Raw genomic sequence first — 47,573 nt, 5'->3', positions numbered from 1 at the left:
AAACCCAAAAACTAAAATGGGTATACGCAATCCGGTGGTCACACCGTTGGTGCTTCCGGAATTTGGAATCATATGTCTGCATAGCCCTAGCAGGCCATGCTAACGATTAACGCACCCTTGGTGCTTATTTAATCAACAGTACCAAAGGTCCATAAGAATTCGGAAACCTAAAATGGGTATACACAATCCGGCGGTCACACTGTTGGTGCTTCCGGAATTTGGAATCATATGTCTGCATAGCCCTAGCAGACCATGCTAACGATTAACGCACCCTTGGTGCTTATTTAATCAACAGCACCAAAGGTCCATAAGAATTCGGAAACCCAAAAACTAAAATGGGTATACGCAATCCGGTGGTCACACTGTTGGTGCTTCCGGAATTTGGAATCATATCTCTGCATAGCCCTAGCAGGCCATGCTAACGATCACCGTACCCTTGGTGCTTACTTAACTGCAAGCACCAAAGGTGCCAAATCAATAGCCTTGGGCAACGCCCAAGGAAACATGCGACTACGCCACCCAAGCGCCAAAGGCGCGGAATCAACAGCCAGTGGCAACACCCCTGCTTTGGAAAATCGATAGGACGCAGGCGTAAGAACAAAGCCGGCGGAGAAGATCCCCTAGCCGGCCTGCTAATCTATGTTGGTTGCCCTTTTGCTTAGGTCAAGTTTAGGGCCACCTTCTTCCCCGTCTTTACGGCTTTGTAAATCGCATCGATGATGATCAGGTCCTTTAGCCCCTCTTCTCCATCTACCGGGAGGACGGGTTTTTTGCCTGCCAGGATAATGTCGGACATCTCGTCCATCTGCACTGTCTGATGGGTGATGTGTGGCTTGTCCAAGGGACCCTTGTGAGTGCGCCCTTGGATGGGACCGTAACCGGTAGAGGGCTGCATCTCGGCAAATCCCTTTTCCCCATTGAGGTAAAACTTGTCCAATCCGTTCATGTTGTAGGTAGACAGGCAGGACGCCACCGCCCCACTGGGGAATCCAAACTGAAACTGGATGGTTTCATCCACCCCGGGCTTGAATTTGACGGGATCGGTCTTGGTCTCCTGGGCGGTGACCCAGATAGGCTCCTCGCCCACCATATACCGGGCGCCGTTTACGGAGTAGATGCCTATGTCCATCATGGCACCGCCACCGGCGAGTTCTTTATTCAACCTCCATTGGGTAGGGTCGCCGATCCGGAAGCCGCTCAGGCCCTGAAAGAACATGATCTTGCCCAGTTCTCCTTCCCGCCGCATACGGACGACCTCCAGCGTATTGCCTTCAAAGCGCATGCGATAGCCCACCAGCAGGTGTACGTTTGCCTTCTTGCACTCGGCCACCATTTCCCGGCCTTCCTTGGCGTTTAGCCCCATGGGCTTCTCGCAGATCACGTGCTTGCCGGCACGGGCCACCCGGATGGTCTGGTCCTTGTGCTGGGAGTTGGGCGTGATGATGTATACGGCGTCTATGTCGGGATTGTCCTTGATGGCGTCGAAGTTTTCGTAGTTGTAGCAGTTTTTGGCGGGGATATTATACTTGGATTGCCATTCGGTTACCTTGGAGGGAGTACCGCTGATAACGCCCACCAGTTTGGCCTTTTTGCAGTCCTTCATGGCTTCCGCCACCCGGGTGCCGTAGCTGCCCAGCCCCATAATGGCGACCCGAAGAATGGGCCCCTGATAGGCCTCGGTGGTGGAGATTTCGGAAAAATCCCGGGCCAGCGAAGGCGCAACAAAGGGAATGGAAGCGGCGGAAAGGGTAAGCTTTTGTAAAAAACTTCTGCGTGATTTCATAGGCTTATTGGTTTATGGTTATTGTTGAACTACGGGGTACGGGAAATTTTGTTCTTTCGACCTGTAGAGGCACGTTAAAGATACTCTTTTTCTGCCAAACGATGAAAATCGTATCCACTAAAATCCAGCCACTGCCTATTCTAGGGCCAGGCAACGATCCCTGTTTTTCCCTGACTGGTCCTGCCCCAAATTTGCTCAATCATGCATATCTGATCATCAATATTTTTTTGTTCATCCTATTTTACGCACTAAGGATTCTTTTTCGGCTGAAAAGTACTAACAGGCCGAGCTATTTGCGGGATTGATTGTCGCACCGTTGGGGATTGTGGGGATTGGGACAACATGTTTGCATAGCCCTGACAGGCCATGTTACTGATTACAGCACCGCCGATGCTTTTGTAAAGATCCCCGAATGGTTCCATAGCCGTGTTGGCTAGGTTAGTCCCCTTCGGGAAGTTGGTACATATTCAACTGCAAGCACCAACGGTGCCAAATCAGTAGCCTTGGGCAACGCCCAAGGAAGAATGAGAACACTCCACCCAAGCGCCGAAGGCGCGGAATCAAAAGCTTACGGCCGTGGTATCACCCAAATACCCCTGCTTTGGGAAAATAGTAGGACGCAAGAATTCCAAGCGTAGCGCTGCTGTTCGTGGGTAATGAAACATCATGACAGCACAAGAACTATTGGCACCAAACAGCTCAGGTGGAAGAAACGTCAACAGAGCCAATCCCAGGCAAGCCAATTAAAAAATGAGGAGATTCATCTGCAAATTATCCCTACCGCACTAAAAGGGACAGGTAAGGAATGGTTATCTTAGCGAGCCCTTAAAACCAACGAGATGACAAAAAAGACCCTACTATACCAAACCGAAAATGAGTTGACAGTGGAGGAATTTGCCTCGCTTCTCCGGCGGTCCACCCTGGGTGAACGACGCCCGGTTGATGACGAGTCCCGTCTCGCCTCCATGCTGCGGCATGCCAACCTGATCGTCACTGCAAGGGATGGGGACCTGCTGGTAGGTGTTTCGCGGGCACTGAGCGATTTTTCGTTTTGCACCTACCTTTCGGATCTGGCCGTGGATAGTGCCTACCAAAAACAGGGGATCGGCAAGGAACTGATACGCCGTACCAAGCTGGCGGCGCCAATGGCGAAGCTGATCCTGATAGCGGCCCCCAAGGCCGTAGACTACTATCCGCGGATCGGCATGACCCGACATGATCACTGCTATACCCTTGAAGAGGTGGAAAATCTCCGCTAGGCTCCGTGCTGATGGACGCTTTCTGCCTCCGGCAATGGCTGCCCGGCTCGGATTGCAGCCGAAAAATAGGCCGACACAAAAAAGGACAGTACCTGGTAGGCGCCCACCAACGGGGTAAGCCAGGGATACTGCTGCGATGCGCCAAACCAATCCCCCAGCCAGTAGATGATCCCCAGGCCCACCGTAGCCTTGACCAGCTCAAACGCCCAGGCATGTGGATTGCGGTCCATCAACTCGGTAAATGCATAGATGGAAAGCACCAAAAAGCCCCCATATACGGCCGCATGACTGAAACCAATAGTGACTAGGTGAGCGAACAAATAGATCAACAGCCCATAACAGACCAGCAGCTGCGTCCAGGCCCAGATACTGAACCCACTTGATCCCGGAGGGTCGTATTTTGCATAGGCTTGCAGGTCGGCGATGGTGTAAACGGGGTATCGTTGTTTCACGTCCTCCGGTCTCCAGCCGGTGGGCATAAACCAGATCCGCAGCTTATCCTTCCAACTTCGGGCGTGGTAGGCATCCCGCAGCAGCAGCCAGAAATGCTGAAAATTGATCTTGAGCGGATTCCAGGTTCGGGCTGGGCGCGTGATCCCATACACACAGGGCTCCTCCTCCAGTTCCTCCTGAAAGGTACCAAACCACTTGTCCCACAGGATCAGAAGCTGACCGAAATTCCGGTCCATGTAGATGGGATTGATGGCATGGTGCACCCGGTGGTGGGAGGGGGTGACGATGATTTTTTCCAAAACACCCATCTTGCCGATCAAGCGGGTATGGTACCAAAACTGCAAAAATAGGTGGATAGGTGCCACGACAGCCATGACCTCTACGGGCACTCCCAGCACGGCGGCAGGCAGCAACAAAAAGGCAAAGTAGTCAAACACGGTAGACACGGTCTGCCGCAGGGCGCAGCTTAGGTTAAACTCCTCACTGCTGTGGTGGATCACGTGGCGGTTCCACAGGATGTTGACACGGTGTTCCCAGCGATGCACCCAGTAGCCTTTGAAATCGATGACCAAAATTGTCACCGCATAGGTAAGCCAGGTGGCGTTGATCTTAAAGATCGCTACATGCCCCACCAACCAATCGTAGGTCAGTAGGGATATGGTAAGCCCCAGTACATCCTTGATAACGTTGGTCATTCCGGAACTGATACTGGATACACTGTCGAGGCTGCGGTTTACCTGCTTGCCCATACGCCGGGCGGCCAGCTGCTCCACCAAAATCAGGAGGAGAAAGACCGGCATGGTATAGTTGAGCACTTTGGCATACAGTTCCATATCCGTAGAGGGTTTTCAGAAAAGAAATATAGGAAAAATTCCGGATTGGAAACAACAAACACGCGTTGGATTCTAGCCATAGAATCCAGTTTCGCCCCTGGTATGCCAAACAGCCCAAATAAACGATGAAAATGGGAATCTAACCACCCGAAGGATAGGACACAGGTAGAAAAACCCCTGTGTTAGGCAAAATGCCCACACGATCCTACCGCCTACAGGGTTGGCGATTTGACTTTAGAAAAGGGGTTCGGTTATTAAATCAGAACTAAAGAAAAACCTCTAATAGCACCTACCAAAAACAGTGAAGTCTATACTAGAAGACCATAAAAAAACCATTCTTTATGATGTAATTATAAAATTAACTAATTGAGTCGAAGTTATAGTTTTCAACAGGGCCAGGAGACCCCCCATTGTTAACAAACATCTCACTCATCTCGGGTTCAATCCACTGCTTTCTCATTCTTTTGCTGTTTTTTTGCTTAAAAATTTGACGGTATGCTTTGCATCAAAATTATAGGCTAAATTAAACTTCTTTATTATAAATATGCAAGACCCCTTGGTGTTTATTTTTGCTATTCCCAAAAAAAATAGATTGTAAAGGATACCAATCCGGAACCTCGATTCCTACCCAATACGATAAGGTCAGAAAAAGCCCTTTCCCATCACCTACGCCCTAGCCTAGCCCTTATTCCCTTTCCAGTCAAGCAACAAATGGATTCGGTCTGTGTCCCCAAGATTTTGAACGGCATGGGGTTTTTCGGAATTGTTGATTTCCCAAACCTCACCTGCCTTCATGTGGATCACCTCACCGTCCACTTCAAAAAAACAGTTTTCGTTGGTTTGGATGGGAATATGAACCCTGCTGAACAATTTGAACCCGTCTGCCAGGTCCACATGCCGCAGTACTTGCTTGCCGGCCGGAAGATTGACTAACAACGCGAACTGGAGATACCCTTTTCCGAGCGTTTCGGACAGTATCTTTTTTACCGGTTCCAACTCCCGCATGAACTGCCCAAAATCCTTGTAAAGGTTTATCTTCGAAAAGCCCTGGTCAAAAAGAAGAGGTACGGTCAGCGTTTCTTTATGTACCTCGTGCACTTTTTGCCTGTGCGTGAAGTACCCCCAATCCAGTGACCCCAGCTTCCCGCCAATGCCTGCCACTTCAATGGCCCCCAGAAATTTAAAATTAAAGTCCATAACCAAACGCAATGAAATCTTTCTCGAAAAGCTTGTAGACCTGCTCTTTTTGAATATCTGTAAGGGAATCCTGTATCGACTCCGAATAAGTGCCCATATTCTTTTGCGGAAGTGCCGGGAGGGACACGCCCAACCTATCCGATAGTCCGGAACTATCAGCGCTCAATTCCTCCAGCCTAACCTAATGAACCGGCCGATTCACATCATTCCAATCCACCTGGTCCATGTAAAACCTCAGCCCGCCCCAGTTTCCGCGGGCAAAGGACTTCTCCCTGTGTTGGGGGTCTTCGTAAAAATTCCGGTAAAACTCCTCCCACTTGTCCGGCAGCAAGCATTTGTACATGGCGAGTTTTTCCAAGAGCGCTTGCAGAGCCATTGTTTTTCCCAGTATCCGTTCCTGATGCTTCCAAGCGGAAACGAAGCGGTTCAGGGGGTTTCTGACCACCTGAACGATGCGGTAGGAGGAGAGACTCTTCTCCGTTAGCCCGTGTACATACATCAGTTCAGATAGGGTCAGGTGGTAATGGGGAAAGGGAAGCTGCCTAAATTCAGGTCTTGGCAGCCCCTGTACAGACGAAAACAGGCTTCTCACCGAGGAGGAGCCTGTTTTGGAAGGTGTCAGCACGATTAGTTGGAGGGAATCAAGGATCAAATTAACTTGCACTCCCGTAAAAGACTCCCTCAGTAAGATTGGGAGTAAACCCACCCTGAACGCTCATGCCTTTCATTTCCGGTTCAATCCATTGTTTTTTTTCGTTTTCCATGATTAGCTGTTTTTTTGATGAAAGAATCGCATTTATCTTATTTCTGCGTAAGAAAATATCTTCTGCTTAAAAAAGCAAGCCATTCCGGATTTTTTAGCCCAGACACCGAGGAGTTCAAAGCAGGCCAATCCAAAATCTACGTTTAGATTCTAAGGCGAAACACCGGAAATCTACGCCCTAGCCCTTATTCACTTTCCAATCAAGCAACAAATGGATGCGGCCAGTGTTTCTTTATGTACCTCGTGCACTTTTTGCCTGTGCGTGAAGGATCCCCAATCCAGTGACCCCAGCTTCGCGCCAATGCCTGCCACCTCAATGGGGAAAGGGAAGCTGCCTAAATTCAGGTCTTGGCAGCCCCTGTACCGACGAAAACAGGCTGTCCGTAAAGTTGGATGGGCTGCTTGGCCCCGCTTGTAAGGTGGCATGCTTTATCCAGCCTCGATCTCGCTCTACCAAGATGGAAGGGCTGACGCCCCTACCCCTTGGATACTGGGTTCGCTTTCCGAATATTCGGCACCAAGGCTTTTCTCAAACAGTAAACACCAAACCGATAAGTGCCCCGGACTTTTCCCGAACAATATTTGTCAAATTGCCGACTACGATCCCGTGCAACTAATAACATACTGTTTCAAAGCTATAGGTAGAAGGTGCTTTCCTGCCGGAAAATCGACAGGGTAATTACCCAAATCACCCACTTCATGTATAGTTGGAGATTCAACCTTTTCCGGATATCCCGGAAAAATAATCGCATAAAAAAAGCTGTCCCAAAAGGGCAGCCTCTTTTGAAAGGTGTCAGAAACATTAATTTTAGGGAACCAAGGATCAAATTAACTTAAAGACCCAGAGAAGGCTGCCTCATAAGTATCGGGAAGAGTCCCACCCTGAACACTCATGCCTTTCATTTCCGGTTCAATCCATTGTTTTTTTTCCTGCTTTTTCTCGTTTTCCATGTTTAGCTGTTTTTTGGTGAAAGAATTGCATTTATCTTATTTCTGCGCAAGAAAAAATACTATCTGCATAAAAGCAAGCCATTCCGGAATTTTTAGCCTGGATACCGAGGGGTCCAATGCCGAGCTATGCGAAAAGATTATTTTCCGGACAAAACAGGGAATTTTTCGCATTACACGTATCTTTGGGCAGCAGGCCGGAACGGTGATCCGGGCAAAAACACCAGGCCTATGCCGCTCTGCGAAGCACCGTTTTTGAGATACATGTTAAGCCTACACCCTTATGATCCCACAGATACCCGAAAACCCGTACCTTCTACTTACCCCAGGCCCACTCAGTACCAGCAAGACCGTGCGCGGTGCCATGACGCGCGACTGGTGCACCTGGGACGATGACTACAAACAGATCGTCCAGAAAATCCGGGAAGAACTGATCGGCCTAAGTGGCGGCGGGGAAAACTATACCGCCGTATTGATGCAGGGAAGCGGCACCTTTGCCGTGGAGTCGGTGATGTGGTCCTGCCTCAAGCCCGACAGCAAGATCCTCGTGCTGTCCAACGGTGCCTACGGCAAGCGCATGGGGAAAATTGTGCAAATGATCGGCGTACCGCACCGGGTATTGTCCTGGGAGGAAGGCCAGCAGCCCGACCCCGGGCAGGTAGAGGAAATCCTGCAAACAGACCCTGCGATCACCCATATAGGCATGGTACACAGCGAAACCACCACTGGCATGCTCAACCGCTACGAACCCCATGCCCGGTTGGCGGAACAGTACGGCAAGATTTTCATACTGGATGCCATGAGCAGCTTCGGGGGTATTCCCTTGGACATTACTGCTCCAACGGTGGATCTGCTGATCAGCAGCGCCAACAAGTGCATTCAAGGGGTACCGGGATTTGGCTTTGTATTGGCACGAAAAGAGGTGTTGAAGAGCTGCAAGGGCAACTCCAAAAGCCACTCCCTAGACCTGTACGATCAGTGGGATGCCATGGAGCAGGACAAGGGCAAATGGCGCTTTACCTCACCCACCCACACGGTAAGGGCCTTTTTGCAGGCCATCTCCGAGCTGCACGAGGAAGGGGGCATTTCCGCACGGCACGAGCGCTATTGGGCCAACCACCACAGCCTGATCAAGGGCATGGCAGCGGTAGATGTGCAGCCGTTTTTGCAGGAAGAAGACCGGTCACCGATCATTACGGCCTTTTTGGAGCCGGAAAGCCCGGATTTTAGTTTTGGTGTCCTCTACGAAAAACTCAAAGCAGAGGGATTTGTGATCTACCCGGGAAAGGTCTCCCACGCGGCTACCTTCCGGATAGGCCATATCGGACATGTGTTTCCGGAGGATTTCGAGCGACTGGGTGCCGCGCTCCAAAAGATCAGGTTTTGGTAGGAGTCGGAATTTAGCCGTATATTGACGGTATAATCCTACCCATTATGAACCGAAGGAACTTCTCGAAAAAAGCCTTGGCAGCGTCTTTTGCCTTGGGCATTGGATCCCAACTCACAGCCTGGGGCAAAGCAGCACCCATTTCCCTACGACTGGGAGGCCCTATCTATCAAAAATATTCCGAACCGGAAGCCTGGATTCAGGCTGTAAAAGCCAAGGGATACCGGGCCGCCTATTGTCCTGTTGGCTTAGGTGCCAATACAACGGAAATAAAAGCCTACGAAGCCGCTGCAAAGAAAGCAGACATCGTTATCGCGGAAGTCGGCGCTTGGAGTAACCCCATCAGCCCCGATACGGATATGGCCAAGGCAGCCTACCAAAAATGCGTGGATTCCCTTGCGTTGGCAGATGAAATAGGCGCCAACTGCTGCGTAAACATCAGCGGTTCCAAAAACCCGGTACATTGGGCAGGCCCACACGCCGATAACCTTACCTCGGAGACCTTCGAGCAGATCGTGGAAGTATCCCGCAAAATCCTCTTGGAAGTCAACCCCAAGCGCACCTACTTTGTGTTGGAACCCATGCCCTGGACCTATCCGGACAACGTGGATTCCTACCTGAAGCTGATCAAAGCCATCGCCCATCCACATTTTGGCGTGCACATGGATCCGATGAACCTGATCACTACGCCCACCCTCTTCTACCGCAACGCCGACCTGATACGGGATTGCTTCCGGCGGCTTGGACCCCATATCCGTAGTTGCCATGGTAAAGATATCGTCATTAAAGAAGATTACTACATGCCGCAGTTTACGGAGGTACGCCCGGGATTGGGCGTTTTGGATTACCAGGTATTTCTAAAAGAACTCGCCAAAATCCCCGAAATCCCCCTTATGATGGAGCATTTGCCTTCCGAGGCGGAATACGACCTGGCTGCCGCCCATATCCGGGCAGAAGGAGAAAAGGCTGGCATTCGCCTTTAACCGGTCAAAAAAAGCAGCTTTATCAGGAAACCTAGGCCAAAAAACACCAACGTGGCAACCCCGTAGTAGCGCAATACCCCCAGTCGGTTTACCACCGAATGAAACCACAGCACCGTCACCGGACGAACCATACCGGCTACCAAGGCACTTAATGATACAAATGCCAGTGTTTGAATAAAATAATACACCGTTTCCATGCGGCTTAAAAAGCCAAAAGGCAGCTTGCGGCTGCCTTTTGCTATTCGGTTTATTTCTTTCGTTTGATTTCTTCCATCTTGTACCCTTCAAAGGTATCCCCGATCTGTATGTCGTTAAAGCCTTTGATCGAGACACCGCACTCGTAGCCGGATCTCACTTCCGATACATCGTCCTTAAAGCGCTTCAACTGATCGATATCGCCGTCATGGATAACGATACCGTCCCGAATCACGCGGATCTTGTTCTTGCGGTTCATTACCCCATTGGTCACGTAACAACCCGCCACGGTACCGATTTTGGAGATCTTGAATACCTCACGGACTTCGATGTTTCCGGTGATCACCTCTTCAAACTCAGGCTCCAGCATGCCTTCGATGGCATCCTTGATCTGGTTGATGGCATCGTAGATCACGGAGTAGTGCCTGATTTCGATCTCTTCCTGCTCGGCAAGCCTTTTTGCGTTGGCAGACGGCCTCACCTGGAAGCCGAGGATAATGGCATCAGAGGCAGAGGCCAATAGCACGTCCGACTCGGATATCTGTCCCACCCCTTGGTGGATGATGTTCACACTTACTTCATCTTTGGAAAGCTTCAGCAAGGAATCCGAGAGGGCCTCCACCGAACCGTCCACGTCACCTTTGATAATGATGTTGAGTTCCTTAAAGCTACCGATGGCCAATCGCCTGCCGATCTCATCAAGGGTAATATGTTTCTTGGTACGTAAGCTTTGCTCCCGCTGTATCTGCTCCCTGGAGTTGGCGATTTCCCTCGCTTCCCGCTCGGTATCGTAGACCTTGAAGATATCTCCGGCCTGAGGGGCTCCCCCCAGACCAAGTACCTGCACCGGTGTAGACGGAGCGGCGGCCTCCACCTTTTTGCCCAGGTGGTCAAACATTGCCTTCACACGGCCATAGTGCTGACCGGCAAGTATTACGTCTCCCACGCGAAGTGTACCCGCCTGTACCATGATGGTGGATACGTATCCGCGACCCTTGTCCAGCGACGCCTCTACCACGGTACCTATGGCGTTTTTGTTCGGGTTGGCCTTGAGCTCCAAGATCTCTGCTTCCAACAACACCTTTTCCAACAGCTCGTCTATGCCCAACCCTGTCTTGGCAGATATCTCCTGAGACTGGTACTTACCGCCCCAGTCTTCCACCAATAAGTTCATATTGGCGAGTTCTTCCTTGATTTTGTTGGGATTGGCATTTGGTTTATCGACCTTATTGATCGCAAATATCATTGGCACGCCCGCTACTTGGGCGTGGTTGATGGCTTCCTTCGTCTGCGGCATCACGTTGTCGTCAGCGGCTATCACGATGATGGCTACGTCCGTGATTTTGGCACCCCGCGCACGCATGGCGGTAAAGGCTTCGTGACCCGGTGTATCCAAGAACGCGATTTTGTGGCCTGTATTGGTCATCACATCGTAGGCACCGATGTGCTGGGTGATACCGCCAGCTTCGCCATGGGTTACCTTAGACCGACGGATGTAATCCAAGAGGGATGTTTTTCCGTGATCGACGTGACCCATGATCGTGACGATGGGGGCACGCTCTTCGAGTTCATCCGGAGCATCTTTCGTTTCGATAATGCTCTCCTCCTCGTCCGACTTGGTAAACTCCACGTCGTAGTTGAATTCGTCGGCGATAATCGTAATCGCCTCAGCATCCAGCCGCTGGTTGATGGAAACGAACATACCCAAGGACATGCAAACAGATATGACCTCGTTTACGGACACATCCATCAGCGAAGCCAAATCGTTGGCTGAGATAAACTCGGTTACCTTAAGGATGCGTGTATCCTCAATGTACTCCTCCACTTCCTTGTTTCGATCCGAACGTTTGTCTCTTCGGTTCTTGCCTTTTCCGCCTCCCTTGGAGCCTCCCTGCAATCGCGCCAGTGTCTGCTTGATCTGCTCTTGGATTTCCTTTTGTGTGGGCTCTGCTTTCTGGAATCGGTTGCCTGCGGGAGCTGCTCCCCTTGCTCCGGGTCGCTGATTGGGTGTCCCTCTGCCTGGCACACCCGGTTTCCTTGCGGCCACATTGCGCGCCTGACCTGCATCGGCAGCGGGAGCCTCGCCCGGCTTCTGCTTTTGATCGATGCGTTTGCGGGGCCGCTTTTTCTTGTCTTTGGAGCCGCGCTCATCCGAAGATGCCACGGGCTTGGACTTCTTCTTGGACTTATCTACCGGCAGTTCGATTTTGCCAAGTACGGTAAGCCCTTTGAGGGAATCGGCCTTTGCCGCAATCACCTCATCTTGTTTTTGTACTGTCTCTGATGGATTCACTTGAGTATTCGATTCTCCATCAGAGGGTTGATCCGCCTTCGGAGCAGGATCTTCTTTTGGAGTGGCTGGTGGTTGCTTGGCTTCCGGCTGGAGAGCCTCCGCAGGTTTCTCAACAGCGGGCGACGTTGCTTCCGGGGTAATGATGGGCTTCTCTGGTTGAACGGGAGCTACCGGCTCAACGGGCGCTTTGGCGGGCGTTTCAGCGGCCGGGGATTCTACGCGTGGAGCTTCCTTCTTGGGGATAGGGGTCTCCACAGGCGGAGCGGGCTTTTCGGCAGCCGGCTTCGGCTTCTCTGCCGGTTCGGCAGGCCTCTTGGCATCCAAGTCGATCTTTCCGACTACCTTAATCCCCTGAAGCTTGGGCGCTTCCGGTACGATCTTTTCGGTTTCTTCTTTTTTGGCAATAGGTTCAGCAACGGCAGGCTTCTCTTCCGCTTTCACAACGGGTTTCTCAACAACTTCCTGCTTCTTGGGCCTTTCGGGCTCGATTTCTGATTCGGCTTTTATGACGATGTTCTCTCCGTGGCGTTTACCAATAGATAGATGAGCGGCCTCCTCTTTATCTTGGGCAGAGGACTTAAACTCCTTAGCGAGCATATCAAAATGCTCCAGACTAATTTTAGAGTTTGGATTTCCTTCTACCTCAAAGCCTTTTTTTGCCATAGACTCGACGATGGTGGAAATCCCCACGTTGAGCTTTCTGGCAACTTGGCCCAATCGCATCATTTTTTCTTCTGACATACGCTAAACCTAATCCTACTTATTTTAATGTTCTGCAAATATAACCCCGAAAGCGAATATTCTATGGGATTTTATTGCTCAAATTCTTGTTTTAATATCCGAAAGACCTCGTCGATGGTCTCCTCTTCCAGCTCAGTTCGGCGAATCAAATCCTCCTTGGTCAGTGCCAATACACTCTTGGCGGTATCTAACCCAGTCTTTTTGAATTCCAAGATGACCCATTCCTCGATTTCATCCGAGAATTCCGCCAAATCCACATCCTCCTCTTCTTCGTACTCTGACAACTCCCTGAACACATCGATCTCATAGCCAACGAGTCGGCTGGCCAATCGGATATTGTATCCACCCTTGCCTATAGCCAACGAGACCTGATCGGGCTTCAGAAAAACCGAGAGGCGCTTACGCTCCTCATCCACTTGAATGGAAGATACTTTGGCCGGACTTAACGCACGGGTCACGTACAGATCCAAATTTTCCGTGTAGTTGATCACGTCGATGTTCTCGTTTTGCAGCTCTCTGACCACTGCGTGGATCCTGCTTCCCTTCATGCCTACACAAGCCCCCACCGGATCGATGCGGTCATCATAAGACTCTACGGCCACCTTGGCGCGCTCGCCCGGCTCTCGTACGATCTTCTTGATGGTGATGAGCCCGTCATACACCTCGGGAACTTCGTTTTCGAACAGCCTTTCCAGGAATATCGGCGATGTCCTCGAAAGAATGATCCGGGGGTTACCGTTGATCATCTCTACCTTGTGTACAATCGCCCGTACCATGTCTCCCTTGCGGAAACGGTCCTTTGGTATCTGCTCACCCTTTGGCAAAATCAACTCATTGCCCTCACCGTCCATCAGCAAGGTTTCCCTGCCCAGAATCTGATATACTTCGGCATTGATGATCTCACCGGCCAATTCCTCGTAGTGCTGAAAAAGGATGTCTTTCTCCAGGTCCTTGATCCGCTGTATCAATGTTTGGCGCGCCATCATGACCGCCCTGCGTCCAAAATCCTCCAGTTCTATACGCTCGTAGGTTTCTTCGCCTATCTCAAAATCCGGCTCTATCTTCCGAGCCTCCGAAAGGCTGATTTTGTCGTAATCCCAAATGTCTTCCGAATCGTCGTCCACGATCTCCCTGATCCGCACAATCTCAAGGTCGCCCTTGTCGGCATTGATGATGACATCAAAGTTTTCGTCCGTTTCGTATTTCTTCCGAATCATCGCTCTGAATACATCCTCTAGGATTCGGATCATGGTGGGACGGTCCACGTTTTTGGACCTTGCGAACTCCGCAAACGATTCAATTAAAACTTTAGCATCCATTGTTTTTACTTAAAAGAAACCAATACTGTAGACTTTTTTATCTGATTAAAGGCCAGTGCAATTTCTGTCTCCGTCGCCTTTTTTCCTTTTTCCTTTTGCTTCACGACCAAAACAATGCCAGTTTGGCCAACCTCCTTCAGCCTTCCCTCCACCGACTCTCCCGACTCCAGCACAACCTGAAGGTTTCTGCCTTCGTTTTTGGCGTACTGCCTACGGGAACTGAGGGGGTAGCCCACCCCGGGGGAGGACACCTCGATCGTGTAGGCTGTAGGGATCAACTCCTTCGCTTCTATCTCCTCCGATACCTCCCGGCTTACCTTTGCGCAGGTGTCGATGTTTACTCCCTGATCCGCATCAATGAGAATACCAAGCACCGTTTTGTAGCCGACTTGGTTTACCTTGACCTCCACTATGAAATGAGAATCATCCGGCAAATGCTTTTCTACAATCTCGGCAATAGTCTGTTCTAGCTCCATGTCTTTACTCCCCTCCGCAAGGTACCCTTGCGTGTTTAATATCGTAAACGAAAGAGGGGACGTCGTGTCCCCTCTCTGGCTGATTGTCAAATACGCTACAAAGGTAATAAAATTATTTTCCTAAAAAAAGTATTGAAACTTTGATAAATTTGCGGGATGCGATCACACGAGCTAAAACTATTCAATACCCTCTCCCGCCAAAAAGAAAAATTTGAACCATTGAATCCTCCCCGCGTGGGCATGTACGTCTGCGGCCCGACCGTCTATGGCGATGCCCACCTGGGCCACGCCCGTGCGGCCGTTTCCTTTGACGTAGTGTTTCGGTACCTCACTTTTTTGGGCTACACAGTACGGTATGTGCGCAATATAACCGATGTGGGCCACCTGGAGGCAGATTCGGACGACGGGGAAGACAAGATCGCGAAAAAAGCCAAACTGGAGCAGCTAGAGCCCATGGAAGTGGCCCATCACTACGCCGCGTCCTACCACCGGGACATGGAGCTGCTTAATACCCTGACACCCAGTATAGAGCCAAGGGCTACCGGCCATATCCCCGAGCAGATCCAGTTGGTAGAAGATATTCTAAAGCAGGGGTTGGCCTACGAGACCAACGGGAGCGTCTATTTTGACGTGCTCAAATACAATGAAAATACCCGATACGGAAGGCTTTCCGGACGGGTGATCGAAGAGTTGATTAGTGGAAGCCGCGACCTAGATGGGCAATCGGAAAAACGCAATGCCCTGGATTTTGCCCTTTGGAAAAAAGCCGCTCCGGAACACCTAATGAAATGGCCTTCACCTTGGAGCCTCGGGTTTCCGGGCTGGCACTTGGAATGTACTGCGATGTCCAGCAAATATTTAGGACAACACTTCGATATCCACGGGGGTGGTATGGACCTGATGTTTCCGCACCATGAGTGCGAAATAGCACAGGGCAACGCCTGCAACCACCAAGATCCTGCAAAATATTGGCTGCACAACAACATGATCACCATCAACGGGCAAAAGATGGGCAAGTCTCTGGGGAATTTCATCACTCTCCAGCAACTTTTCCAAGGCGACCATCCCGTGTTGGAACAGGCCTATAGCCCAATGACCATCCGGTACTTTATCCTTACGGCGCATTACCGTTCCACCTTGGACTTCTCCAATCAGGCCCTGCAGGCGGCACAAAAAGGATATAAAAAACTCATTAATGGGTTCCGCATTTCCGGTTTGTTGGAATACGCTGATGAACCCGGTGCCAGCCCGGACGAAAAACAGGTGGAGCAGGTGCAGAAAAGCATAAAAGCTGCCTATGCCGCCATGGACGATGATTTTAACACCGCCCAAGCAATCGGACACTTGTTTAACCTCCTCAAAAAAATAAACAGTGTATATACCGGACAGCTGTCTCCTTCCGTTTTTGGCAAAGAGGTATTTGACAACATGGTGCAAACCTACCGAATCTTTGTGACCGACATCCTCGGACTTAAGGAGGAGAAAATAGACACCCAAGAACCGCTTCTGACGATGCTCTTAGGCCTTTACCAAGAAGCAAAAACGGCGCGTGATTATGGCAGGGTGGATGAGATACGGGCCAACCTTAAAAACCTCGGCATCATCGTCAAGGATATGAAACACAAAATTGACTGGGCTTATGAAGAGTAGAAGGTGGATCTACCTGATCCTGTTACTGATAGTAGCCTGCGAAAAATCAACTACGCGTGAAACGATTGAAACCCCTCCGGTTTCGTTTGTTACCACCATTCCCACCTTCCATGCCGACTCCGCCTATGCCTATATCCAACGGCAGGTTGACTTTGGCCCTAGGGTACCCAATACCCCTCCCCATCGCCAAACGGCGGACTGGCTGGTCGGAAAATTCGAGTCTTTTGGGCTTACGGTACAGAGACAGGAGTTCACAGCACGCACCTACGACGGTCTGAACTGGAACCTGACCAACATCATCGCCTCCTTTCAGCCTCAGGCTTCCAAACGAATCCTAATCGCCGCCCATTGGGATACACGCCGCATGGCAGATAAGGATTCCGAGCGGATCAATGAACCCATCGACGGGGCAAACGACGGCGGAAGTGGCGTGGGGGTCATCCTCGAACTGGCCCGGGTATTGAGTCTCACCGATCTGCCACCGCAGGTGGGAGTGGATTTTATCCTCTTCGACGGAGAGGACGATGGAGAGCCTGAATTTTCGCGCCGCCGAAACAACAATCAGATCTGGTGGTGCCTGGGATCCCAACATTGGTCGACTACGCCGCACAAACCCGGCTACAGTGCCTATTTCGGCATCCTGCTGGATATGGTGGGCGGCAAAGGAGCCCGGTTTTACAAAGAAGGGTATTCGGTGCATTATGCCAAAAACGTGGTAGACAAAGTATGGAGTTACGCGCATCATCTCGGCCATGGTGATTTTTTTATCATGCGCCAGACGGAAGCCATCACCGACGACCACCTTTTCGTAAACAAAGACGCCAACATCCCTATGATCAACATCATCGAATACAGCCCGGATTTCGGATTTGGTCACTATCACCATACCCATGCGGACAATATGGATTTGATCGACCGAAAAACCTTGCAGGTTGTGGGAGAAACCGTTCTGTTTACGCTCTATCAGGAATAACTGCCCGTTTACTCAAAACCACATCCCATGTTAGGTACCCGTATCCAGTCTGAGTTTTCCCGATTGTTTGGAACAGTCCCTTTGATGATTGCATCGCCTGGCAGGATAAACCTGATAGGAGAGCACACCGATTACAATGGCGGCTTTGTGCTTCCGGCGGCGATCGACAAATCCATTTACTTTGGCTTCGCCAAGAACAATACACGGACAGCCCGTGTTTACAGCCTTGACTACAAAGCCATGGAAACCTTTGAGCTGGATGAGCGGCAACCTCGGGAAAAAGGTTGGATCAACTTCATTCTGGGCGTCACGGTACAACTGCAGCGGGCGGGCCACCCCGTAGAAGGTTTCGATTGTGTATTCGGGGGAGATATTCCCATCGGCGCCGGTCTTTCTTCCTCCGCAGCCTTGGAAAACGGCGTCGGGATGGGTTTGTCCGAACTGTTTGAATTGGAGATCCCCAAGCAGGAGCTCATACTACATTCCCAACGTGCCGAGCATGAATTTGCAGGGGTAAAGTGTGGCATCATGGACATGTTTGCCTCGATGATGGGACGCAAAGGGCATGCGCTCCGGCTGGACTGCAGAAGCCTGGATTTCGCCTATTTTCCCCTCTCGCTGGGTGGTTTCAAATTAGTGCTGTTGGATACCCGGGTGGAGCATTCGCTGGGAGACAGTGCTTACAATACCCGCCGGGAGGAATGTAGGCAAGGTGTTGAAAAGGTCGCTTCCCGTTACCCGCAGGTAAGAAGCCTCCGGGACGTTAGCCTGGATAGGTTGAATGAAGTCAAGCAAGACTTACCGGGCAAGGTATATGACCGCTGCCGCTACGTGATCGCCGAAAACCAACGGGTGCTCAAAAGCTGTGAACTGCTGGCGCAAGGTGATTTGGCCGGATTTGGTAGAGAAATGTATAGCTCCCATGACGGCTTGTCGGGTCTGTACGAGGTAAGCTGCCCGGAATTGGATTTTCTGGTAGCACAGGCACGGGAAAATCCCCATGTACTGGGAGCCCGAATGATGGGCGGAGGATTTGGGGGCTGCACCCTCAACCTTGTTGCCTCAGATCAGGTAGATGCCTTTGTATCCGAATTGTACGAATCTTACGAAAGGGCGTTCGGCATAGCATTGAAAAGCTACGTGGTCGCCACTTCGGATGGCACACGCCGCCTTTTCTGAGCTTCGGAAAGGTAGCTGTATAGCGTGTATTGAAAAAGGCTCATTTTTAATAGGGTTTTGAGGAACTATCAGCCCCGCCGATAGGTTAGCAAGTGCCCACTTCGTATGGTCCTCTCGATTTATTCTGTGGACGAAAGAACATAGTAGACCTTTTGGAAAAGCCTGTTTTAAAAAAAGGCCCTCACGTCGGTTTGGGCGATAGGTGAATTTATGATAAATTTCACCCGTATTGCAGAATTTACCCCAGAAACCAACGAACTGAAATCAACAGTAAACTGTATTGAAACCGGGCTATCTGGTAGATAAAAAAGGAATCATCGATGAACAAGATCAACGTTAAGCAGGTCAAAACTGTCATCAAAAAGGCCGCCACGTTTGTACAGGTCTCCCAGGGTTTCCTTACCGGTCTGGTTATTTTTTTGGCGGCCATGGTTCTGATCAATGGTATGTGGCTCGTCAGCGCTTTCTATAAACAACCCGACTTGTTTTCACAATTTTTTGAAATCGACGACGTATTTGTCCCGGGATATACCCCGCAGTTTGAGCGCGCCATCACGGAATACCAGGCAGGCAACTACGAGCAGGCCATACGGCTGGGCAGGTCGATACTGGAGCAGTATCCTACGAGTGACACGCTAAAGTATTTCCTCGGTTCTTCCCATTTGGCCCAGCGAGACATCAAAGCTTCCCTATACTACCTGCGGGACGTAGCTGCGGACGATTCCTCCCCCTTGCAATCAAATGCCTCTTATGGCCTTGGACTTGCCTATCTGCTCGAAGGGAATGCCTCCCTAGCTATATACAACTTAGAGCGAAGCAGCCATCCCCGGTCGTCGGAGCTTTTGAGGATTCTGTCCGCAGAATGATCACCGAATTTTTTTCGGCATTTACCTTTTCTATACAAATTATTTTTTAGATTTGACCGAATACGTAGAAATTCTCCACATCAACTTAATTTCAAGAATCATCCTCCCTGAAAACACAGGTCCTTATGAAATCAAACCCGCCAATGGGAGATAGAGATTCCGTCCAAATAAGCCGGGACAAGTTGTGAACGCTAAAAAACAAATTATAATCACATGAAGAAAAAGATATGGCTCGTGGTCTTGGTGATGACCACATTTACGGCTCAGGCACTGGTCCGCATGCCCCACGTGTTTTCAGACCACATGGTGCTACAACGAGAACAGGAAATTCCCGTTTGGGGCTGGGCAGACCGACGGGAAAGGGTTCAGGTTTCCTTTCAGGGAAAAACGTACACCACCCGTGCCGACCAGGAAGGCAAATGGAGGCTCAACCTGGCTCCCAGCGCAGCTGGAGGGCCGTTTATACTTGAAGTGAAAGGGTCACAAAACCATATCACCTATCAGGATGTACTGGTGGGAGACGTATGGATGCTCGGTGGACAGTCCAATATGGAATGGCCACTTAAAAATACCAATCACGGCGAAGACAGCATTGCCGTCGCGGATTTTCCGATGATCCGGCTTTTTGAGGTAGGCAGAAATATGAGCCTTACACCCATTTCCGATGTACCGGAAGCCAACTGGTCTATCTGCACACCCGAATCCGTGGCAAACTTCTCTGCCATAGGCTATTATTTCGGCAAACAGCTCCACCTAGAAAAAGGTATCCCCGTGGGCTTGCTCGATATCAATTGGGGCGGAACGGTGTCCGAGGCATGGACCAGTCACGAAGCACTGCGGTCGCACCCGGATTTTTCGGAGCGTGTAGCCAACTTTCAGTCCGGCCCCGTCGAGGGGTTTGATCCGGAAGAAAAACGGCCCAACTTGTGGCCCACCAGCCTGTTTTACGGAATGCTGGAGCCTATTATTCCTTTTGGCATCAAAGGAGCATTGTGGTATCAGGGTGAGTCCAATGCCCCAAGGGCCTACCAATACCGGGAAATTTTCCCCTTGATGATCCAGGATTGGCGTAAACATTGGGGACAGGGGGATTTTCCCTTCATCTGGGTGCAACTGGCTAATTTCAAAGCCGCAAAAGAACTGCCCGGAGAAAGCGATTGGGCTGAGCTTAGGGAGGCGCAATCCATGACGCTGTCCCTGCCCCATACCGGTCAGGCGGTCATCATCGAAAAAGGAGAGGCCAACGATATCCACCCGAGAGACAAATGGACAGTGGCTAACCGGCTCTACCTGGCAGCAGCAAAGGTGGCCTACGGCCAAGAGGTGGTATTCAGTGGACCAGTATACAAAGCCATGAAAACGGAAGGCAATACCCTGCGGGTAAGCTTTGATCACGTAGGTTCTGGCTTGTGGATAAACGATAGGTATGGTTACGTAAAGGGGTTTGCCGTCGCCGGCACAGACCGCCAATTTCATTGGGTGAAGGGTACACAGGATGGGAACGATATACTGCTCGATGTATCCTCCATCGCAAACCCTGTGGCCATTCGCTACGGATGGGCAGACAACCCGGACGATGTAAACGTCTACAATAAAGAGGGATTACCCTTGGAGCCTTTTCGGACTGACGATTGGCAGGGTATCACCTACGGAAAAAAATAAAAGAATAGCAGTAGAACGGCCTAGGCTGGTCAAATGTCCAGCCTAGGTCGTTTTTTATCTTTACGACATAGGGCGAGTTCTCCCACAACGCCAACGTTGAGTTGGAAGCGATCAGCTTTCCTGTTCTACAATTGACTTCACGCACTCTACCCAAGTATCGTTGGCGTTTAGACTGGGAACCAAATCCCAGGCCTTTCCACCCAGCTCGATAAACTCCTCTTTGTACTCTTCCCCAACCTCTACTGTGGTTTCCAGGCAATCTGCAACGAACGCCGGAGAAAATACCAGCACCTTTTTAACGCCTTCTGCGGCCATTTCCTTGATTAGGTCTTCGGTATACGGCTTAATCCAAGGGTCGTTACCAAGCCTGGACTGAAAGCATGTTTTTACCTTTTCTTGGGGAAGCTGCAGCCGCTCTGCGATCAACCGGGTAGTAAAAAAGCACTGGGACCGATAACAGAACTGGTTCTTTTTGGTGTAATTGGCGCAACATTTATCGCTAAGTTGGCAATACCCATCGACAGAGCCCTTTTTGATCTGCCGCTCGGGCAGTCCATGGTAGGAAAATACAAACATGTCGTAATTCTCCCTCGCGATGTACTCCCTGCCCAATTCTTCCCATGCCTCCAAAAACAAGGGATGTTCCACAAAGTTGGTGACGAAGGATAGGTTGGGGATGATCTGCCACTTCCTGGCCTCCTCCATTACTTTGTCGATTACCGAACCGTTGGTCGCAGAGGCGTATTGCGGAAAGAGGGGCAATACTATTATTTTTTTTACATTGCCTTTGTTCAGTGCCTTTAATCCATCGGCTATGCTGGGGCTTTGGTAGCGCATCGCCATCTCCACGTGGTATTTTTTGGGATCCAGCTTCTCTTTCAGCTTTGCGGTAAGGTCTTCCGTATGGAACATAAGCGGCGAGCCCCGATCGGTCCAGAGCTTCCTATACTCTTTAGCGGATTTGGGAGCCCGAAAAGGCGCAATGATCAGGTTCACCAGCATCCATCGCGGGATAAACGGAATATCTATCACCCTTCCATCCATCAAAAACTCTCTCAGGTATTTTCGCACATCACCCGTGGCTGTACTGTCCGGAGTTCCGAGATTGACCAGCAAGACGCCAATCTTTGCGGTATTTTTGCTCATTTTCCTCTATTGTTTTTTGATACGATCTTACAACCAAAGGTACACCCAAATGTTATAAAATGGCAAACTATCCCGTCAATAAGGCATCGCATACAAAAGGCTGCCTTTATTCCGATGACAATCAATGCACCGATATTTTAGTATCTTTGTCCGGATTGCCGGGATGAAGACCCTCGCAATGGACACTAACCGATTGATACCATGATCCTCGCGTCGGAACTGAATTTTTCGCTTCCCCTTCAGAACCCAGTTTTGAAGTTTTCCATAATCCTGTTCATCATTCTTTTTGCCCCGCTCCTGTTAAATAGAATCCGTGTGCCCCAACTGATCGGATTGATCATAGCCGGTGCAGTGATAGGCCCCAACGGTTTTCACCTATTGGAACGGGAAAGCAGCGTAATCCTTTTTGGAACGGTAGGGCTCCTGTACATCATGTTCCTGGCCGGCTTGGAAATTGACCTGGGAGATTTTAAGAAAAACAAAGACAAGAGCATCGTATTCGGTCTGTATACCTTTCTGATACCGATGGGCCTTGGAACCTTGGCAGGGATCTACGTGCTCGGTTTTGGCTGGATGACCTCGGTACTGCTGGCCAGTATGTTTGCTTCCCATACGCTGATTGCCTATCCATTGATCAGCAAAATGGGCATTGCAAAAAACAAAGCCGTAAATATCACCGTAGGAGGCACCATGATCACCGATACCCTTGCCCTATTGGTGCTGGCAGTCATCGCCGGAATGGCCGTGGGTGAGATTACCAACGATTTTTGGATACGGCTTGGCATATCCATGGTGATCTTTGCGGGTATTGTTATCTTTATTTTCCCCCTGCTGGGGCGCTGGTTTTTCAAGAAATACGACGACAATATCTCCCAGTACATCTTTGTATTGGGGCTGGTGTTTTTGGCCTCCTTTTTGGCTGAGGCAGCCGGTGTGGAGGCGATTATCGGCGCCTTTTTGGCGGGATTGGCACTGAATCGGCTTATTCCCCATACCTCTCCACTGATGAACCGGATTGAATTCGTGGGCAACGCCCTGTTCATTCCCTTTTTCCTGATAGGTGTTGGGATGCTCATCGATGTTAGGGTGTTTTTCGTGGATGTACAGACCATATTTGTAGCAGTGGTAATGACCGTAGTGGCCACCTTTTCCAAATACGTAGCTGCCATGCTAACCCAAAAGACCTACTCCCTGTCCAAGGCACAGCGCGACGTCATCTTCGGACTATCCAATGCGCAGGCGGCCGCCACGTTGGCCGCTGTCCTCGTTGGCTACCAGATTATTTTGGGAGAAACGCCCGAGGGTGAACCCATCCGTCTCTTGAATGAAGCCGTCCTAAACGGCACCATCTTGATGATCCTGGTTACCTGTACAATCGCTTCCTTTGTGGCGCAACGCGGAGGAGCCCAGATTGCCCTGGAAGAGATGGATGCCGATGCAGAAAAAACCTCTGACGAAGAAGCCACGGAAAAAATCCTCATACCGATCAACTATCCCGAAAACATCGAGGAGTTGATCAACCTGGGGGTGACCATTAAATCCCAAAAATCCCAGCACTCACTGATCGCACTGAATATCATCCCCTCGGACAACGACGACGTAAAACTGGAAAAGGACGCCAAAAAGCTATTGGAAAAGGCGACGATCGCCGCCGCAGCTACCGACAATCAGCTAACCGAGCTCATTCGATACGATAGCAACATCGTGCAGGGTATCACCAATGTAGTGAAAGAACAGAAGGTATCCGATATTATTTTGGGTCTGCATAAACATGCGGGTCTCTCCGGTTCCTTTTTGGGAAATCTCACCGAAGGTATTTTGAGCAAAGTAAATACCACTACGCTTATTTACCGCTTTACCCAACCTCTCAATACCATCGAGCGCTACATCATTGTGGCGCCTGAAAATGCCGAAAAAGAAATCGGTTTCCCTTTCTGGCTGCTGCGTGTTTGGAACATCGGGCGAAATACAGGTGCCAAACTGGTTTTTTATGGCACCAAGGGACTGATCAGGTACGTGAAGGAAATCCACAAAAACCACGGATTGGAAGTAGAATACCGCGAATTTTCCGAGTGGGAGGATTTTTTGATTATCTCTCGGGACATGCGTGAAAACGACGCCCTGTTTGTCGTGCTGAGCCGGAAAAATGAGATCTCCTTTACCCCATACATGGACAATATCCCCAAGTACCTGAACAAGTACTTTAAGGCGTATAATTTCGGGCTTATATATCCCATGCAGCAGGGGCTGTCCGAATTCAAAGCGGGCAATATCTTCAGCCCGTTTGTAAACAGCTTTGAGCGGCTAGAAGACATAAGCCATACATTGGGTACACTGTTCAAAAAGAAGTGACGACTACTTGATCTGAGGATCGGGAAGGGATTTTGTTGTCTTCAGACTCCACTTCATCAGTGGCCCTGAGGTCATGCTGGTCACGATCGCCATTACCACGAGGGCTACGAACAGCTTTTCGTCGATCAGTTCGTTTTCAAGTGCGATCAACCCCAAAATGATCTCCATTGCTCCCCGCGCATTCATTCCAAAACCCACAGCCATCGACTCTTTTACGGTAAAGCCTCCCTGGTACGCGCCAAATCCGCTGCCAAGGATCTTTCCTACAAATGATATCGCCAACACGGCCAGGGTCAGGAAAAGATCAAAATTGGCCACGAAATTTATCTTCAGACCGATGGATACAAAAAACAGCGGTGCAAAGATGTTGTTGATAAACTGATGGACGATTTCCTTTGCCCTCTCCGACATATGCTCGCTGTCACCCAAGGCGACCCCCAACAAAAAGGCTCCAAAGATGGCGTGTATGCCAAGCCACTCGGTAAACGCCGCCGAAATAAAACAAGCCGCCATGGACAGGGAAAGCACACCTCCCGGCCAGGCCAATTTCCTGTTTACCCATGGGAGTCCCTTGTTGATCAACGCCTTGCCGATGGTAAGCATAAAAAAAGTAAACAGCAGGGTAATGCCCACCGTCTGCAACAGCGATAAACTGCCCGACTTTCCCATGAAGGACAGGATCACCGAGAAAATCAGCCAGCCTATGATGTCGTTTACCATGGCCGATGCCACGATCAACATGCCCATTTTGGTTTTGAACAAGTCCAAGTCCATTAATATGCGAACCACTACCGGCAGTGCCGTGATGGACATGGCCGTACCCATAAACAACGAAAAGAGCAGTCGGTTGCCTTCTGCCAGACCAAAGAAGTCCGGAAAGAAGTAGGGAAATGAAAAGCCAAGCGCAAAGGGAACTACCAAACCCAACAGACTGATGCTCAGGGCCGCCTTTCCCTGCGACCATACCAAATGCAGCTCTACCTCCAGCCCGGCGATGAACAGCAGCAATATAACGGCAATCTGAATAAACCCATCCAAGGCCAGATTGGCGGATGGATTGCTCATAAAGAGCGACTCGAAGATGCCCGGGGCGAAGGTCCCCAGGATCGTCGGGCCAAGCAGAATTCCGGCCAATAGCTCTCCCACCACAGCCGGCTGCTTGAATTTCCGGGCAAGCTCGGCAAACATCCTCGCCAAGAACAGCATGGTGGCAAGTTGTATCAATAGGTTGATAACCTCGGTATGTGTTAGTCCATTCATGAAACGAGGCTATCTTTTTATTATAAGCAGGTTACAGGGAAGGTTACCCAAAATATCTTCAATGTCATGTGGGAAGAGTCTGTCAAAAAAGGTGAGGTTTTCATGACCTCCCAAAATCAGCAAGTCAGCGGCAATGCTTTCGGAAAACTTTGCCAGTTCAGGAGCCCATCTGCCAGAGGTCACTTTGATGTTCACTTTGAGTTCCCCCTTATCGATGGTCTGAAGAATGTCCTCCACGTACTGTATCTCTTCGTTAACCAGTTTTTTTCGGTTTTTGGAAATTTCAAGCTCGCTGTTGTCGGAGATGGTGGCCATCTTCAGGCCGTACATTTTGATCTCGTTCAGGATAAACACCTGCTTGGCCTTTTCCAGTTTACACAGTTCGATGGCCTGTCCGATCACGTAGGGCGTCTGTGCCTGCTGCGTACCGTTGATGACGATCTTTTGGAAAGAACGGGGATCCATACTTGGCTCTATCAGAACCAATACCGAACACTTTGCCTTTCGGATAATCTTGCGGGCGATGCTGCCAATGTAATAGGTAAAAAGTTCCTCTTTCTTCAATGCACCAGCTACCAACAGGTCCACCCCTTCAGAGTTGCAGACTTGGATGATCTTTTTGGCAGGCTTCCCCTCCTCCCACACGACCTTGGTCAGTTTCAGATTTACACCCTGTTTTTCAAGGATGGAAAAAAGGCGCGCTTCCAGTTCCTGCGTCTTTTTCCCGATGTGTATCAACACCAATTCGGAGCCATGCAAATCCTTGAGCCTTTTGGCCTCGGCAATGAGTGCCTCTATCCTGGGAGAAAAAGCGATGGCCAGAGCAATCTTTCTGTACATAGTAGGTCGACGGTTACGATCGATCAAAGTAGGGAAAAAATAGCTCAAAAACGACCTATGCCGGATAAAACTGTGCCAAAGACCGCTAATTTTCGGCGAATCTCACAACCGATGCGCCGTTCGAGCGATCTTCCTTTTGGCCAAAATGTCGGTTTCATTGCCACAAATCGTCATTTTGGGTTAATTTTAACGCGCTAACCGGACAATAGGCAGCGTCCCTTTGCCCTTACGAAATAAGACATGCGACCAAATTTCTACCTCTACACCTTGGGCATCCTGTGCCTTTGGCTTTTTTCCCTTGGGTCTAAGGCCCAAAGCGATTATCCTACCAATAGCCAAATCCAGCAGGAATTGGAGCGGCTGGCCCAGGCCCATCCTGAGGCGGAGCTAAAGGATTTGGGAAAAACCCCCGGCGGGCAAACGATTTGGAGCCTGGAAATCGGCAAAGGGGAAAAATACCGCAAACCCGCTACCGTTGTGGTGGGTGGTGTAGAGGGGTACCATGTACTTGGGGTTTCCCTCGCGTTAAATTTTGCCAAGCAATTGCTCGAAACCACCCCCAGCTTGTTGGATAACCATACCTTCTACGTACTGCCCAATCTCTCCCCAGATGCCTACGCACAGTATCACGCATCTCTCCGCTATGAGCGCCGAGGGAACAATGCGCAGGTGGACCACGACAGGGACGGTCGCATCAGCGAGGACGGTTACGATGACCTCAATGGCGACGGAATGATCACCCGCATGCGCGTTGAATCCGTAGTGGGAGACTACGTGGTTTCCGACGAAGACGAGCGCATCCTTAGACCCATTGATAGGGCAAAGGGTGAGCGCGGTACGCATTTGTTGTTTTCCGAAGGAATTGATAACGATAAAGACGGCAAGATCAACGAAGACTTAGCGGAAGGGATAGCGTTTAACAAAAGCCTGACCTATCAATTTCCCGCCTTTGAACCCTTGGCCGGAGATTTTCCCGTATCACAACCGGAAAGCAGGGCCGTACTGGATTACCTGTTTGACCGCGCCAATATCTATACGGTAGTTACATTTGGCCCGGCCAATAACCTCTCCTCACCGCTCAGCTACAATCCTGCCGCCGCCCAAAAAAGAGTCGTTACCTCTATGCTCGAAAGCGACGTGCAGATCAACAAACGCCTGTCTGACCTATACAATGAAGTGATGGCGCAAAAACCCAGCCTTCTGGAAACACAGGGTACCCCGGGTGACTTTTTCCAATGGGCCTATTTCCACTTTGGCCGCTTAAGTCTGAGCACACCGGGCTGGTGGGTTCCCGAAATGAAAACCGCCTCCGGTTCCAGTTACAAACTGGCGGAAGCAAACTACTTGGCCTGGGCCGATTCCATCGGGATTCCGCAACCTTTCGTACCGTGGACTGAGGTAGCCCATCCGGATTTCCCCGGACAGCGGGTCGAAATCGGTGGCCTCAAGCCCTTTTTGCTCCATAATCCCCCCTTTGATTTCGTGGATAGCCTAAGCCGACTGCACAGCGACTTTATCCTACAGGTTGCGGCACAGCATCCCAAGTTGGAATTCCACGGATTGAAAGTCGAAAAGCTTGAACGCGACCTCACCCGGGTAAGCGTACAACTCATCAACAATGCACCCCTTCCCACGCACACGGAAATGGGAAAACGCTCTCGCTGGCTGCAAAAGATCCGGGTGGATGTCCAGGTACCGGCATCGGAACTGCTCGTCGGAGACAAGATACAGCTCTTCGACAGCTTAGAGGCATACGACAAACTGGAACTCAGCTGGCTCGTTCGAGGATCTGAACCGATAAAAATCAAGGCCGGGGCACCCCATACCGGCTATGCGGAAATCACTGTGAAACCCTAACCCGCGGAATCAGATGCAACTAAATCCACTGTCCCGATCAACCCGCTTTGCTGCCTCTTCCTATCTGAAGTTGTTTTCTTCGCTTCAGAAGGAGCTTTGCCATCCCAACTCCATGCCCCATCGTATGAAAGCCTTCCATTTTTCCCTTTTCTCCCTCGTTTTCGCCCTGGGCCTGCTAGTTGGTCAGACTGGCAAATCACAGGCCCAGGAAAAATTCTTCCGGGCCATCGGGACACCCCACAAGCCCAAAGTGGAGGTAGCCTGGAACCGCTACCATACCAACGATGGATTGCTGGACATCATGCAACGGATCGTAAAAGCACATCCAAGGCTTGCCAAACTTGAAAGCATCGGCAAATCCTACGAAGGCAGGGATATTTGGCTGCTTACTATCTCTGATTTCAGCATGGGAAACCCTGATCGAAAACCCGCCATGTACATAGACGGAAACATCCATTCCAACGAACTACAGGGATCCGAATTTGCCCTGTATACCGCTTGGTACCTCACGGAGATGTACGGTGAACTGGATTTTATCCGCGAGCTGTTACAGGACAAAGCCTTTTACATTGCTCCCACCATCAATCCCGATGCCAGGGATTATTTCATCAAAGAGGCCAATACGCCCCATTCGCCCCGTTCAGGCATGATCAAGCTGGACGATGACCAGGATGGAGAGGCCGGAGAGGACGGCTTCGACGACCTCAATTCGGACGGGCACATTACCCAAATGATCCGAAAATCGCCCACCGGCCGGTATGTGAAGGATCCCCGTGACCCCCGAAAGCTCATTCCCGTTCCGACGGAGGAATTTGGTGACTACGAAGTGCTGGGCTACGAGGGCATAGACCGCGATGGAGACGGCCGGGTAAACGAAGACGGCATCGGGTATTACGATCCCAACCGGGACTGGGGATGGAAATGGCAGCCGGACTACGTGCAGCGGGGTGCCTATAAATACCCCTTTAGCCTACCGGAAAACCGTGCCGTCATGGAATTCGTCATGAAGCACCCCAACATCGCCGGTGCCCAAAGCTACCATAACTACGGGGGAATGATCCTGCGCGGGCCCGGTGCCGAAGAAGACCTCGATACCTACAACCAACAGGACATCCGCATCTACGATGCCATTGCCAAAAAGGGGGAGGAAATGATTCCCGGTTACCGTTACCTGGTCGTCTACAAGGATTTGTACTCCGTCTTTGGCGGTGAACTCGATTGGTTTTATGGAGGTCGGGGCATCTATACCTATACAAACGAGCTGATGGTTTCCTACCTGTATTTCCACGAAAATGCCGGTCGTGGAAACCAGGACGAGGAAATGAGAGTCGACAAGTACCTGACCTTCGGCGATGCCTTTGTCCCCTGGCAGGAATACGAACATCCGCAGTTTGGTACAGTAGAAATTGGCGGCTTCAAGAAAAATTTCGGCAGGTTACATCCCGGATTTCTATTGGAACAGGATGCCCATAGAAACATGGCCTTCACGATCTACCATGGCTACCACACCCCCAAGCTATCCGTGAGCGATGTCAAAGAGGAAGATCTGGGCAGAGGTCTAAAAGCCATCACCGCCACCATCCAAAACGAACGGTTGATGCCGACCCATTCCAGCCAAGATTTAAAGTACCGTATCGAACGGCCGGATTTTGTGTCGATCAGCGGCGTGGAGGTCCTCTCGGGAATGATCGTCGAAAACGAAGATTTCAACAAGGTAAGGGAACAAACCTACGAGCCCGAAAAAATCCGCGTGGAAAACATTCCCGGAATGGGAACCGTCAAAGTACGCTGGATCGTGAAGGGAAACCGGCCCTACCGCATCCAAGTGGACTCCGCCAAAGGAGGCAACGCAGAATGGAAACCCTAGCTCAATTCATCACGACCGTAACGGACTGACCCAGAAATTATGAGCAAGCAAAAAACCCAAGAAACCGGGCAGGATGTGCTTCAGTACATCGCCGATGTGCCTTCCTCCCAAAAACAGGCCGACAGCCTACAACTCATACAGTGGATGGAAGAAATTACCGGGCACCCGGCCAAGATGTGGGGCCCTAGTATCATTGGGTTTGGAAAATACCACTACAAATATGCCAGTGGACACGAGGGGTATGCTCCTTTGCTGGGTTTTTCACCACGAAAGGCGGCTATCTCGCTATACGTTTTTACGGGACTGGAGGATCATAAGCCCTTCTTGGAGGGTCTTGGCAAATACACCATGGGCAAGGCTTGCATTTACGTAAAAAAGGTGTCGGATCTGAATGAGGAAGTATTAAGGAGGCTAATGAAAGAAACCATCCGCTTTCTGCATGAACGATACGAGGTAATTTAACCTAAAAGCCTTACCGGCACTGCCCTTTCGTTTGCCCTGACACGCAAATGCAATGAAAAACACTATTAACAATATTTCAAAAAACACAGGGTTTTTTACCCACTAATTTTCCATTTTGTTAACAAATTAGTCTATTCATTACATTATGTGTATTTATTAAATTATTTTATTGAATTATTTGCAAAATAATAGGCTTTGGACTAATTTTGAAACATCAAACAGAGGATAAAAGATCCTCAAACGTTTGTTGATATACTGTAGGATGATGAAACTGGCAGACATGCCCTCCGGTCTCGGGGGTGGGGAGCTAGGGATAAAGCAAACATGGAGCTCGTGTTTTGCCTAACTGCCCCGTGGAGGTTCGACTCCTTCTCCTACAGCAGGTTATTTTGGGTTTATTGTTAATTGACTAAAGCTATGAGACTTTGTTTCATAGCTTTTTTCTGTTTAATGGCATCTTGATTAACGAACCTCAAACACGGTGTAGCTTGTAAGGGTAAATACCTCCGGCATTCCATTGGCAAACGTACAGGTTTTTATCCCGATCCACACAGACATCGTGGCAGTGCTTGAATACCGGCGTCTCTTGGAGCATCAGTGACAGCCTCCCATTTTCATATTGGGGAGCGGTACCTCCCGGGTTTGAGACTACCCGATTTTGTTTGTCCAGAATGGTGACAAAACCCCGGTTAAGCTGCATATTGTAGTTACCGTCCGTCATGCCAAAACAGACTCCTGAGTACAGGTTGTCGCCGTCGATCACTGGCCTGCTGATAAATGCACCGGGAAGATAAATATCCTCCAAATGCTGCCCATCCAGGGTAAACCGCTTGAAGGTGTTCTTGATACGCGCGGAGCAAAGCAGGGTAGGGTTTTGGGGATCCCGCCGATCGATTGCCACCCCGTGAACCTGCTTGAACTTATCCGGTTGCAAAAAACTGTCCCCTCCAAATTTCCGAATAAACTGCCCCTTGGCATCAAACTGCAGGATAAACTGTGCCCCATACCCATCCGCTACATAAATATCACCGTTTGGCGCAACCGCCGTCTCGGTGGGGCGGTAGGGCATGGTTTCGGTATAGGTACCCACCTGCAGTGGCGTGGGCAGTTCCATAACCACGGTGCCATCCAAGCTGCACTTTACCACCCTTCCCAAGCCGGAGTCAGTCACATACAGGTACTCGGCATCCCCTTCATCCACTAAAGTAAGCCCATGGGCACCCGAAAAGCCCAGTGTCCAGGAGAACAGCAGCTTGCCTGCAGTGTCATAGACGATCATGTTGTTTTTGGGATGGTCCGTCAGCATAAAAAGCCGGTCTTTACGATCCATGACCATTTCATGGCAGTTGTTTACGGGTGTTTTGGCCGGATCCAAATCGCCCCAGGCGCGGTCTACCCGGTATTGGAAATCCCCATGACCCAATATTTCGTGGGAGGGGCGAAGCCTAGAATTGCCAATAAAAAAAGTGTCTACACCCCTTCCCAATGAAAGAGCTCCTATAGCCGACACTTTTAAAAATTCCCGTCTATTTGCCATCTATGTTAGGTTAGGATATCCTTGACTACGTGACCGTGCACATCGGTGAGACGGTATCTTCTACCTTGGTGTTTGAAGGTAAGCCGCTCGTGGTCTACGCCCATCAAGTGAAGCAGGGTGGCCTGAAAATCGTGCACATGCACCCCTTTTTCGGCTACGTTGTAACTAAACTCATCTGTCTCACCGTACACCATACCAGGCCTAACGCCTGCGCCGGCCATCCACATGGTGAAGCAGCCCGGGTGATGATCCCTTCCGTAGTTGTCTTTGGTCAGCCTTCCCTGTGAAAAACTGGTCCTGCCAAATTCCCCGCCCCAGACCACCAAGGTGTCGTCCAGCAGCCCGCGTTGCTTGAGATCCATGATCAAACCGGCCGTGGCCTGATCGGTTGCCTTTGCCTGGGTTTTGATGCCTCTGGGCAGATTGCCGTGCTGATCCCACCCCATGTGATAGAGCTGTATAAACTTGACATCGCGCTCGGCCAGTCGGCGGGCCTGTAGGCAATTGGCGGCATAGGTGCCCGGTATACGGGCATCCTCCCCGTAGAGTTTGTAGATATGCTCCGGCTCCTCAGCCAGGTTTACCGCATCTGGTACCGAATTCTGCATGCGATAGGCCATTTCGTATTGGCTGATTTTGGAATGGATTTCGGGATCATTCCACAGCGCAAATTGCTCATGATTGAGTTCCTCAATAAAGTTCAACGCCTTTTTCCGATCGTGATCGTGTATGCCATGGGGATTATTCAGGTACAATACGGGATCCTTGCCGGATCGGAATTGAACCCCTTGATGGTGGGAGGGCAGGAATCCATTGCCCCAGGCATTGGAATTTAGTGGCTGATCTCCCTGGCTTTGAGAAATCAACACCACGAAGGAGGGCATATTTTTATTGTCACTTCCTAGGCCGTAACTCACCCAAGAACCGATCGATGGCCTACCGCTCAGCTGACTACCCGTCTGCACAAACATCACGGCAGGCTCGTGGTTAATGGCTTCGGTCTTCATGGATTTGATGATGCACAGGTCGTCTACCACCTTGGCGGTATGGGGAAACAACTCGCTCACCCAGGCACCCGACTGCCCATACTGCTTAAAGTCATAAATGGATTTGACCAGCGGGAAGGTAGACTGTTCGGATACCATGCCGGAATTGCGCTGGGTGCCCTGCACGGATGGAGGGATCTCTTGCCCATGCCATTTGGCCAGTTCGGGTTTATAGTCAAAGGTCTCAATCTGTGAGGGGCCGCCGCTTTGGAACAGGTAGATCACACGCTTCGCCTTGGGCGGAAAATGGGTGCCATTCAGCAGTCCACCCATACCGGCAGCTCCTTGAGGCGCGGCCAGCTCCTCAGCAAAGGAGCCTGATTTACCCATTAGTGAGGCCAACGCAATGGCGCCAAACCCCATGGAGGTTTTCTTGAGAAACCCCCTTCTACTTTCGGTAAACTGTAAATGTTTTAGGTATTCGTCCATGGCTTCTTTATCTTATGGTATATCCGTCGGAGGTGTTCATCAGGCCGTTAATAACGGTGGCCAATGCCGCCACCTGAACAGGATCCTTACCCGTACCCATAGGGGTGGCACCTATTCCTACGTAGGCGATGGCATCCTGCCTGTTTAGTTTAAATTTTTCAAGCTCTTCGTCGTAGTAGTTCGCCACCAACTCAAATTCCCTTTCGCGGGGCGTTCTTCCTATGCTAAGCAGAAAGGCATTTTTTAGGCGGCTCTCCCGCTCCGGAAACGACTCCAGCAGATTCTCCGCCATGACCCTCGCCGCCTCTAGGTACTGGGGGTCGTTCAGTAGTACCAACGCTTGCAGCGGCGTACTGGTTTGCCTTCGCTTTACCGAACACTCATTGCGATCGCCCACATCAAAGATCATCATGGACGGCGGACCGGAAGTCCGCTTCCATATCGTATACAGGCTACGGCGATACAGGCCCTCTCCAGGCTCCTGTAGGTACTTGTACCGCCAGATCTTCGAACTCAACTCGTCCCACAACCCTTCGGGTTGATACGGATAGACACTGGGTCCCCCAATGCGAGGAGATAACAGCCCACTTATTGCCAGGGCATTATCCCTGACCATTTCAGCTGTCATACGGTAACTAGGTCCCCGGGCCAGTAGGTTGTTGGCAGGATCCAACTCCAGCAGTTCCTTAGACGCATGCGAAGTTTGCCGGTAAGTGGCCGACATCACCATCAGTTTGTGCATATACTTACTATCCCAGCCCGACTCGCGGAACGTCACGGCCAGCCAGTCGAGCAGTTCCGGATGGGTGGGCAAGCTGCCCTGATTGCCAAAGTCATCAGAGGTTTCCACCAGCCCCTTGCCAAAATGCATCTGCCATAATCGGTTTACATACACCCTAGCCGTAAGGGGATTTCGCTCGTCAAATACCCACTTGGCCAGTCCCAACCGATTCCTTGGCAAATCCTCGTCAAATGGCAGGATGCGCTTGGGCAATGAAGGGAAAACTTCCTCCGTCGGATCGCTGTACAGTCCCCTGTCCAAGATAAAGGTAGGGCGGGGTTCGTCCGTGTCTCCCATCACCATGATCTCGGGAATATCCTCCACCAAGGCCATTTTTTCCTTTTTGGCGGCACGTAACCGCTCACGGGCGCGACTCACCTCCCTGATTTCCCTTCGCTGGTACTGGTTTTTGATCAGGTCGAAATGGGCAGGGTGGGTTGGCGTTGCCAGCACCTCCCGCACTGCTTCCCTATCAAAAAGCTGCCTGACTTCCAGCGGTGTCAATTCATCGGAAAACACGGACAACTCGTCCAGCCCGCTTTTCAGAAACGTTTTCATCTTGTCCCGCTCGCCAAGTGTGAGTCCCCGAAACCCATAGGTATGGATATCCGGTTTGAAAAGGATAGACTTGTACAGGTTATCTGCCTTAACTACCACGGGCACAGCTTCACCGTTGAGATAGACGCCCACACCGGATGCCTTTCCCTTCCCATCGTACGTGAGGGTTACCTGCGTCCATTCCTGCACGGGAAGCGGATCCAACGTCTCCACTTGAATGGCGTTGGTTGGCCACGAATAGGAGATGATAAACTTCAGCCGGTTATCTTCCAGAAACAAGGAGTAGCCCTTTAGTCCGAGGCGGATGTCTTCGCAATGGTAAAGGATTCCCGCTTCCTCAAATTCCTTTTCGGGAAAAACGGCGACGGACAAGCTAAAGGGATCTGTATGGTCAAACCACCCTACCTTTTCCGGAAGGGTCAAGGTTGTGTAGTCATTTAAAAACACTCCTTCTCCCTTTATTCCTTTGCCCAGGTCGGGTTCCTTGATGCGGATAGGATTGCCGTTGGCAACGGCATTTGGGCTGGTATACTGTCCGGCGGTCTCCTGTGGATCGAAGCGGTCCAGCGGATAATAGGCTACCAAGGCATCCCGCAGCCCCTTTTCGATCGAAGCCATGACACGGTCGGGCTGCTCTGCCCATCCATGCAGAGACGGTGTTTCCTCTTCAAGCAGTCGGTGAAGCTGATCGGATTCGCTGCGGATCTTACTGTCCAGGTAGGTCAGTAGTTTCTCCTGTTCCGTATCTGTAAGCAGAAGGGAGGGCCCCGGAACCTGCCCAGGACCGTACACTGCCGTTCCTATCTCGTTGGTGCTGTTGAAAAAGGCAAACAGCTCGAAGTACTCGCGTTGGGTAATGGGGTCGTATTTGTGGTCGTGGCAGCGGGCACATTCCATGGTCAGGCCCATGATAGCCTTGCCTACGGTCTGGGCACGGTCGGCCACGTATTCGACGCGGTATTCCTCGAAGACTATCCCCGCCTCAGAATTCCGCTTGTGAAGCCGGTTAAAGGCCGTGGCCAGGATGCTTTCCTTGGAGGGATGATCGAGTAGGTCTCCGGCAAGCTGCCAGGTAATAAACTGCTCATAACTCATATTATCGTTAAAGGCCTGAATCACCCAATCCCGGTAGGGGCTGAAGTCGCGGTGTTTGTCATCCAGGTAACCATCCGAATCCGCAAAGCGGGCCACGTCCATCCAGTCAGCCGCCATACGCTCCCCGTAGGCAGGGGAAGCGATCAGGCGATCAACCAGCCGCTCATAGGCGTCGGGTGAGTCGTTCCGGACAAAGGACTCAATCTCCTCCAGGGACGGAGGCAAACCTGTCAGGTCGAAGGTCAGCCGCCGGATAAGGGTCTCCTTACTCGCCTCCTCAGAAGGCTGAATCCCCTGGTCTTCCAGTTTTTTGCCAACAAACCGGTCTATATCATTTACCACCCAATCGCTAAATCGGGTCGCGGGTGGGGTGACAGCCTCGGGCGGAATGAAGGACCAGTGCGGCTTATATTGCGCTCCCTGTTCGATCCACTTGACGATGATGGCGATTTCCCGCGGTTCCAAGGTAAGATGTGACTCGGGAGGGGGCATTTGATAGGAGGCGTCACTCGAAAGCATGCGAAGCAGCGCATCGCTTTTGCCGGGCTTACCGGGCACGATGGCCTTTTTGCCGGGGCTTCCCTCGAGGGCGGCAAAGGCATATTCTTCCAGGTCTATCCGAAAGCTGGAAAGCTGATTGGTGGCATCCGGTCCGTGACAGGCAAAACACTTGTCCGAAAGTATGGGCTTTACATGGTAATTGAAATCTATTTGCTCCGGTAGATCAATATAGACCTCCGCAATTTCCTGGGGGGGCTCCCATCGTCCGCACGCTGCCAAGGCCAGCAGGGACGCCGACACTATAAAGAAACGTAACAACCTAGTTGGAATTGATATCATGGGTTTAAAGGGCTTTTCGCTCGAATTTCAAATATAGGGCATTTAAATTGCCGAAATTCCGTTAAAAAACCGTTTTGTTAACAGTTAAAATTAATGATTATCTTTGAATGGAGAAAGTTTTCGACCCATGCAGAGGCAAGATTATGAGCAAATTGTGGAAAGGATCATTGGGAGCAAGTCCTTTGGAAGATCCCTGACCTACGCGAATCTACTCCGGTACCTTGCCTCGTGTACCCGCGATGACAAGGTACCCAAAGAGGCGACGATCGCCGCGGAAATTTTTGGAAAAGAGGATTATGATCCCTCCCAAAGTACGCTGATCCGGGTGTATGTATACAAACTGCGCGAAAAGCTGGCAGCTTACTACGAAAACGAGGGCAAAGCGGAAACGTCCGTGCTTACCATTCCCAAAGGTGGATATGCCCTCGCATTGTCCGAGCGTGATTTGGTCAAGCCCTCCCGTAGGACTGCCAAACTGCCCCGACCCTGGGTACCGGTACTGCTCGTAGCCTTGGGAGTGGCCGTCTATTGGTTATTGCGCCTGCTGCCGGGGGAACCCAGCCAACCCTCCCTGCCGCTGCTGTGGTCGGATCTACAGGACAGCCGGTTTCCCGCCACGCTGGTCTTGGGTGATCTTTTTATTTTCAATGAATACGATCCGGCGGTCGGCAGCATGCGGACCATCCGACAATCCGGGATCAATTCCCAACGGGAATTTGAGGTCTTTCGGGAACAGCAGAAGCCGGCCCACCTGGATTGGACTCCGGCAACTTACGGATTGCTCATACAGGGAAGCGCCCACTGGATAAAAAACCTGACCGAAATGTTTGGAAGCCTGGGCAAAGACTACTCCATCCGCACCATGTCCCGCTTCAACCCAAAGGAACTGCAGGATAAGGACCTGCTGGTGGTAGGCATGCTAAAGACGCTGGGGTTATTCCAAAACTACTTCCAAGGATCTCGCCTGGCCTATGACGCGGAAGTGGATGGGATCCGGGTATCCGAAGAGGGAGAGGCAAACGTGTATACCCCATTTGGCGATCCGAACGGCTACCATACCGATTACGCGATACTAGCCAAATTGCCCGGACCCAACGGCAACGCGGTATATGTCTTTGGCGGCATATGGGATACCGGTGCCACCGAGAGCCTCAAGCTCTTTACCGACTCCAAGCTTGCCGCTTCGCTCGAGAAAGAAATGGACGAAAAGCTGGGAAGAGTGCCGAAGCATTACAAAGTCCTGATCGAAGTCAGCGGCCTGGACAGAATGGAACTGACGAGCAGGGTGGTGGAGATGTATGCGGTAGAGTGATTGGAGAAGTGAAATTACTCTTTTTGGCCTAAAAGGTAAAAATTTTGACGGATTTCGACAGAAAACCGATCTACATCGACAAGTCTAAGGCGATAAATTGTTACTTTGTGTAAAGTAGATAAATTCAAATCAAAAGACTAAGATGGCATTGGATCTCCGTTATCTGGAAAACGAGGTATTAGATCAATACTTATACGACGAATCACAAAGACCGTGGATCATTGGGTTTAGTGGGGGAAAGGACAGCACGATGCTATTACAGGTCGTCTGGAAATCTTTAAAAAAAGTAGATCCAATTTTACTTACACGCAGAATATATGTGGTCTGTAACGATACCATGGTAGAGAATCCCCGAATGGTAAAGTTTATAAAAACCACGCTAAACAGGATTCAAATAGCAGCCAAGGATCAGCAAATTCCGTTAACCGTTCATGAAACTATGCCAAGAGTCGAAGATAGCTTTTGGGTACGGTTAATTGGTCTAGGTTATCCTGCACCTAATAGATTCGTAAGGTGGTGTACAGAAAGGCTTAAGATAAATCCCACCACGCGTTTTATCACGGAAAAAATCAGTGAGGCCGGAGAAGCTATTATTTTACTTGGAACTCGGAGCGCTGAAAGTGGTAATCGGGCCAGGTCAATAAAACGACATGAAATCAAAGGCCAGAGACTACGTAAACATCAGCTGCCAAACACTTTTGTTTTCGCGCCTATAAAGGACGTATCCACGAATGAACTTTGGCAATATCTAAACCAAGTGCCACCTCCTTGGGGTGGTACCCATAAGGAGCTTGTTACCCTGTATCGGAATGCAAATGCAGGGGATTGTCCACTTGTAATAGACGAGACAACTCCAAGTTGCGGTAATAGCAGGTTTGGTTGCTGGACCTGCACAGTCGTCAATAAGGATAAATCTATGGAAGGATTGATTGATAACGGGGAAGAATGGATGCAGCCTCTTTCTGAGATCCGGGACTTTTTAGTCGAGACAAGGGACAACCCGGAATTGTATCGAGATCCCAGGCGTAGAAATGGGGAATTGAAAGAAGGAGTATGGGGGCCTTACCTTTTCGAAACAAGAGCTGAGATTTTAAGGCGAATCCTAAAAGCGCAAAAAGATATTGAAGAAACGGAGGGAGTCGAGCTTATTTCCCAACAAGAATTGGTATTAATTCAGTATCATTGGTTTAGAGATAGTTTTTTTGAGACCAAAGTTTCAGATATTTACAATCAGGTGTATAAAACCAGCATCGATATGGGCAAACAAGAAGAAAAACAGCGGGAGGAGGAAGAATTACTCGCCAAGTCCTGCAAGGACGAACCCAGAGACCTTAAGTTCATTATGGACTGCTTGGCACTCCAAAAAACAAAGACGCTTATGATGAGAAAAAGGGGACTACAAGCGGATTTGGAAAAGAGGCTTGATCTGCTTGTAAAAGAGATAAAAGAGGTAAGTAAATGAAAATTAAGGAAATTGAGCTTTACAATTTTAGAATTTACAAAGGTTCTAATGTAATAGATCTAAGCCCTGAAGCTGATAAGAACATCATTCTGGTTAGTGGTCGTAATGGTTTCGGTAAGACAACTTTTCTGATGTCCCTAGTATGGTGTTTGTATGGACGCCAAATGCAAGATGTCGATGATCTGTACAAAAAGGAAATCTCCGACCAAGGTACTTATGCAAGGTATATCGCGGGTAGTTTAAACCGAAAGGCAAAAACTGAAGGAGAAAATTCATTTTTTGTATCAATAACGTTTACAGATTTAAATATTAATGGGGTTTTTTATAAAGAAATTGTAGTAAAGCGCTCATTTAATATTTACTCTAGCACTGGTGAAGATCTAGAAGTGTTGATTGATGGAAGGATTAATGAATTGGCAAAAGAGGTTGGTCCGGAGATATTTATCCGTGATTTTATTATGCCCATAGAAATAGCCAAGTTCTTTTTTTTCGACGCTGAAAAAATCGTCAGTCTGGCAGAAGTTAATACCCCGGAGCAAAAAAGGGCACTTAGTAAAGCCTATTCGGAAGTTCTAGGTATCAAGAAATATGAGGACTTAAAGGCGGAACTTGAAGGACTTCAAATAAAAATGAGGCAGGAGTCTGCTAGTGCTACTGAAAAAGCTGATTTTAAGAGACTTGAGGCCGATTTGTCGACAATCGATGACCAGGTCTCAGAATACCTGACAAAGATCGATGAGACAAAGGAAAAGCGGAATGAAAAAAATAAGGATATCAGGGATATTCAAGAAAAATTAATAAAAGCAGGTAGCTTAATTACAGTTGAGGAACTTTCGGAATTCAGAGACCAAGAGTACGGGCTGGTTAGAAAGCAAGAAATTCTTCAAAATGAACTAAAGGATCTTTATGATTATATCCCGTTTGCAATCGCAGCCGCTAAACTAGTTGAAGTTCAAGATCAATTAGACAACGAAGCTAACTACAAAGTAGCACAGTTCAAAGAAGAAAATATTACAGGCACCACTAACAAGGTTCTCAATGAACTCCTTACAATCGAAAGACCTAAGAATATTATTTTTGATCACCAAATTCACAAATGGTATTCCGATACCTTTGAAAAATTGATTAGGAAACATTTCTATGGAAACAGCCCTGCATTGCCAGAGGATTTCCAGTTAATTCACGACTTCTCCGATTCGGAACGCGCCGAACTTAATTCCTTAATGGGGAACATCAAGCATTCCTTTAGGGAAAACGTCAAACGCATAAATTCAGAATATGTATTTACTAAAAATGAAGTGAATGGAATTAGACGAAAAATTCGAGACGCTGAAAGTAACCAAGAGGATCCCATAATTGAGTCCTACAGAAACCAAAAGGCTGCCTTACAGCTTGAAGTTCAAAAACTTGAAGACAATATTGATGCATTTAATGTAGAGATAGGTAGTTTGAATTTAAGAAAAACCCAATTAATAAAAAAAATCGAGGAATTAAGTAAAAAACTTGAGGTATCTGACAAGAATAAGGAAAAGGACAAAATATTAACAAGGCAAATTTCAAATTTAAAAAATTTTATCGCTGCCTTTAAGACTAAGAAAAAGGAATCTCTGGAAAGACAGATTTTTGATGGACTAACGACGCTGTTACACAAAAAGGATTTTATCCACAAAGTGGAGGTCAATATTATTGGAGAAGACATCGATATTGTATTGAGAGACTCACGTGGTGATGAGATCCGGAAAGAATCACTAAGCAAGGGTGAGCAACAAATGTATGCGACCTCGATTTTACGGGCTCTGGTGGAAGAAAGTGACTTTGAATTTCCAGTTTTTATCGACTCGCCCATGCAAAAGTTTGATGAACAACACGCAGAAAACATTGTCAAATATTTTTATCCGAATGTTTCAGATCAAGTTGTTCTATTCCCCTTGATTAATAAAGAAATGACAGAATCCGAATTCAATTTGCTGTTCCACAGGATTGCTAAAACCTATTTAATCAATAACGTGAGCGATTACAGTAGTGAGTTTTTACAAACCGAACCAAAGGATTTTTTAAGAACCTATAACCAGAAATACAATGTTAATTAATATCCGTACCTCGGAAGCCAATAAGCAAGTAGTCCAAGAATTATCGCGAAAAGTGTTTCCGGGCTCATCCGAGAACTATATCTCAAGAGTGGCACTTGCATTTTCGATAAGTCGCGGGGTTAAGCTGGATTTGGAAAAAGACTTGCAGGATGGTAAAGGCAAGGAATACAAAGATGATATTCTGTTTGGAAAACATCGTACTTTTTACATCGCAATGATATGCCAACATTATGGCATATTCAAAACCGATGCAAATTTAGCCAAATACGTAAAGATGCATGTTGACCATGGTCTTGCTTTAATGAGCAAGATCTTCGACGATAGCCACAACTTCACGGGCTTGGATTTTATCCTAGAACAGGTAGAAGCTGGAATAGAAGCTTTGTCGGAAACCGAACTTTCAAATGATGCGATTCTCTTCGATGAAAAAACAAGAACTCTAAGAGTCAAAAACAAGGACTATTATTCAGATTCAATTAGGCTTCGCGTTGGCGAATCATTTGACGGTGAGGACATCTACTTTGAGTTCAATAATACGGCAGTGCATAACAACGCCCACGTCGCTGTAGCTGGCAATTCAGGAACTGGCAAGACCTATTTCGCAAACAGCCTAATTAAGCAAATCGTTAAAGAAACCCGTGGGAAGGTGAATTTTATCTTCCTCGACTTTAAGGGCCTGTCTGAAGAGGATGAAAAGAAAAACTCAGAGTTTTTTGAAGCTACAAAGTGCCAGCTAATTAAAGCCCCATACACTCCCTTCCCTATAAATCCAATATCCTTTATCGATAATGTAAACGAAAAAAACCGTTTTATGGGAATCAATAAGCTTGTAGACATTATCTGTAGTCAAGCAAACCTGGGGAAGGTTCAGCAACAAACCCTAAAAGATTCGATCAAAGATGCCTTCGCAGAAGAAAAAGGCGGTAATTTCCCAACCTTTAAAAACATTTATGACAAGGTAAAGGACAGGGAAGGCAGTAAACCAACTTCCTTAGGTCAAATTTTGGAAGACCTGTCTGAATTAGATCTATTTGCAAATATCGCGGATGCTAACAATAATTTTTTAAACAATAACTTTTACCTGAGTCTATCTGGCGACCTTTCAAAAAACATAAGATTTACGTCCGTTTTCTTGATTATCAACTACATATACAATACATTTATGAATATGGAAAAAGCTCCCATCGAGGGTGATTTCCAAGGAATGCGGTATGTGTTGTTGATTGACGAGGCGCATACCATTTTTAAGGAGAAGAAATCTCAGGATTTGCTGGAGAAGATTTTGCGTGAGATTCGATCCCAAGGTGTATCAGTGATATTGTTGTCACAGGGTATAGAGGAGTTTAACCAGCCTTCTTTTGATTTCAGCAGTATGTGCGAGACTGCCTTCCTTTTTGATATCAAGGATAAGGTTAACCTCAAGCTGATGCAGAAATTCATGGGTATCGGCGACAAAGACGCGATGAAACTGAAAGCCAGTATGGAGAAAATTCAGAAATATCAGCTGGTTTCGAATTTGAAGGAGTACAATGTAGGAGAATTGTTTAAAGCATAGAATATGAAAAAGATAGGATTTTTCATTACTGATTGGATTTTCTTTTTTGAAAAAGAAAGCTATGAAAAGTTAAAAACCATAGTAAACAAAAAAGAGAACATGTCAGAATTAATAACATGGAAGCTTATTATTGTTTACCTTCCACTAATCACCTTTTTTTCAGTTTTTTTGATTAACTTACTTATTAACATTTTTTGTTATTCACGATATTACTATTTATTTAATAATGGGTCGTTACCAATAATTTCGTTTGGAATTATTACATCTGGTATGCCATATCTAATAGAGAGATTAGAAGATTATCCCGATTTTCATTCGATGAGAAGGAGAGTCGTGGCAGTCTCAATGATATTCCTATTTTTAACCGTTGCTCTATACATATTTCAAACTATTCAGTTTCCGGGGCTTAGAATAAATTCCTTATCTAAGTCTATAATTACAATATCCTCGATTTTCGCCTTTCTTTTTGCGTTCTCAATAGGGATAAAAATGTTTCTTTTGAAATCAGAAAATGTTAAATCTTTTGATGAAGATATAAATAAAAGCCTAGGAAATCATTTTGATGCAATCAGCGATGACTAGACAAATAGAAAATGGTTTTGAAGCTCGTAAAATAACTCAAATTAATCAAGAGTTTTTGCTTGGCATTTTTACGTATTCTCAATTTAAAAAGTGGTCAAAACCTACGGAAAGATTGATTGTAGGTTATGAAGAGGAATTGGTAGACCAAGATGAATTTTTTAAGGATAAACCGCTAATAAAGCCAGTTTACAATTCTCAAATTCAAAGGAAAACCAATAATTCGAAAGTAGAAAATATAGCAGATTTTTTAATTAGAGACAATTATTCGATGTTTCCAACAAATATTATTGTTGCAGTTCCAGCGATTGTAATTGATAAAATTGAAGAGATAAGTAACGACTCAGTATCTATTTCTTTAAACGAAATTGTCTTTCAAGAAATTGAAAAAGAAAATGGAGATGTGTTTTTAACAATAATAGATGGCCAACATAGAATAAAGGGGATAGAAAGAGCTATACAAAAACTTCAAGATATAATAGGGTTAGAACTTGATCCGTTGGAGAGAAAAAAATACTCCGATAAGCTTAATAAAATTTTAGAGTTAGAGTTGGTTGTATCATTTTTTTTAGATCCTCCGTTAGAGTACCAAGCTATGATTTTTTCTACGATTAATAAAACCCAAACTAAAGTTCCTGAGAACCTTGTCTATAGTCTATTTGGTTTAACGAATCTAGATTCTCCCCAAAAAACAGCTTTAGAAGTTGTTCTTGCCCTAAATGGAATTGAAAAATCGCCCTTTTTTGGAAGGGTTAAGTTGGTAGGGAATTCCTACAAAAGAGGGGAATTAATTCCTTTATCTCAAGCTACGATGGTTAAATCAATATTATTTTTGATTTGTAGAGGACAAAAAGAAGCTGAACTAGAGCGGTGGAAGAAAAGGACGGAGATGAGGGATGAAAATCAAAGATTAATATTTAGAGATTTTTATAGAACCAATGAGGATAAAAACATAACTCGAGTCATTTTCCTTTATTTTTCTGCAGTTAGAGAAGTCTTTCTAAATGAAGATGGACAGTCCTATTGGGACCTTGGTTCAACTGATAAAATTAATCTTTTACAGACGAATGTTTCTTACCAGGCTTTTATGAGACTTTTAGTTGATATTTTTATCTCTGGGCATAGGGAGGAAATTTTCAAAAAAGAATTCTATTTGGCATTGCTAAAAAAAATAACTGTTGATTTTCAAGACCCTGAAAATAAATATCCATTTACAAGTAAAACTATTAAACTATTATATGAAGATATGAAGTCTCAGATTTTTATTGATTAAAATTTCTTAATCCTATCGTTTTCTCTTTAATTTTTTTGCTTGATAGGTTGATTTCATTCTGTTTCGAGTTTTTACCGAAAGAAAACCTTATGCAGTTAAATGCCCGGTATTCTGTTAGTTTCATTCCAATCAACACATGCGAAGGCTCAATACTCGCTGCCGTACAGGCACTTCCGTTACTGACAGTGATGATGGGGGAATCGTCTTCCGGATTGCTGAGTCCCATTATCAGGGCTTCGCTGTCTACACCTTCGAAGCCGATATTGGTTACGTTGTAGAGCCGCTTTTCCCGATGGCCATTGATCCAGGTGCCCTCGATTTTTAGAAGCTCGGTCTCCAAGTAGTCCCGCATTTCCCGGATTTTCTTTTCATTTTCGGCCATTTCCAATTGGGCGAGCTCACAGGCTTTACCTAATCCCACGATGCCGGGTACATTGAGCGTGCCACTGCGAAGTCCGCGTTCATGCCCACCACCGTGGATTAGGGCGGGGATTTTGATACGGTTTTTTCGTTGCCGAACAAAGAGTGCGCCGATGCCTTTTGGGCCATAGATCTTGTGTGCAGAGCAGCACAGCAAGTCGATCCCAAGATTATCCACATTGACAGGGATCTTGCCGACCGACTGGGTGCAGTCACTCATGAATAGCGCACCTTTCTCGTGGGCAAGGTATGCGATTTCCTGAATCGGCTGGATTACGCCTGTTTCGTTGTTGACATGCATCACGGATACTAGGATCGTATCCGGTCGGATTGAGGCTTTCACAAGCTCAAAGTCCAGTAAACCGTCGGGTTGCACCGGGAGATAGGTGACTTCAAATCCTTTTGTTTCCATATAACGACAGGTGTCCAAGACGGCTGAATGCTCAGTCGATACGGTGAGGATATGTGTGCCTTTATGGGAATAGGCCTCAGCGACACCTTTGATGGCTAGGTTGATGGCCTCTGTGGCACCACTGGTGAAGATGATTTCATGGGTATCTGCTCCGATCAGGTCCGCTACCTGCTGTCGGGCCTTTTTTACTGCTTCATGAGCGGCCAAGCCAAAGCGATGTGTGGAGGCGGCGTTGGCAAAATTCTCCGAAAAGTAGGGCAACATGGTCTTCAAAACCCGTGGATCAACAGGAGTAGTTGCATTGTTGTCCAAGTAAATTACTTCGGGGAAACTCGGCTCAGTACCTGTAACTATCGAATAATTTGTCTGTATCTCCATGAAATTGATTGAGATTTATGGGCTTTTGGAAAAAGGGTTCATCCAATTGTATCGTGATATACGTCTCGGTCAGGCGGATATCAAAGTCTGTTTTCAATGATTTGGCTTGACGTGAGATTTTCTTATCACACAAAGCCAAGTGAATCACCGAGAAGTTAACAAAAATATCCATGAAAGAGGTCGCAATCAAATGATCTAATTTAAATATCATTTTCCCCTTGTCAGGAATCTTGTAGTATTTCGGCTTTTCGATCAACCGGAAGTGAGTCGGGACTTGGTAAAGGCAGATATCCCATTTTCCATAAAATGCAAGGTCGTTGATAACCCTTGGCAGCGATTTGATGACTTCCTCAAAGCAGTCGAATGTCCTGAGTTGCACATTGACATAGCCGCCAAATGAATTCCCAACCAAAACAAATTTCGAAAAACGATTGAAGCCTCGGAATACCTCTGACTTTGTATCGATATGGTAAGTTATTGTGGAATTCATGGATTTCTAGAAATAATGTCCAGCTTCACTTGGGACATAGCGATGCCAAGGAAGCTATTTGGTTGTGTTTCTCCCCCTTTTTTTAATTACTTTTGGTTAAATCATCTAGCATCCAAAGATATAGCTAAGTATCTACAAAAGCAAATTATTTTCGATAAATAAATAAATGGCGAGCATTGTAAACCGAATTGGGCTGTATGCTGAAAGAAAAGGCCTCAGTATCCGACGAATAGAAATGGAGATTGGGGCCGGAAATGGTACACTTTCCAAGGCAATAGGAAAAGACAAGGACGTATTATCCGAATGGATCGCACGGTTTGTAAAAAGCTATGCAGACGTTAACCCCACTTGGCTGCTTACCGGCAACGGTTCCATGCTTGTCACGGACGAGGAAAGCCTTTCCGACAAAACGGCGGCAACTTTGACGCAAAAGATTCTTCACTTGGAACAATTGCTTCAGGTCCAAAAGGAGAAAAATAAACTCCTCGAAGACCTGATCCAATTATTAAAGCGTGGTTAATTCCTGTACAGGAATTCAGCTTAAAAATAAATTAGCGTGATGCTCTGATTTT

At 48.3% G+C, this 47,573-nt stretch carries 38 protein-coding genes; 19 read left to right on the top strand and 19 right to left on the bottom strand.

Going from position 1 to position 47,573, the window contains the following annotated elements:
- Positions 1–658 precede the first annotated feature (658 nt).
- The gene (locus ADIS_RS11520) at positions 659–1,783 is read right to left on the bottom strand and encodes a Gfo/Idh/MocA family protein (protein ID WP_010854689.1); all 1,125 of its coding nucleotides are present in this window, start codon (positions 1,781–1,783) and stop codon (positions 659–661) included.
- Positions 1,784–2,622: 839 nt separating this feature from the next.
- Between ADIS_RS11520 and ADIS_RS11510 the strand changes: the two genes are divergently transcribed.
- On the top strand, positions 2,623–3,042 hold the full coding sequence (locus ADIS_RS11510; protein WP_010854687.1) for a GNAT family N-acetyltransferase: 420 nt from the start codon (positions 2,623–2,625) through the stop codon (positions 3,040–3,042).
- Here ADIS_RS11510 and ADIS_RS11505 read toward each other — a convergent pair.
- From ADIS_RS11505 to ADIS_RS23560, 6 genes are all read right to left on the bottom strand, one after another.
- Entirely contained in the window at positions 3,039–4,328 is a 1,290-nt protein-coding gene (locus tag ADIS_RS11505) for a sterol desaturase family protein (RefSeq protein ID WP_010854686.1), read from the bottom strand. The genes ADIS_RS11510 and ADIS_RS11505 overlap by 4 nt on opposite strands.
- A 678-nt stretch (positions 4,329–5,006) precedes the next feature.
- Complete coding sequence (locus tag ADIS_RS22345; RefSeq protein ID WP_010854684.1) at positions 5,007–5,525, bottom strand: aspartyl/asparaginyl beta-hydroxylase domain-containing protein; 519 nt, start codon at positions 5,523–5,525, stop codon at positions 5,007–5,009.
- A complete protein-coding gene (locus ADIS_RS22990; RefSeq protein WP_155907401.1) occupies positions 5,515–5,691 on the bottom strand; it encodes a hypothetical protein in 177 nt (58 codons plus the stop codon). The genes ADIS_RS22345 and ADIS_RS22990 overlap by 11 nt, the downstream gene beginning before the upstream one ends.
- Before the next feature lie 15 nt (positions 5,692–5,706).
- Positions 5,707–6,117: a sulfotransferase family 2 domain-containing protein gene (locus tag ADIS_RS11495; protein ID WP_035805709.1), complete on the bottom strand. Its 411-nt coding sequence runs from the start codon at positions 6,115–6,117 to the stop codon at positions 5,707–5,709.
- A 360-nt stretch (positions 6,118–6,477) separates the two neighbouring features.
- A complete protein-coding gene (locus tag ADIS_RS22985) occupies positions 6,478–6,714 on the bottom strand; it encodes a hypothetical protein (RefSeq protein WP_155907399.1) in 237 nt (78 codons plus the stop codon).
- 402 nt (positions 6,715–7,116) lie between these two features.
- On the bottom strand, positions 7,117–7,239 hold the full coding sequence (locus tag ADIS_RS23560; protein ID WP_010854677.1) for a hypothetical protein: 123 nt from the start codon (positions 7,237–7,239) through the stop codon (positions 7,117–7,119).
- Between the two features lie 280 nt (positions 7,240–7,519).
- Between ADIS_RS23560 and phnW the strand changes: the two genes are divergently transcribed.
- Both phnW and ADIS_RS11480 read left to right on the top strand, forming a co-directional pair.
- Positions 7,520–8,626, top strand: a complete 1,107-nt coding sequence (phnW, locus tag ADIS_RS11485; protein WP_010854675.1) for a 2-aminoethylphosphonate--pyruvate transaminase — start codon at positions 7,520–7,522, stop codon at positions 8,624–8,626.
- 44 nt (positions 8,627–8,670) lie between these two features.
- Positions 8,671–9,606: a sugar phosphate isomerase/epimerase family protein gene (locus tag ADIS_RS11480; protein ID WP_010854674.1), complete on the top strand. Its 936-nt coding sequence runs from the start codon at positions 8,671–8,673 to the stop codon at positions 9,604–9,606.
- Here the strand turns inward: ADIS_RS11480 and ADIS_RS11475 are convergent.
- The 4 genes from ADIS_RS11475 to ADIS_RS11460 all read right to left on the bottom strand — a co-directional run bounded on the left by ADIS_RS11475 (position 9,603) and on the right by ADIS_RS11460 (position 14,630).
- The gene (locus ADIS_RS11475) at positions 9,603–9,803 is read right to left on the bottom strand and encodes a hypothetical protein (RefSeq protein WP_010854673.1); all 201 of its coding nucleotides are present in this window, start codon (positions 9,801–9,803) and stop codon (positions 9,603–9,605) included. The two genes, ADIS_RS11480 and ADIS_RS11475, sit on opposite strands and share 4 nt — an antisense overlap.
- Before the next feature lie 50 nt (positions 9,804–9,853).
- A complete protein-coding gene (gene infB, locus ADIS_RS11470) occupies positions 9,854–12,835 on the bottom strand; it encodes a translation initiation factor IF-2 (protein WP_010854672.1) in 2,982 nt (993 codons plus the stop codon).
- 71 nt (positions 12,836–12,906) lie between these two features.
- Entirely contained in the window at positions 12,907–14,154 is a 1,248-nt protein-coding gene (gene nusA / locus ADIS_RS11465; protein ID WP_035805705.1) for a transcription termination factor NusA, read from the bottom strand.
- Positions 14,155–14,159: 5 nt separating this feature from the next.
- A complete protein-coding gene (locus ADIS_RS11460; protein WP_010854670.1) occupies positions 14,160–14,630 on the bottom strand; it encodes a ribosome maturation factor RimP in 471 nt (156 codons plus the stop codon).
- 156 nt (positions 14,631–14,786) lie between these two features.
- Between ADIS_RS11460 and cysS the strand changes: the two genes are divergently transcribed.
- The 5 genes from cysS (at position 14,787) to ADIS_RS11435 (ending at position 20,960) form a co-directional block, all read left to right on the top strand.
- On the top strand, positions 14,787–16,280 hold the full coding sequence (cysS, locus tag ADIS_RS11455; protein ID WP_010854669.1) for a cysteine--tRNA ligase: 1,494 nt from the start codon (positions 14,787–14,789) through the stop codon (positions 16,278–16,280).
- Entirely contained in the window at positions 16,270–17,253 is a 984-nt protein-coding gene (locus tag ADIS_RS11450; protein WP_010854668.1) for a M28 family peptidase, read from the top strand. Before cysS ends, ADIS_RS11450 begins: the two co-directional genes overlap by 11 nt.
- Positions 17,254–17,280: 27 nt before the next feature.
- Positions 17,281–18,432: a galactokinase gene (galK, locus tag ADIS_RS11445; protein WP_010854667.1), complete on the top strand. Its 1,152-nt coding sequence runs from the start codon at positions 17,281–17,283 to the stop codon at positions 18,430–18,432.
- 320 nt (positions 18,433–18,752) lie between these two features.
- Positions 18,753–19,298 (top strand): tetratricopeptide repeat protein, encoded by a 546-nt coding sequence (locus tag ADIS_RS11440; protein ID WP_035805702.1) that lies wholly within the window; start codon positions 18,753–18,755, stop codon positions 19,296–19,298.
- Between the two features lie 213 nt (positions 19,299–19,511).
- Complete coding sequence (locus tag ADIS_RS11435; protein WP_010854664.1) at positions 19,512–20,960, top strand: sialate O-acetylesterase; 1,449 nt, start codon at positions 19,512–19,514, stop codon at positions 20,958–20,960.
- A 111-nt stretch (positions 20,961–21,071) separates the two neighbouring features.
- On the opposite strand, the gene hemH is transcribed toward ADIS_RS11435, so the two are convergent.
- Positions 21,072–22,106, bottom strand: coding sequence for a ferrochelatase (hemH, locus tag ADIS_RS11430; protein WP_010854663.1), 1,035 nt, complete (start codon positions 22,104–22,106; stop codon positions 21,072–21,074).
- Between the two features lie 201 nt (positions 22,107–22,307).
- On the opposite strand from hemH, the gene ADIS_RS11425 reads away from it, so the two are divergent.
- Entirely contained in the window at positions 22,308–24,458 is a 2,151-nt protein-coding gene (locus tag ADIS_RS11425; RefSeq protein ID WP_010854662.1) for a cation:proton antiporter, read from the top strand.
- Between the two features lie 3 nt (positions 24,459–24,461).
- Here ADIS_RS11425 and ADIS_RS11420 read toward each other — a convergent pair whose 3' ends face one another.
- Positions 24,462–25,718: a cation:proton antiporter gene (locus ADIS_RS11420; protein WP_010854661.1), complete on the bottom strand. Its 1,257-nt coding sequence runs from the start codon at positions 25,716–25,718 to the stop codon at positions 24,462–24,464.
- A gap of 9 nt (positions 25,719–25,727) precedes the next feature.
- Positions 25,728–26,558, bottom strand: coding sequence for a universal stress protein (locus ADIS_RS11415; protein ID WP_010854660.1), 831 nt, complete (start codon positions 26,556–26,558; stop codon positions 25,728–25,730).
- A gap of 240 nt (positions 26,559–26,798) precedes the next feature.
- Here ADIS_RS11415 and ADIS_RS11410 point away from each other — a divergent pair, with 240 nt between their 5' ends.
- The 3 genes from ADIS_RS11410 to ADIS_RS11400 are packed head-to-tail and all read left to right on the top strand — an operon-like array spanning position 26,799 to position 30,744.
- Positions 26,799–28,415 carry a M14 family metallopeptidase gene (locus ADIS_RS11410; RefSeq protein ID WP_010854658.1) on the top strand — a complete coding sequence of 539 codons (1,617 nt, stop codon included), beginning with the start codon at positions 26,799–26,801 and terminating at the stop codon, positions 28,413–28,415.
- A gap of 13 nt (positions 28,416–28,428) precedes the next feature.
- Positions 28,429–30,282, top strand: coding sequence for a M14 family metallopeptidase (locus ADIS_RS11405; protein ID WP_010854657.1), 1,854 nt, complete (start codon positions 28,429–28,431; stop codon positions 30,280–30,282).
- 39 nt (positions 30,283–30,321) lie between these two features.
- Entirely contained in the window at positions 30,322–30,744 is a 423-nt protein-coding gene (locus ADIS_RS11400; protein WP_010854656.1) for a DUF1801 domain-containing protein, read from the top strand.
- A 472-nt stretch (positions 30,745–31,216) separates the two neighbouring features.
- Here the strand turns inward: ADIS_RS11400 and ADIS_RS11395 are convergent, their stop codons facing one another.
- The 3 genes from ADIS_RS11395 to ADIS_RS11385 are packed head-to-tail and all read right to left on the bottom strand — an operon-like array spanning position 31,217 to position 37,030.
- A complete protein-coding gene (locus ADIS_RS11395; RefSeq protein ID WP_010854655.1) occupies positions 31,217–32,281 on the bottom strand; it encodes an NHL repeat-containing protein in 1,065 nt (354 codons plus the stop codon).
- 5 nt (positions 32,282–32,286) lie between these two features.
- Positions 32,287–33,756 (bottom strand): DUF1501 domain-containing protein, encoded by a 1,470-nt coding sequence (locus ADIS_RS11390; protein WP_010854654.1) that lies wholly within the window; start codon positions 33,754–33,756, stop codon positions 32,287–32,289.
- A 7-nt stretch (positions 33,757–33,763) separates the two neighbouring features.
- Positions 33,764–37,030, bottom strand: a complete 3,267-nt coding sequence (locus ADIS_RS11385) for a DUF1553 domain-containing protein (RefSeq protein WP_010854653.1) — start codon at positions 37,028–37,030, stop codon at positions 33,764–33,766.
- A 127-nt stretch (positions 37,031–37,157) separates the two neighbouring features.
- On the opposite strand from ADIS_RS11385, the gene ADIS_RS11380 reads away from it, so the two are divergent.
- The 6 genes from ADIS_RS11380 to ADIS_RS11355 all read left to right on the top strand — a co-directional run bounded on the left by ADIS_RS11380 (position 37,158) and on the right by ADIS_RS11355 (position 45,301).
- On the top strand, positions 37,158–38,342 hold the full coding sequence (locus tag ADIS_RS11380) for a helix-turn-helix domain-containing protein (RefSeq protein ID WP_155907397.1): 1,185 nt from the start codon (positions 37,158–37,160) through the stop codon (positions 38,340–38,342).
- Positions 38,343–38,484: 142 nt separating this feature from the next.
- Positions 38,485–39,804 (top strand): DNA phosphorothioation system sulfurtransferase DndC, encoded by a 1,320-nt coding sequence (gene dndC, locus ADIS_RS11375; RefSeq protein ID WP_010854651.1) that lies wholly within the window; start codon positions 38,485–38,487, stop codon positions 39,802–39,804.
- Complete coding sequence (gene dndD, locus ADIS_RS11370) at positions 39,801–41,894, top strand: DNA sulfur modification protein DndD (protein WP_010854650.1); 2,094 nt, start codon at positions 39,801–39,803, stop codon at positions 41,892–41,894. Before dndC ends, dndD begins: the two co-directional genes overlap by 4 nt.
- The gene (locus ADIS_RS11365) at positions 41,884–43,449 is read left to right on the top strand and encodes a DndE family protein (protein WP_035805700.1); all 1,566 of its coding nucleotides are present in this window, start codon (positions 41,884–41,886) and stop codon (positions 43,447–43,449) included. Before dndD ends, ADIS_RS11365 begins: the two co-directional genes overlap by 11 nt.
- Positions 43,450–43,452: 3 nt before the next feature.
- Entirely contained in the window at positions 43,453–44,031 is a 579-nt protein-coding gene (locus ADIS_RS11360; protein WP_035805698.1) for a hypothetical protein, read from the top strand.
- On the top strand, positions 44,024–45,301 hold the full coding sequence (locus tag ADIS_RS11355; protein WP_035805696.1) for a DGQHR domain-containing protein: 1,278 nt from the start codon (positions 44,024–44,026) through the stop codon (positions 45,299–45,301). Before ADIS_RS11360 ends, ADIS_RS11355 begins: the two co-directional genes overlap by 8 nt.
- Here ADIS_RS11355 and ADIS_RS11350 read toward each other — a convergent pair.
- The gene (locus ADIS_RS11350) at positions 45,291–46,511 is read right to left on the bottom strand and encodes a cysteine desulfurase family protein (RefSeq protein ID WP_010854647.1); all 1,221 of its coding nucleotides are present in this window, start codon (positions 46,509–46,511) and stop codon (positions 45,291–45,293) included. The two genes, ADIS_RS11355 and ADIS_RS11350, sit on opposite strands and share 11 nt — an antisense overlap.
- Entirely contained in the window at positions 46,471–47,001 is a 531-nt protein-coding gene (locus ADIS_RS11345) for a hypothetical protein (RefSeq protein ID WP_081634926.1), read from the bottom strand. Before ADIS_RS11345 ends, ADIS_RS11350 begins: the two co-directional genes overlap by 41 nt.
- Positions 47,002–47,167: 166 nt before the next feature.
- Here ADIS_RS11345 and ADIS_RS11340 point away from each other — a divergent pair, with 166 nt between their 5' ends.
- Positions 47,168–47,521, top strand: coding sequence for a hypothetical protein (locus ADIS_RS11340; protein WP_010854645.1), 354 nt, complete (start codon positions 47,168–47,170; stop codon positions 47,519–47,521).
- The last annotated feature ends 52 nt before the right edge of the window (positions 47,522–47,573 follow it).

It is taken from the genome of Lunatimonas lonarensis (assembly GCF_000390185.1).
Taxonomy (GTDB): Bacteria; Bacteroidota; Bacteroidia; order Cytophagales; family Cyclobacteriaceae; genus Lunatimonas; species Lunatimonas lonarensis.
Note: the sequence above shows the minus strand (reverse complement) of the source record. Positions and strands in the feature narration are given on the sequence as shown.

Coding starts and splice junctions, on each gene's coding strand:
- ADIS_RS11425 (WP_010854662.1), top strand. CDS start 22,308: ATGATCCTCGCGTCGGAACTGAATTTTTCGCTTCCCCTTCAGAACCCA.
- ADIS_RS11410 (WP_010854658.1), top strand. CDS start 26,799: ATGCGACCAAATTTCTACCTCTACACCTTGGGCATCCTGTGCCTTTGG.
- galK (WP_010854667.1), top strand. CDS start 17,281: ATGTTAGGTACCCGTATCCAGTCTGAGTTTTCCCGATTGTTTGGAACA.
- infB (WP_010854672.1), bottom strand. CDS start 12,835: ATGTCAGAAGAAAAAATGATGCGATTGGGCCAAGTTGCCAGAAAGCTC.
- dndD (WP_010854650.1), top strand. CDS start 39,801: ATGAAAATTAAGGAAATTGAGCTTTACAATTTTAGAATTTACAAAGGT.
- ADIS_RS11350 (WP_010854647.1), bottom strand. CDS start 46,511: ATGGAGATACAGACAAATTATTCGATAGTTACAGGTACTGAGCCGAGT.
- ADIS_RS11460 (WP_010854670.1), bottom strand. CDS start 14,630: ATGGAGCTAGAACAGACTATTGCCGAGATTGTAGAAAAGCATTTGCCG.
- dndC (WP_010854651.1), top strand. CDS start 38,485: ATGGCATTGGATCTCCGTTATCTGGAAAACGAGGTATTAGATCAATAC.
- ADIS_RS11345 (WP_081634926.1), bottom strand. CDS start 47,001: ATGAATTCCACAATAACTTACCATATCGATACAAAGTCAGAGGTATTC.
- ADIS_RS11365 (WP_035805700.1), top strand. CDS start 41,884: ATGTTAATTAATATCCGTACCTCGGAAGCCAATAAGCAAGTAGTCCAA.
- ADIS_RS11360 (WP_035805698.1), top strand. CDS start 43,453: ATGAAAAAGATAGGATTTTTCATTACTGATTGGATTTTCTTTTTTGAA.
- phnW (WP_010854675.1), top strand. CDS start 7,520: ATGATCCCACAGATACCCGAAAACCCGTACCTTCTACTTACCCCAGGC.
- ADIS_RS11385 (WP_010854653.1), bottom strand. CDS start 37,030: ATGATATCAATTCCAACTAGGTTGTTACGTTTCTTTATAGTGTCGGCG.
- ADIS_RS11405 (WP_010854657.1), top strand. CDS start 28,429: ATGCAACTAAATCCACTGTCCCGATCAACCCGCTTTGCTGCCTCTTCC.
- ADIS_RS11340 (WP_010854645.1), top strand. CDS start 47,168: ATGGCGAGCATTGTAAACCGAATTGGGCTGTATGCTGAAAGAAAAGGC.
- hemH (WP_010854663.1), bottom strand. CDS start 22,106: ATGAGCAAAAATACCGCAAAGATTGGCGTCTTGCTGGTCAATCTCGGA.
- ADIS_RS11355 (WP_035805696.1), top strand. CDS start 44,024: ATGACTAGACAAATAGAAAATGGTTTTGAAGCTCGTAAAATAACTCAA.
- ADIS_RS22345 (WP_010854684.1), bottom strand. CDS start 5,525: ATGGACTTTAATTTTAAATTTCTGGGGGCCATTGAAGTGGCAGGCATT.
- ADIS_RS11415 (WP_010854660.1), bottom strand. CDS start 26,558: ATGTACAGAAAGATTGCTCTGGCCATCGCTTTTTCTCCCAGGATAGAG.
- ADIS_RS11520 (WP_010854689.1), bottom strand. CDS start 1,783: ATGAAATCACGCAGAAGTTTTTTACAAAAGCTTACCCTTTCCGCCGCT.
- ADIS_RS22985 (WP_155907399.1), bottom strand. CDS start 6,714: ATGCCACCTTACAAGCGGGGCCAAGCAGCCCATCCAACTTTACGGACA.
- ADIS_RS11440 (WP_035805702.1), top strand. CDS start 18,753: ATGAACAAGATCAACGTTAAGCAGGTCAAAACTGTCATCAAAAAGGCC.
- ADIS_RS11450 (WP_010854668.1), top strand. CDS start 16,270: ATGAAGAGTAGAAGGTGGATCTACCTGATCCTGTTACTGATAGTAGCC.
- ADIS_RS11510 (WP_010854687.1), top strand. CDS start 2,623: ATGACAAAAAAGACCCTACTATACCAAACCGAAAATGAGTTGACAGTG.
- ADIS_RS11395 (WP_010854655.1), bottom strand. CDS start 32,281: ATGGCAAATAGACGGGAATTTTTAAAAGTGTCGGCTATAGGAGCTCTT.
- nusA (WP_035805705.1), bottom strand. CDS start 14,154: ATGGATGCTAAAGTTTTAATTGAATCGTTTGCGGAGTTCGCAAGGTCC.
- ADIS_RS11400 (WP_010854656.1), top strand. CDS start 30,322: ATGAGCAAGCAAAAAACCCAAGAAACCGGGCAGGATGTGCTTCAGTAC.
- ADIS_RS11475 (WP_010854673.1), bottom strand. CDS start 9,803: ATGGAAACGGTGTATTATTTTATTCAAACACTGGCATTTGTATCATTA.
- ADIS_RS11380 (WP_155907397.1), top strand. CDS start 37,158: ATGCAGAGGCAAGATTATGAGCAAATTGTGGAAAGGATCATTGGGAGC.
- ADIS_RS11480 (WP_010854674.1), top strand. CDS start 8,671: ATGAACCGAAGGAACTTCTCGAAAAAAGCCTTGGCAGCGTCTTTTGCC.
- ADIS_RS11420 (WP_010854661.1), bottom strand. CDS start 25,718: ATGAATGGACTAACACATACCGAGGTTATCAACCTATTGATACAACTT.
- ADIS_RS11505 (WP_010854686.1), bottom strand. CDS start 4,328: ATGGAACTGTATGCCAAAGTGCTCAACTATACCATGCCGGTCTTTCTC.
- ADIS_RS11390 (WP_010854654.1), bottom strand. CDS start 33,756: ATGGACGAATACCTAAAACATTTACAGTTTACCGAAAGTAGAAGGGGG.
- ADIS_RS23560 (WP_010854677.1), bottom strand. CDS start 7,239: ATGGAAAACGAGAAAAAGCAGGAAAAAAAACAATGGATTGAACCGGAA.
- cysS (WP_010854669.1), top strand. CDS start 14,787: ATGCGATCACACGAGCTAAAACTATTCAATACCCTCTCCCGCCAAAAA.
- ADIS_RS11435 (WP_010854664.1), top strand. CDS start 19,512: ATGAAGAAAAAGATATGGCTCGTGGTCTTGGTGATGACCACATTTACG.